The sequence below is a fragment of the Algoriphagus sp. UBA3586 genome (assembly GCF_002376385.1).
In the GTDB taxonomy this organism is placed as follows: Bacteria; Bacteroidota; Bacteroidia; order Cytophagales; family Cyclobacteriaceae; genus Algoriphagus; species Algoriphagus ornithinivorans.
This window is the reverse complement of sequence record NZ_DFMT01000018.1, coordinates 1-57,671: the sequence shown is the minus strand read 5'-3', so window position 1 is coordinate 57,671 and position 57,671 is coordinate 1. Positions and strand designations below refer to the sequence as shown.

Sequence of the window (57,671 nt, the reverse complement as noted above, 5' to 3'; positions counted from 1 at the left end):
AATCTCAGGAGACGATGGAAAACTGCCTTTGGACGCTGCTAAGAATACCTGTGCGGTAGCTATTCAAGCTATGGTTGAGGACTTGGGTGTTAACCCTGGGATCTCTATCCAATTGGAAAAAGGATTGCCGCTTGGATCGGGCATGGGGTCGAGTGCAGCAAGTGCTGTTGCTGCTTTGGTTGCGGCAAATGAATTTTTGGGCAGTCCTTATGAGAAAAAAGACCTTCTTCCTTTTGCAATAGCTGCTGAAAAAATTGCCTGCGGAGCCGGCCATGCAGACAATGTAGCCCCGAGCTTGTTGGGAGGTTTTGTACTGATCAGAGACTATCATCCTTTGGATGTGATTAAGCTGAATGTTCCTCAGGATCTGTATTGTACCTTATTGCACCCACATTTTGAATTGAAAACAGCTGATTCCAGATCAGTTTTGAGAGAAGCCATTCCCTTGAAACACGCTACCATTCAATCAGGAAATGTGGCTGGATTGATTGCCGGGCTATATGAAGAAGATTATGAATTGATTTCAAGATCATTGAGAGATGTCATTGCGGAGCCTTACAGAGCGGTATTGATTCCTGGCTTTTATGAAGTAAGAGAGGCAGTAAAAGGTGCCGGGGCCTTGGGAATGGGAATATCGGGCAGTGGTCCAACACTGTTTTGTTTATCCAAAGGAAAGGAAAAAGCTGTCCAAATTGCCAAGGCCGCGGAGGAGGTTTATCAAAGTATAGGATTGGGCGTGGATGTGTATTTTTCTGCCATCAATACAGATGGTGGTTATATTTTAACAGAATAATTGATGAAATATTACAGCACCAATAACCCAAAACACCAAGTCAGTTTAGCAGAAGCTGTGATCAAAGGATTGGCTCCAGATCAGGGCTTGTACTTGCCCGAGCGGATTCCTTTCTTACCTCAGCAACTGATAGAAAGTTTTTCATCCAAGAGTTTTCAGGAAATTGGCTATAAGGTGATTGAGGCCTTGTTTTCGGAAGACTTGACAAATGAGCAAATCCGAGCCTTGGTGGATCATACTCTTGTTTTTGATGCTCCAATAGTTGAAGTGGAGGAAGGGGTTTACAGTTTGGAGTTATTTCACGGACCTACATTGGCGTTTAAAGATTTTGGAGCACGCTTTTGCTCCAAATTAATGAGCATGCTTACTGCCAAAACTGATCAAAAAGTCTATGTTTTGGTAGCGACCTCAGGAGATACGGGAAGTGCTGTGGCCAATGGTTTTTTGGGAGTAGAAGGAGTCGAAGTTATTGTTCTTTTTCCAAAAGGGAAAGTCAGTAAGCTTCAGGAAAAACAGTTTACCACTCTCGGACAGAATATTACTGCGATAGAAGTGGAAGGAGTTTTTGATGATTGTCAGACTTTGGTCAAGCAGGCTTTCTTGGATCCGGAATTGAATAAAAGCTTGCTCCTGACTTCAGCTAATTCTATCAATATTGCCCGATGGATCCCTCAGTGCCTGTATTACTTCTATGCCTATTCAAGACTGCCTAAAGATGGGAAAAAGATCGTTTTCTCAGTGCCAAGTGGTAATTTTGGTAATTTGGCGGCTGGAGTTTTGGCTTGGAAAATGGGATTGCCTATAGACCATTTTGTCGCTGCAACCAATCTCAACAAAATAGTCCCTGATTATTTAAAGGGGTTACCTTTTGAAGCCAAAGCATCTGTACCTACAGTTTCCAATTCTATGGATGTGGGGAATCCTAGTAATTTTCCTCGACTTCAGGCGCTTTATGATGGAAATGAGGAGCTGTTTCGGAAAAATATCAAAGGTTTTTTCTACACCGATGCTCAGACCATCGAAGCAATACAGGATGTCAAGCCCAAAGGCTACACTCTTGATCCACACGGAGCAGTGGGATATTTAGGCTTGAAAGATTTCATGGCTGAAAACCCAGGGTATGTTGGTGTGTTTTTAGAAACAGCCCATCCAGGAAAATTCAGAGACGTGGTGGAAGACGCATTGAATGAAAAATTGGTTTTGCCGGATCGATTGGCAGCTTTTCTGGAAGGAGAAAAGAAAGTGCTCTCGATGGGTAAAAGCTTTGAAGAATTTAAAGGGTTTTTAGATAGGCTAATTTAGGAGGTTTTATGCTAGCCTATTTTTTGATTTTCCGACTTTGAAATTTTGAAGTTCGCCATATCAAAACACTATCCGGTTTGGAGATTGCCTGGTACTTCTTGAAATCGATGTTTGGGGTAGTTTACCTAGTGTTGCTTTTTTAAATTTCACACGAAAATTGTAAGAGAGCTATAATGCCACATCCAAAAATGATTACCAAAGAGCTGATTAGTATCCCAAGAGCAATTTGATATTGTTTGCGTTTTGAATTTTCCTTCTGATAAGTTAAATCTAGAAGTTTTGAGAAGTCTTTAGCATAGGCGAACCAAGGACTTGAGTTTTCATTTTTGCATCCTCTGTTTTTTAGTGAGATGTCCAACCACCAAAATGTAATGTTTATGGTTATGAAAGAAACAATCGGGATGAAAATCAAAATAAAACTAAGCATGTAAGGATGCGCAAATTCTAGTAATAAATGGGATTTATAGTGTATTTAACCTGATTTCCTTTTCCTTCAGTTGAGAGGATTTTGTTTTCCACCGCTTTCTTCAAATCTCGACTTGCTGTGGCTGTGGAAATGGTCTTAAACACTTCCATGTAGTCTTTTCGAGTGAATTGGCTTTTTCCCAAAGATAGAAAGTAGGTCATTCGATCCTCCGGATTGATGGTTTTTCCTTTGACTCGAAGCAGGTCTTCGAGTGCAGCATCGAGAATTCGGAGCATGTACTCGATGAATACGGTCGACTTTCCCATTTTGTCACTCAGCGCGAGAGCCTCGTAATACTCCGATTGAGTTCTGTTAATCAATGTTTCAAAAGGCAAAGATTCGAAGACAGGATACTTTTCCTTTAGAATTATCGTCTGCCAAAGCCTACCCATTCTTCCATTTCCATCCAAAAAAGGATGAATGAACTCCATTTCGTAGTGAAATACACAGCTTTTTATTAAGACAAGTTCTTGGTCCTTCTTCAGGTAATGAAAAAGATCTTTCATTAGTCCAGGTACATTTTCAGCAGGTGGTGCCAGATGTGTCACTTGCGAACCCTTGACCACTCCCGCTCCTCGAGTTCTATATTTTCCGGGATGTTCGATCAATCCGTTCATCAAAGTTGCGTGTGCAGAAAGGAAGGATTTTTCTGAAATTGATTTCAGTGAATCCAATTTTTCATAAATGGAAACTGCGTTGAGCACTTCCAAAATATCTTTTTGCGGCCCAATCACCCGTTTGTCTTCTAAAATTGCCGTAATCTGATCCTCACTTAAGGTATTTCCTTCTATTTGAAGCGATGAGTGAATGGTCTTGATTTGGTTTTGCTTCCGGAGTTGGGGAGAAGGTTTGCTTAGAAAAAGCGCATTTGCCTCACCAATTTTCTCCGAAATGGAGCTTATCCATTTCAAAATCTTAGGATTGATATCGTAAGGAGGCTTCATTTATAGTATCATTTGATACTATCAAATGTAAATTCTTTTAAGAAAATTTGATAATGTTTTCCCGTAGGTTTTTCTAATGCCTTTTCTTATTTTCAAAATCAAACCCATTCAAACCTAATTTAACCATGAAATTTTCAAACCAATTCTTAAGCTTATTCCTGCTTTTAGCAGCTTGTTCTCAGCCGAAAAAAACTACTGAAACTGAGGTTGAGTCAGAACCCGAACCTATATTCGCCCATTCACCCTTAGTCCAGCATATCTACACAGCCGATCCATCAGCTCATGTTTTCGAAGGAAAGCTATTTGTTTACCCTTCCCATGATATAGAAACGGATGTGGAAGAAGATGATATGGGCTCTCATTTTGACATGAAAGATTACCATGTTTTCTCTATGGAGAAGGTTAATGGGCCTGTCACTGACCATGGAGTGGCTTTGAAATTGGAAGATATTCCTTGGGCAAGTAGACAGTTATGGGCTCTGGACGCTGCCGAAAAAAATGGAAAATACTATCTCTATTTCCCAGCAAAAGATAAACAGGGGATATTTAAAATTGGGGTCGCCGTTTCAGATCGCCCAGAAGGTCCATTTAAACCAGAGGCAGAACCAATCAAAGGTACTTTCAGTATGGATCCTGCTGTTTTTCAGGATCAGGAGGAGTATTTTTTGATTTGGGGAGGAATCTGGGGAGGACAACTTCAATGGTATGAAGATCAAAAACTCGTTGAGGGAAGAAAGGGTCCAATGGATGGGCTACCGGGGCCAGATCAAAAAGCTTTGATGCCATACATTGCCAAATTGGATGATGCAATGACCGGTTTGGCAGAGAAGCCGAAGGAGATTTTGATCCTGGATGAAAATGGTGAAGCAATTAAAGCAGGAGATAATGCTCGAAGGTTCTTTGAGGCTGCCTGGATGCATAAACATGATGGGAGATACTATCTATCCTATTCAACGGGTGATACACATTTTATAGCCTACGCCATTGGAGATAGTCCCTATGGTCCATTTACTTACCAGGGAAATGTCTTGGAACCCGTAGAAGGTTGGACTAATCATCACTCTATTGTCAATTTCGAGGGGAAATGGTATTTATTTTATCATGATACAGAGCTTTCAGGTAAAACACCCTTGAGAAATATCAAAATGGCAGAATTGGTCCATTTACCTGATGGAAAAATTCAAACGATCAATTCTTATGAATAGTCATAAGCCTGACTTGAAAGCGAACTTTGATAAGATAAGCTGAGTCAAAAAGTGTTTTAGAAAAAAAATAAGACCTTCGAAGAGGTCTTATTTTTTTCTTTCTATTGTATAGCTGACTAAAGCTGAAAGTGAGGCTCGGTATTCAGATTCTGGGAATCCTTCCAAAATGCCCAGAGCTTCCTGATAAAATCCATTCATTTTTTCCTTGGCATACTCTAAACCTCCACTCTTTTTTACAAAATCAATAACCTGATTTACAGCTTTTTTATCGTTGGATTTATTTCGGATGAGGTGGATGATTTTCTTTTTTTCTAACCAATCCGCCTTACTCAAAGCAAATATCAAAGGCAAAGTCATCTTTTTCTCTTTGATATCAATCCCTACAGGTTTCCCGATTTCTTCTTCTCCGTAATCAAAAAGATCATCTTTGATTTGAAAGGCCATGCCCACCTTTTCTCCGAATTCACGCATTTTGCTGACCATTTCTAGGTCTCCATTGACACTTGCTGCACCAACAGCACAGCATGAAGCAATTAGACTGGCTGTTTTTTGACGGATAATTTCATAATATACTTCCTCGTCTACATCCAGTTTTCTGGCTTTATAGCTCTGAAGCAGTTCGCCTTCCGACATTTCTTTGACTGCATTGGAAACAATCTGGAGCAAATGAAAATCCCCGTTATCCACTGAAAGAAGCAATCCTCGGGAAAGCAAATAATCCCCAACAAGGACAGCGATTTTATTTTTCCATAATGCATTGACCGAAAAAAAGCCCCTGCGATAATTTGCGTCATCCACGACATCATCATGAACAAGTGTTGCCGTGTGAAGCAACTCAATCAAAGCAGCCCCTCTGTGGGTGGAATCATTGATTTCTCCACAGACTCCAGCCGTCAAAAACACAAACATGGGCCGCATTTGTTTGCCCTTCCGCTTTACGATATAATTGGTGATATGATCGAGCAACTTCACCTTGCTTTTCATGAAGTCACGGAATTTTTGTTCGAAAACAACCATTTCCGACTCGATCGGCACCTGTATTTGTTTGAGATCTGGTTTCATTGGGATTTGCTGGCGTAAAAATAATACCCTTTAGTTCCTAGACAAGGGATTCTATTTGATACCTGAGAAACAACAGAAAAGTATAAACGTTTCTGAATTTTTGTAATTTGTATAAATATCGCCCCATCACCTAACCCAAATCACTATGAAAAATATTAAGATAGAGCTCAAATGGGCATTTATTTTCATTCTGACTATGCTATTGTGGATGTTATTTGAAAAATCCATGGGCTGGCATGATGAAAAAATAGCTGATCACGCTACCTACACGAACTTCTTTGCTATCCCTGCGATTTTGGTTTATGTTTTTGCCTTATTGGATAAAAAGAGAAATACATATTTTGGGCGAATGAGCTACAAACAGGGGGTGGTCACAGGTCTGATCATGACCCTAATTATTGCTTTACTCAGTCCCATAGCTCAATATGTGATCAGTACCTATATCACTCCCGAATATTTTAGCAATGTAATCGAACATGCAGTGACCAGTGGAAAAATGACATTAGCTGACGCCGAAGCCTATTTCAATTTAAAAAGCTATATGGTTCAATCCCTGATTGGAGCAATAGTCATGGGATTGATTACCACCCTGGTAGTGGCTTTATTCCTGAAGTCGAAATCAGAGCCATCTGTTCCTAAGGCTTAAGATTCCCGCTACAAGTTCATTTTCCTTATCTTTGGCATTCACTTTTATAAAACCCATTTTCCATTTTGGAGGAGAAATATATCAAACATCGGTACGAGCCAATTTTGCCCAGCAAGGATGAATGGCCTGTCGTAAAATTGGCTAGGGAGAGAAAGGAATTTGTTTCCAGAGTTTCAGCCAGTGCGCAGGATAAAATTCTTACTCTGACGGGCAAAAACCCTGATATTCTCAAAGAGGAACTGGAGACAACCTTATACAGGGAAAAGCTTAGAATTAAGCAAAACCCCTGGGTTGTTGACCCGGATGATGAGGGTGAGTTTTGGGGGAAAGTCAAAGCTGCATTATTGCAGATCAATTCAGAGACCAAGCTGAATAGAAGTAAGAGGCTGGAGGCCTACAAGGAGATTCTTGAAAGAATCACCAATCGTTATTCTGAGGAAATTGCCAGTAATTTCAATCATCAACATTATAAATTTACCAGAAGCGTAGTCACTTATGGCTTTTCCAGATTACTGAATGCTGCCAGAGTAAAAGGGTTTAAATCCATATTCAGTAACCAATATACACTTCAGGATAAAATCCAGATCACAGGCGAAACGGATCAATTGAGGGATTTGGCAACCAAAGGTACTATAGTCATGGTTCCAACTCACTTTTCAAACTTGGATAGTATTTTGATTGGTTGGATTATTTCTGTTTTGGGCTTGCCTCCTTTTATTTATGGAGCAGGTCTTAACCTGTTTAATATCTCGATTTTTGCCTATTTCATGAATGCCTTGGGTGCCTATAAGGTGGATAGGAGGAAAAAGAATCTTATGTATCTGGAAACCTTAAAGACTTATTCCAAAGAAGCGATACAGTTTGGATGCCACTCTTTATTTTTTCCGGGAGGAACCCGGAGCCGAAGCGGCATGATTGAGTCCAAGTTGAAATTAGGACTGTTAAGTACTGCCATCGAAGCGCAAAGAACTAATTATCAGAATGATATAAATGATATTTCCGGTAAAATCTTCATTGTGCCAGTGACTATCAATTATCATTTTGTACTGGAAGCACCAAGTTTGATCAAAGACTATCTCAGCATCACCGGACAGGAACGCTATTACAAAGAGAATGACGAGTTTTCTAATTCCTACAAGATCTCCAAGTTCTTAGTAAAATTCTTTACCAAAGGTTCTGATATTTCAGTTTCTGTAGGGAAAGCCATGGATGTGTTGGGGAATTATGTGGATGAAAATGGAGATAGTCTTGATAAATACGGACGAAAAATTGACCCTCGAGATTATTTTATTTCCAACAACCAGATTACTGTAGATCAGCAGCGGGAGGAAGAGTATACCAATATGCTTGGAAAGCGCATAGTTGAGGAATTTCATAAAATCAACCGGGTATTCAGTTCACATTTAGTGGCCTTTACTGCCTTCGAGCTGATCAAACTGCGAAATAATAAATTGGACCTTTTCGATTTGATACGCTTGCCTGAGGAAGAAATATTTTTGCCCTATCAGGAGTTTAGAGAAGCCTGCGAAATGGTTTATGAAAGAATTCTATCACTAAAGGAAGATGGGCAGATTAATATTGCTCCGCACATGAAAAGATCTATGGATGAGATTATTTCTCATGGATTGGATAATGTGGGAATGTATCATGCAAAAAGACCTTTGATTAAAAATCGTCAGGGAGACATAGTCACTGAGGATATGAGTTTATTATATTTTTATCACAACAGACTACATGGATATGGCCTTGAAAAACTCTTCTAAATCTAGTACCATAGGCGTAGTAGGAGTAGGTAGCTTTGGTACGGCCATAGCCAATATGCTTGCTGAAAAAAGCGAGGTAATGGTCTATGCCAGAAAGCCAGAAGTAGTTGACGAAATCAATACCCAAAGCAGTGCCCAAGGTAAGGCCTTGCATGCCAGCATTCAGGGGACTTTTGACCCAGAAACTCTTTGTAAAGAGTGTAATATTCTTTTTTTTATGGTTCCATCTTCTGGTTTTCAGGAGGTTGCAAGAAAGTTTGCCCCATTTCTACATCCTTACCATTTGGTGATTCATGGTACCAAAGGACTTTGTTTGAATCTCCCAGAAGGTCAAACTTTAGACACTGTCAAAAAAATCAAAAGAAGCCAGATATTGACCATGAGTGAAGTAATCCAACAGGAGACAGTTGCTGTCAGGGTGGGATGCCTAGCAGGCCCTAATTTGGCTAAAGAGCTTAGCAAAGGTCAGCCGGCTGCTACCGTAATTGCCAGCAAGTACAATGAGGTAATCATGGAAGGCCAGCGACTTTTAAGGTCTGATAAATTTCAGGTTTATGGTAATTCGGATATCATTGGGGTGGAGCTTAGCGGAGTATTGAAAAATATCATTGCGATCGCTTCAGGGGCTTTGGCTGGGCTTGGTTTGGGAGAAAATGCCCGAGGGCTTTTGATTTCCCGAGGCATGGTGGAAATGGCTCATTTAAGTAATGCTTTAGGAGGAAGTTTAAAATCCGTCATTGGACTTGCAGGAATAGGAGACTTGGTAGCGACTTGTAATTCCGTGGATTCCAGAAACTTTACGGTAGGATATAGATTGGCCAAAGGCGAGAGTTTGACAGAGATTCAAGCCAGTATGGAAGAAGTGGCCGAAGGTGTCAATACAGTAAAAATCATCAAAGGGTTTTTGGAAGCAGCGGATTTACGCGCTCCGATTACAGAAAACTTGTACCGCGTACTTTTTGAAGATTTGGAAATTGAGGAGGCGCTCCAGTTTTTGATGAAGTACCCATTCAATGTGGATGTTGATTTTGTCTAAGTAATTAATAGAAAAGAAAAAAGCTCTCAGTATTTGAGAGCTTTTTCTGTTATCGGATCGGGATCAATTTGACTAGGAGTCCAGTGCCTTCTGTGATGGCATACAAATAGCCATCAGGGCTTTCGGAAACCTGTCTTACTCTACCGATATCTTGGAGCATCACTTCCTGCGATAGGGCTTTAGTGCCTTCCATATCTACTCTATTGATGTGCATTTTAGCTAATGCTCCAATTAAAATATCTCCTTTCCAAGCTGGATATTTATCGGAAGTAACAATAGTCATCCCGCATGTGGCAATAGAAGGAACATAGTAGGTTACTGGTTGCTCCATTCCTTCTTTTTCTGTGATATCTGTGATTGGAGTTCCGTCATAATTTTGGCCGTAGGTGATTACTGGCCAGCCGTAATTTTTGCCTTTTTCGATCAGGTTAAGCTCATCGCCACCCATTGGTCCGTGTTCAGCCTCCCAAACTCTGTCATTAGCTTTATCATAAACCAAGCCTTGTGGGTTTCTATTTCCGTAGGTCCAAATGGATTTGATAGCATTCGGCTCATTCACAAATGGGTTGTCAGAAGGGATTCTGCCATCATCATGGATTCTGTGAATTTTACCATGAGAATTGGTCAAATCCTGCGCATTGGAAGGAGTGTCTCCTCGATCTCCGTTGGAGAAAAACAAATAATTGTCTTTATCAAAAACAATTCTGGATCCATAATGTCTTCCGCCTTCCCACTCTGGAGTAGTTTCAATCAATTCTTCCTGTTGAACTGCTTGATTACCCTCCAGCTTGAATCGCATGATGGTTGTAGCACCTTTATTTCCTCCTTTTGGTTTGGCATAAGAAATGTAAATCCATCCATTTTGAGCATAATTTGGATGAGCTTGAACATCCAGTAGCCCAGCTTGATTTACCTCATGTACCTTGGGTAGCCCCTGAACTTTTTGACCGGTGAATTTGTCGTTTTCAAAAATCAGAATTTCTCCTTTTCGCTCAGTCAAAAGCATTTTTCCATCAGGTAGCCAGGTCATTCCCCAAGGACTTTCCAAATCAGAATAAAGCGTGTCTACATTGATCAACATTTTCTCAGTCTGAACCGCAAAAGTTTCATCAATTGGCTCATCACTGGCTATGTCAAGATCATCTTTCGAATCACATGCATAAATGGATAGAGAACTGGCAGCTAGTGCTAGTCCCAAAAAGGTTTTGTTTAGTTTCATATGTTAAGAATTTGGAGTGTGAAGATAAAAACATCCAATTTACTAAACCTCAAAAACCAGCCATTAGTTCTAAAGATTTACAGCTTCCCTTTTCTTACTTAAAAATCCCATAGCTTCATCCACCATTTTCTCAGACCCTATCCAAAGGGGAGTTCTCTGGTGAAGTGTCTCAGGCTGAATATCTAAAATTCGCTGTGTTCCATTCGTTGCTTTTGCCCCTGCTTGTTCGGCAATAAATGCCAAAGCATTAGCCTCATATAGCAGCCTTAATTTTCCATTGGGATTTTTTTTGGTTGAAGGATAGGCATAAATTCCCCCTTTCAATAAATTTCTATGAAAGTCAGCGACCAATGAACCGATATATCTCGCAGAATATTGAGACTTTTTGCAATGGTCAACGTAGTTTTTTACACCTGGGGTCCATTCTAATTCTGAACCTTCATTAATGGAATAGATTTTTCCATCTTTAGGCGCTTGTATAGCTGGGTGAGAAAGGAAAAATTCTCCGAGGGAATTTTCGTAGGTAAACCCATTTACACCAAACCCTGTGGTATAGACCAACATGGTGGAGGAGCCATAAAGCACATACCCAGCAGCAACTTGCTCTTTTCCGGGCTGCATGATATCTTCTTCTTGTATAGGGCTTCCCACAGGTGTTTTTCTTCTGTAAATTGAAAAAATGGTTCCTATGCTGATATTTACATCAATGTTGGAACTGCCATCAAGAGGGTCTATCGCGACTACATATTTTCCCGAACCGTTTTGTAAATCTATGACTGAATCTTCTTCTTCAGATACAATTGCGCAAACTTCCCCGCCTTTACTGAGAGCTCTCATAAAACGTATATTGGCTATTACGTCCAACTTCTGTTGCTCTTCACCTTGTACATTGGTTTGACCAAATGCACCTCCGATATTGGCAAGGCCTGCGCGATTCGTCTCTCTATTGACTATCTTGGCAGCTAAAGCGATGTCTCGAAGTAGTTGGGAAAGTTCACCGGAAGCAAAAGGGAAATCACTTTGCTTAGATTTGATAAATCGGTCCAGAGTTGTTCCGACAGAATAAGCCATCCCGCTTTGGTCTGGCTGATAAGGAAGAATTTTCATGGATTAGAAAAGTACAATATTTGGGTTTATATACTCTCGAAATTAGGAATAATATTTTATGACCAAAACACAAATTTTCAAATTTGGAGGAGCTTCTGTAAAAGATGCCTCAGCAGTCAAAAACTTAGCTGAAATTTTGCGTAATCGATTGCGAAAAAATATGGTAATCGTAGTTTCTGCCATGGGTAAGACCACTAACGCATTGGAGAAATTACTGGAACTGAGAATGAAAGAAGAAGATATTTCTTCAAATAGTACAATTTTAAAAAATTATCATTTAGAGATATGTAAAGATTTGTTCCCCGCAGATCACACGATATTTCCTAAGTTGGATAATTACTTTTTGCAATTGGAAAAATTGTTAGTGAATCCTATAACCAAAGATAATTACGATGAATATTATGACCGGGTAGTGGCATTTGGGGAGTTAATTTCCAGTAGAATCGTAATGGAATATCTCTGTGAAATTGGCTTGGTCTCAGTTTGGCAAGATGCCAGAGAATTTATTTCCACCAATAGTGATTTTAGATTTGCGAAAATCAACTGGGAAAAGACCAGGCAGAATTGCCAAAAAAATCTGAAGTCGATTTTAGATCAGTTTCCAGTCGTTACCCAAGGTTTTATCGGAGCTGACACTGAAGGTCGAACCACGACTTTAGGAAGAGAGGGGTCTGACTTTACCGCAGCCATACTTGCTACAAGTTTAGATGCCGGCTCTGTGACTATTTGGAAGGACGTACCAGGAGTATTAAATGCAGACCCTAAGCTGTTTGAGGACACGCAGCTTTTTGATGAACTTGATTACCAGCAGGCTGCTCAAATGACCTTTTATGGGGCTTCGGTGATTCATCCCAAAACCATCAAACCCCTGGCTAATTCTGGTATCCCCTTATTTGTAAAATCTTTTTTGAAACCAGAAGCTGCCGGTACAAAAATCTTTCAACTAGGAAAACAAAATCCAATTCCTACCATCGTTTTAAAGCAAAATCAAATTTTAGTCACGTTTCGGGTGACGGACTTTACCTTCATTGAAGAGGAGCAAATACATACTATTTATGAGCAGTTGAATGTACTCAAACTTCGGGTAAATTTTCTTCAGACTTCGGCGATATCAGTTTCGATTATTATAGATCAGCAACTTTTCAAATTAGAGCAGCTTGTTAATTCCTTAAAAAATAAATTCATCATTAGATACAATGAAGGATTGGAGCTTTTGACTGTACTGCACCCCGACAGAAAGGATTTCAGCGATCTCAATCCGGGATATGAAATCTTGTTGGAGCAAAGTACGAGAAACACAGTCCAGTTTGTCAGAAGAAAAGAGTAATTCCGAAAGGTGGATTTTATGGATCATGCTGATAATATGGATTTCGCAATCTTAAACTTACCAATGAGAAGAGAAATCATTTTTTATCCGTATTTTTCAATAAATCAACCTATTAATCCATGAACTCAAGAAGATCTTTTCTCCAAAAGGCAGGTGCAACGGCTATTGTGCTTTCTACTCCAGCAATTTCTGTTTTTTCTAGCCCTATTTCCGAAATATTCGATCAGGATAAAATTTTGAGGGTTGCCATTATGGGATTGGGAAGTTATGGTACCAGAGTCGCAGAAGCGATGCAGGATTGTAAGCGGGCAAAACTGGTAGGTGTGATCAGCGGGACTCCGTCCAAAATTGCCATGTGGCAATCTAAATATGGAATTCCTGCCAAAAACTGCTATAACTATGAAAACTTCGATGCCATTAAGGATAACCCGGATATAGATGCCGTTTATGTGATCACACCAAATGCCTTACACAAAGGACAGGTTATCCGAGTAGCTAAGGCGGGCAAGCATGTTATCTGTGAAAAGCCTATGGCTGTGAATGCTTCTGATGCAGCTGAAATGGTTTCTGCTTGTGATCAGGCTGGAGTGAAATTATTGATCGGATACCGAATGCATTTTGAAGCAAATACGCTGAAGGCGGTGGAAATGCGAGAAAAAGGAGAGTTTGGAGATATCAAATTTTTCCAAGGATTGAGCGGATTTAAAATTGGGGATCCGACTCAATGGAGGCTCAATCCAGAATTATCAGGAGGGGGCGCAATGATGGATATCGGTATATATTCAATCAATGGTGCGAGGTATATGGTAGGGGAGGAGCCGATTTGGGTAACTGCTCAGGAAGTGAAGACCGACCCAGTCAAGTTCAAGGATGGGATTGACGAAACCATCACATTTCAGATGGGCTTTCCTTCTGGGGTAGTTGCTTCATGCCTTTCTACTTACAGCATGAATAATTTGGATAAATTCTTCTTAAATGGGACCCAAGGCTTTGCAGAAATGCAGCCTTCCACAGGCTATGGTCCGATTCAGGGAAAAACCCATAAAGGTCCTTTGAATGAGCCCCATGTCACTCATCAGACGACCCAGATGGATCAGATGGCTGCTATAATTTTTGATGGTGTCACTCCCAAAATCCCTGTTGACGGAAGGGAAGGCTTAAAGGATATGGTAATCATTGATGCGATTTTCGAAGCTGTAAAAACAGGCGAGAAAGTTCTTTTAGGCTAAATTTTCCAGATTCAGCTGCATAAAAACTAGGGTCAGCCACTTATCAAACTTAAATGATACTTCAGGAAGTCTTGCAACTTCTTTGAATCCCAATCTTTCATGAAATCGATAGCTTCCATGATTTTCAGAATCCATGCCAGCTATCATTACATGATATCCTTGGTCTTTAGCCAGATAAATCAATTGTCTTAGCATAGCGGTCCCTAAGCCTTTTCCTTGGGCGGAGTGATCCAAATAGATACTGTGCTCTATAGTTCTGTCGTATCCGGGTTTGGCCCTAAACTTCCCATAAGTCGCATAGCCCACTACTTTCCCATTCATTTCACCCACTAGAATTGGGATATTGTCATTTAGTTTTTGATCGAAATTCCGGGAAACTTCCTCGTGCGTTTTTACATGGTAATCATAATTAAAAAATGTATTGAGGATACTATCATTGATTATTTCCAAAATTGCTTTGCAATCTTGGCTTTGATAGGGGCGGATCAAAAAGCTCATCAACGAAATCGGTTTACAATTTTTTCTATTCCAGGTAAGTAGGCGACGCCAAATAGATTCAAATGTACCAATAAAGGATACAAATTGTATATGCCCATTCTGGATTCAAAACCTGGTTCTAAAGGTAAAATCGATTCATAGGATTCATAAAACCTGTTGTCAAAACCTCCAAAAAGTCGGCTAAATGCTATATCCATTTCCCGATGACCAAAATATACTGCAGGATCAATCAAGCAGGGTTCTCCTTGACTGGTTGCGATTACATTTCCAGACCACAGATCTCCATGAAGAAGCGCCGGTTTTTCATCCGGAAAAACAGATTCTAGTTTGGGATAGATTTCTTGAAATCTTTTTAAGAAGTCGAGCGGAATCAAGCGGTCAAAATAAGCTTTCCCTAACAATGGCTCCAGTCTTTGTTCTATGAAAAAATCCAACCAAGAATCTGATGTCAAATTTTTCTGATGAAGGGAGGCGATGTAATTGTCATTTTCCAACCCATATTTTTTTTGATTGGTCAAGTGTAAATGAGCTAGACCCAATCCTAAGTTTTCCCAATAGTCGAGTTGATATCTTCCGGAAGGGATAAATTCTGACAATAAATAATTGTAATCACCTACTCTTCCACATCTTAAGACATTTGGGATTTTGATAAAAGTAGATTTTCTAAGTAAGTCCAAGCCCTCTGCTTCTTTGTAAAGAATGTCCTTCTCATGGTCAAAATTGAGCTTGAGAAAAAAACTGCCTTCATTACTATCCAGCCTTATTCCTTGGTTGTGGCTGCCAGCTGCAATTAATGAAGCGGACTTGAGTTCGGCTAAGGGTCCTAAACTGTCAAAAAGTACTTGTTCATAGATCTCATTCAGATCAAGCATAAAGCTGATGGGTGACTTTTACTTGATTCAAAAAGTGGTCTATTGCCTCATCCAGTATTCTATAAATCTCCAAGAAACCTTCTTCTCCTCCATAGTAAGGGTCAGGAACAGAAAGGCCTTCATTTCCTGGTACAAAATCCCGCATCAGATGGATTTCCTTGTCGGGAAACCCACACTTACTTTTCATGGTATTCAAATTTTTGAGATTGCTCTCATCCATCGCAATGATGTAATCAAAATCCCTGAAATCAGTTCTATTTACTTGTCTTCCTCGATGTTTGATGGGAATTTTATGCAGTTCGGCGCATTTCAATGTTCGTTCGTCAGGAAGCTCTCCTATATGAAAATCAGAAGTGCCAGCGCTGTCAGATTTAAAGTGAACCTCTACACCGGAATTTTTAATTTTTTGATTGAATATTGCCTCTGCCAGGGGCGATCTACATATATTTCCAAGACAAACAAATAGTACTTTAATCATTTGAAATAACAGTCTGAATTTGGTGGGTGGCTTAACAGTAACATTGAAAATAATTAATTTTTGGTGGAATTTCACCCTTCGCTCTCTCTTTTTTTGAAGAAAGCTGAAGAAACTCCTTTTCCAAAAACGTGAAACAAAGGAATTTTGGGATTAAAGCCTAATTTTGAAAGATGAAGTGGGTATATAATCTTGGAATGCATTTATTGAGTTTTGCATTGCCTCTGATTTCATTGTTTTCCGAAAAGATTCAACTTTTTTACAAAGGCCGTAAAAATCTATTTACAGATCTGGAAAGTTTTAGAAAAGCTAACTCTGGGCCCTTAATATGGTTCCATGTTGCCTCGCTGGGAGAATTTGAACAGGCTAAACCTGTCATCTCCGGATTAAAGCACAGCTTTCCTAATCACTTGATAGCGGTAAGTTTTTATAGCCCCTCCGGATTTATTCCAACTCAAAAAAAGTCCCCAAATGAGGTGGATTACATTGGTTATTTACCGATAGATACAGGTAAAAATGCCGCAAGATATCTGGGTATTCTTCAGCCGAAGGTGAGCTTTTTTGTGAAATATGACTTGTGGTTTAATTTTCTTCAATGTTTGAATCAAAAGAAGATCCCTACATTTCTGATTGCCGCCTCATTTAGAGATGATCAAATTTACTTTACGAGGAAAGGCTTCTTTCGGACTCCGATTTTAAGCTTTAATCATATTTTCTGTCAAAATGAGCACAGTCAATCCCTTTTGAATCAAATAGGCTATAGAAATCACAGCCTTTCAGGTGACACCAGGTTTGATAGAGTTGCTGAGAATGCGATGATGGCAAAAGAGTTCCCAGAGATCACTAAATGGGTGGGAGATTCAAAAGTCATGGTATTAGGTTCTGTTTGGGAGGAGGATATGGACTTGTTGATTCCGCTTATCAATTCCAATTCGGACTATCAAATTATCATTGCTCCTCATGATATTAAGTCAAAGCATCTTCAAACTTGGGGTAATCAAATTCAGACTAAGACGCTTTTTTATTCTCAATGGGATCAAACTGAGAAATCCCCTATTTTAATTATCGATAATATTGGGATGCTCAGCAGGCTTTACCAATATGCCACAATCGCTTATGTAGGAGGTGCATTTGGAGAAGGGTTACACAATATCCTCGAACCCATAGGTTTTGGTGTTCCTGTTATCTTTGGGAAAGTAAGAAAAGTAAATAAATTTCCGGAAGCTGAAGAAGCAATAGCTCAGGGCTGTGGGTTTTCAGTTAGGGATGGAGAGGAGTTAAATGAAAAATTTGATGCTCTCAAAAACCCCTTATTTATGCAAAATGCAAGACAAGCCGCTAAAAACTGGGTTGAGTCTCAGCTAGGGGCATCTGCTAAAATTCTTGCCTATACCTCTAAATATCTGAAATCATGAAAGGGAGAGTGATCAAGTCTACAGGGAGCTGGTATACTGTACAGGTTGACCTAGAGATGATTCAGGCCAGACTTAAAGGAAAGTTCAAACAAGATGAACTCAAACTAACCAACCCCATTGCGGTGGGCGATTGGGTAGGCTTGGATTTAGAAGAAGGTCAGGCTACTGGAGTGATTCGGGAAATTTTTCCCAGAGAAAATTATGTGATTAGAAAATCCACCCGGAAGCAGCATTTTTCTCACATCATTGCCAGCAACCTCGACCAAGCCATGTTGGTGATAACCATGAAAAACCCCAGAACCTCTCTTGGCTTTATTGACAGGTTTTTGGTAAGCACGGAGAGTTTTAGAATTCCCGCCATTTTAGTGGTAAACAAGATGGACTTGATGGAAGGGGAAGACGCTCAAGATTGGCTGCAGGATATTCATGAAATATATGAACCATTGGGATATCCTGTGGTCGAGGTTTCAGCCCTGGAAAACCAGCAATTGAAGGATCTTCTGATTCCTCACCTTCAAGGAAAATCCACTCTAATCTCAGGTCATTCTGGTGTGGGGAAATCTACTTTATTGAACAGGTTAATTCCTGATGCAAGACAGGAAACCAAAGAAGTCTCAGGCTACAGCAGTAAGGGGGTTCACACAACCACCTTTGCAGAAATGTTTTTTCTCAAAGAAGGAGGAGACTTGATAGATACTCCCGGAATCAAAGAATTTGGAATATTAGAAATCGAAGAATATGAGCTTTCTCATTACTTTCCTGAGATGAGGGCGCATTTGGGAGAGTGTAAGTATAATAACTGCCAGCATGTAAATGAGCCGGGATGTAAAATTCTCAAACAACTGGAAGAAGGATACATTCACCCCTACAGATACGAAAGTTATGTGAACATTTTAAATGAAGAAGATTCACACCGTTAAGTCATAATTTTGAAAGCAGGGTAAATTGGCCTAATTTTCATTTTTAAAACAAATCATGAGCGAAGTACTCAATCACCAACAAATCCGGAAAAAGATCACCCGGATGGCATACGAAATCTACGAGAGAAATCTCTATTCATCTGGAGTTGTCTTTGCAGGTATCAGTGGAATGGGGCTAATTCTGTCTCAGCTTCTGGCAAAAGAGCTTAAAAGCATCTCGAATCTAGCAGTGGAAGAAGTGGAGATAGTTTTGGATAAATCCGACATCGCACATTCTAAAGTAGAACTGTCACAATCGGTAGTTCTTTCCGGCAAAACTCTCATCGTTGTGGATGATGTATTGAATACGGGTAGAACTATTGTTTATGCAATCAAGCCATTTTTGGAAGAAGATATTGACAAAATGGAATTGGCCGTATTAGTGAATCGTGCTCATGGCCTTTTTCCAATTCGACCTGATTATACAGGTTATGAGCTCTCTACTACCCTTAACGAGCATATTAAAGTAGATTTATCCGAAGAAAATTATTTCGTTCACCTTCACTAATATTTCATGTCTGTTCACTCATCGGCTAATATCAAAAGGATCACCACCCATATTCTGCAGGAAATGAAAGAACGTGGAGAAAAAATCTCCATGCTTACAGCCTATGATTTTTCTATGGCAACTATTGTTGATGCTGCTGGAATAGATATCATTCTTGTGGGTGACTCCGCTTCCAATGTGATGGCCGGACACGAGACTACTTTACCAATTACGCTGGATCAAATGATTTATCATGCGAGCTCAGTGGTTAGAGCGGTCAAAAGATCTTTTGTGGTAGTGGATATTCCATTTGGAAACTATCAGGGTAATAGCTCTGAGGCTTTGAGATCGGCTATTCGAATCATGAAGGAGTCTGGAGCCCATGCAGTAAAAGTCGAAGGCGGAGCCGAAATCAAGGAGTCTGTGAGTAGAATTTTGAGTGCCGGTGTTCCTGTGATGGGGCATTTGGGATTGACTCCCCAATCCATCTATAAATTTGGGACTTATACGGTTCGAGCGAAGGAAGAGGCAGAAGCTAAAAAGCTATTGGAGGATGCGAAAATTTTGGAAGAATGCGGTTGCTTTGCCATTGTTCTAGAAAAAATTCCAGCCTCTTTGGCGAAGAAAGTCGCAGAGTCAGTTCAAATCCCGGTTATAGGAATTGGGGCCGGACCAAATGTAGATGGGCAGGTTTTGGTAATGCATGATATGCTGGGGATTACTCAGGAGTTTAAACCCAGATTTTTGAGGCAATATGCTGATTTGCAACAAGTAATGACTGATGCCTTTAAAAATTATATCAGGGATGTAAAAAACAAGGATTTCCCGAATGATTCCGAGAGTTATTGATTTAGGAAAGTCCATTAAGATAATCTGATTATCCGCGATCATGCCAGTTGCCTTATTTTCCTTGCTTGACTGGTTGGAAGACCGAAGACCGAAGCTTCGGGATTCTGATCTTTTCAGCAGACAATAGGCCATATTTTTGTCAATACTGGTAAGAAAGCGGATATCCGTAAAAGATATTATTGAGATCAAAAAAAGGCCGTCATCGACGGCCTTTTTTCATGCTTTTTCTAATTCCTTAATTTTTCCTTTGACTCTCAATACAAAGTCACTCAGTACATTCATATAGTTGATAAATGCATCATAAGGAGTGTCATATGGGCTAAAGTAGGAGTGGATATCTCCGTCAGAGAAGAATTTGGTACACATGTAATAAAAGTGATCTGAAGTCTGTAAATAATTCCAGTCTCTCATCAAATCCGGGTCCTTGGTCTTTTTGACCATGGCTTCTAATTCATACAATCTGTCAAAAGCCTCGTCCTGTAGATCATTTCCAAGCCAGGCAGTCAAATCTCTTTCTTCATCTGCCCATGAGATAGGAATTGGCACGTGAATAGGGCTGACTGCAGGGACTTTATCAATTACCTCAGAAGGAGTGGAGAAACCAAAATTTGTATGTTTGAATACAGCTTCAGGTAAAGCTCTCATGAAATCAAAGATTCCGGTTTCGGCCCACTGATGTTCTCCAAAGGTTTCATAGTCCATAAAGAGGTTTAAGACCTGCTCGCTTTGAGGAATAGCATTAATCCAATTGATGAATTTGTCTGTAGTCAATGGATAGTCTTCCCATGTTTTATTGCTAAAACGGAAGGCAATATCATCTGAAAGCCGGAAATTCTTAAGCAATACTTTGAGGTCGGAATTGATGGAGTTTTGGTACACGTAATTGGGACTTTTCCAGCCCAGCACGTGCTTGGCACCTTCCGTCAATATTCCTTTGTAGCCTAAATCGGCTACCATGGCTCCGATTTTATCTGAATAAATCAGCTCAGTGTTTCTGAATACCTTGGGTTGGTACCCATTGAAAAGCTGCTTGATTTTATCCTGATGTTGCTTGACCATTCCGGCAAACTCTTCCTTACTTTTCAGAGCTGCCAAGGAGTGACCATAAGTTTCATTCAGTAATTCTACTTGTCCGGTTGCCACCAAACGCTGAAAGCTTTCCAATACATCGGGTGCATAAGCCTCCAATTGATCCATGAAAGTTCCTGAAAAAGAAAAAGTCACTTTAAATGCCCCGTGATGCTTCTGGATTAATTCCAATAGTAAAGCATTCATTGGCAGGTAGCATTTTTGAGCTACTTTTCGAATTACACTTCGATTCAGGAAGTCATCCCAGTAATAGTGGTCCTCTCCAATATCAAAAAAACGATAAGGTTTTAATCGGTAGGGTTGATGAACCTGAAAGTAAAAACAGATAGTTCTCATGGTCTCGTGGATAAAGTTTTTTCATAGACAGTGACCAATTTGGCAGCCACATGTTCCCATTTTAATTTTTTAAGTTCTTGGCTTCCCATTTCCTTGAACATCCTGGAAATACCATCATAATGCAGTAAGGCAAAAATGGAATCCGCCATTGCGTCAATGTCCCAGAAATCAATTTTGATTGCATTGACCAAAACCTCTGCAACACCTGACTGCTTGGATATGATAACGGGAGTATTGTGCCTCACAGCCTCCAGGGGAGATATGCCAAAGGGTTCAGATACAGAAGGCATCACATACACATCCGAAATGGCATACATATGATCCACATCGTCCCCTTTTAAAAATCCGGTAAAGTGAAATTTGGAAGCCATCCTCAGCTCGGCTACCCGATCAATCATCCTATTGAGTAAGTCTCCGGATCCTGCCATGACAAAGCGCACATTTGGATCTCTGTCTAGTACCTTCTTTGCGGCTTCTACAAAGTATTCAGGACCTTTTTGGAAAGTAATTCTTCCTAGGAAGGTCACGATTTTTTCAGGAACCTTCTTGTTGTATTTGGATTTGATAATGCTTGCATCCAATACCGCATTGTGAAGGACACTGACTTTCTCAGCAGGAATTCCGTATTTATTGATGATAATATTTTTGGTCAGTTGGCTTACTGCTAAAACGTGGTCAGCAGCTTCCATACCTGCTTTTTCTATATCATAAACAGGCTGGTTAACAGATTGGCCTGAGCGGTCAAATTCTGTAGCGTGCACATGGGCTACCAATGGCTTTCCTGATATCTCTTTGGCCGCGATACCTGCAGGGAAAGATAACCAGTCATGTGCATGGATAATTTCGAAATCATCTCTGTCTCTGGCGATCTGAGCAGCAGTTAAAGCATATCGGCTTACTTCCTCCATGAGGTTTTTGCCATACTTTCCACTGAACTCATATTTGGTAGTAAAAATACTTTCGTCTACATCTGTTCTGTCATGAATGGCATAATCCGTGAACTTTTTATATTCCTCAGGGCCCAGGTAAGGCACCAAAAAACTACTAACCTCCAGATAGGTCAGATTCTTCCAGATTTTCTTGAATTTTCGTTCCCGATAATCGATGGATACATCACTTGCATTGACAAAATCAGCCAGGGGTTCTTCATCTCCCCATAATTTTGGGACTACAAAAATGATATCCTGATTATGATGGGCCAATCCCTTGACCAATCCATAACAGGCTGTTCCTAGTCCTCCAGAAATATGTGGTGGGAATTCCCAACCGAACATTAAAACTTTCATAATCTATTTATAAACTCTTGACCAATTCCATCATTCTCAGCAGTTCCGCAACACTCCAGGCTTGAGATACAGCTCCCTTTGGTCTATGTGGAGGATCTCCGTCAAAGATCTCGGCAACTGTTCCAACACCATATTGTGTCATGACACCATCAAATCCTTTAATAATTTTTCCTATAAAATTCTTGGCAGACTTCCCGTGAAGCTTGATATAGCCTTCTACGAAATGGCCCATCGGCCAAACCCAAACCGTTCCATTATGATAAGCTTGATCACGGCTGATCTGGTCCCCAAAATAATATCCTTTATATGCCGGGTCATCCGGCGCTAAAGTTCTCAGGCCTCTGGTCGTTAAAAGATTGGACTTTGCCAGTTCCAAGATCTGATCATTCTGTCCTTCGCTGAGCATAGTATAAGGTAAGGAAGTGGCGAAAACCATATTGGGACGAATGGACCAGTCTTTTTCATTTCCTTGAACCACATCAGCCAAATAGCCTTTTTCCTCATCCCAAAATTCGGCCTCGAAAGATGATTTTACTTTTTCCGCCAACTCGGCTATTTCCTGATCTCCTGTTAATTTATGATAAAAGCATAAGGCATTGTACCACAAGGCCTGAATCTCAACAGGACATCCTGTTCTTGGAGTCACCGGACCATCTGGAGTTACCGCATCCATCCAAGTGAGACAGATTCCTTCTTCTCCTCCATAAATCAGCCCATTATCCAGCATGTGGATATTGAAGTCAGTTCCAGCCCTGTATCCGTCTATGATTCCTTTAAGTTTATCAAGGTATCTCTTTTTAACGGTTTTACTGTCTCCCGTAAATTGAATGTATTGTTGCAATGACCAAAAGAACCAGAGAGGAGCATCCATGGAATTCATATTGGTGTAGGTTCCGCTTCCCACATTCGGGAATAAGGGACCTTTGAGATCTTTGGACATGGTATCCATGATTTCCAAAAATGTTTCAGAATCTCCATTAGCTAGTGTCAATCCAGGAGCAGCAATGAATGTGTCCCTTCCCCACCAACCAAACCATGGGTAACCTGCAATGATTCTTGTGTCCCCATTTCTTCTTCTGATAAATTGGGAAGCAGAGTTTTTGAGACAGTTTTCAAAATTACTTCTAGGGATTCTTCTTGCTATTTCTTTGGCAAAAGCCCTTTCTCTCGTCTTGGGGTCTGCCTCTGTCAAGCCAGCGGAAAAAATCACTGACTCTCCTTTTTCTATGTCAAATTCAAAGTATCCTGGAACAAATAGATCTTCTTGGTATTCGTAGCCTCTTTCTCTTTCCAGAATGTATTCTACATTGTGATACCAGTTTGGATCCGAGACAAATTCATTCTTTTTGGAAAGCTGTAAATACAATGGGTCATACACCGGATAAAGCTTGAATTTTGCTCCATTGGGTACCTTCTCGAATTTTTTGTTGATATCATTGTTTTCCTTGCAAAGGGTGTGGTAACCTCTGAATGCCAAGAAAGGAGAAATCCTGATTTTTGTAGGGGAATGAGCTTCCAATAAGGTGTATCGGATCATTACTCGGTCTCTGTTGGTGTCCAGAATTAGCTCTTTTTGTAACAATACTCCGCCTACTCTATAGGTGAGTTTTGGAATAGGCTCTGAATCAAAATCTTCCAGATACTTGTGGCCTCTAGGAGAGTAATTACCAGGATACTTGCTGATACCTAGATTGAAACTTGCACCTCGTTGAATGACTGTTTCATGTACCGTTGAAAGGAAAACATGATTTTGGGAATCGATTTGAGGCTGAGGAGCAACTAAAAGTCCATGATATTTTCGGGTGTTGCATCCGATTATCGAGGTGCTGGTATAGGTTCCAGATCGGTTGGTCCGAATGATTTCTCTATCTAGAGAATAATTCAGATTAATCAACTGGGTTTTATCAAAATGGATATAACTCATAGGGGCTAATATTGTAGCCCGTTAAAATAGAATTTTGTATTGATAGAAAAAATGAAAAGGGCAAAAATTAAGGTTATGTTGCCATAACCTTGGTTGATTTTTTCAATTAGGAGTGAACTGCCTCTTTTTGAATCTCTTCAAAGTTGCGCAAGGACTCCTCAAACTTTACCATGTAGCTTCTCACCTGATGAATATTCACAGGCTTTACCACAGGGAATTTTGGTGAGGATTTGAACAAAGTAAACATCTCAAGTTGGTTTAGTTTGGTCTGAATTTGTCAAATGTTGTGCCAAATGCACCCTATTTAAAGCAAAAACCCCTCACTAGGAGGGGTTATGGGTGAAAGACCGGGTTCGAACCGGCGACCTCTGGTGCCACAAACCAGCGCTCTAACCAGCTGAGCTACAATCACCATTTGTTTTGGATTGAGAACTCATTTCTCAATCGGTTGGCAAAGGTAAGTATTCGCTTTAATCAGCGCAAGGATGGTCCTAAATATTTGTTGAAAAAGTTAGCCGCTCTCCTTTTTTACTTTCGTCAAACTGTCCGTTTGCATACGCCAAATGTCCAGAAACGATCGTATGCGTCACCTGTGACTGAAATGTATGTCCTTCAAAAGGAGACCAGCCACACTTTGCCAGGATATTTTCTTTGCTGACTGTCCATGGAGCATTGAGATCAACCAAGACTAAATCCGCAAAATACCCTTCCCGAATAAATCCTCTTTCCTCGATTCTGAATAGTTGGGCTACTTTGTGACTCATTTTGTCAGCGAGCTTTTCCAAGCTGATTTTTCCCTGATGATAAAAATCCAACATGGCTACCAAGCTGTGTTGAATCAATGGTCCTCCAGAAGGAGCTTTAGTGTAAACCTGATCTTTTTCCTCCAATGTATGAGGAGCATGATCTGTGGCAATTACATCTATTCTATCATCCAATATCGCTTGGAAAATCTGATCTCTATCATTGGCTGTTTTTACAGCAGGGTTCCATTTGATCAAGGTGCCCTTTGTGTCGTAATCTTTTTCCGAAAACCACATATGATGGATGCATGCTTCTGCTGTGATCTTTTTTTCTTCCAATGGAAAACTGTTATCAAATAGGCTCAATTCCTTGGCAGTACTGATATGGAGAATATGAAGTCGTGTTCCAAACTTCTTAGCCATAGCAACTGCTCTGCTAGAGGCATCGTAACATGCTTCTTCTGAACGGATTTTGGGATGCGCTTGAATCGGAATATCTTCTCCATATTTAGCCTTGAATTCGGCCATATTGGTAGCGATGATATGGTCATTTTCAGAGTGAATGGCCAAAAGCCCTTTGTAATGCTTAAAAATCCCTTCCAATGATTCAATGTTGTCCACCACCATATTTCCGGTAGAAGAGCCTTGGAATACCTTTAAGCCACAGACATTTTTCAAATCAAGCTTCAGAATTTCCTCCAAATTGTCATTGGTACCTCCGAAAAAGAATGAATAATTGGCCAATGACACTTCTTTGGCTCTGGCATATTTTTCCTCGAGAAGGGGAATGGTTACAGCCTGAGGAACAGTATTGGGCATTTCCATATAAGAGGTGGTGCCTCCTGCTACTCCAGCCTTTGCTTCAGTATAAATTTCACCTTTGTGTGTCAACCCCGGTTCTCTGAAGTGTACCTGATCATCAATCACCCCGGGGAAGAGGTATTTTCCATTTGCATCAATATGTTGGTCTGCTTGTTCATGAGTCAGTTTTTCGCCGATTTTGGCGATTCTTCCTTTCCGGATTAAAATATCTCCCCGAAAGATCCGGCCCTCATTGACTATATTTGCATCGGTGATCAGAATACTTTTCATCTTCAATCTTTTAAGTTTTCCCAAAAATAAGGAATCATGAGCAATGAGGCAGTAGGATTTGATGCATTTAAGCTGAATAAGCAATTGCTAAATGCAGTGGCCGAAGCTGGCTACACTTCTCCAACGGCTATTCAGGAAAAAGCAATTCCTTTGGCTTTGGCTGGCCATGATGTGTTGGGAATTGCTCAAACGGGAACAGGAAAAACGGCAGCCTATGTCTTACCTATCCTGATGAAGGTCAAATATGCTCAAGGGAATCTTCCGAGAGCCCTGATTCTGGCACCTACCCGTGAGCTGGTCATGCAGATCGAGGAAGTTTGCCATCAATTAGCTACTTACACTGATTTACGAATCGTGAGTTTATACGGAGGTATTGGTCCAAAAACTCAAATTGAGCAAATCCAGGCAGGTGTGGATATCGTGATTTCTACTCCAGGGAGATTTTTGGATTTATACAAAAAAGGAGTGATGATCACCAAGGAGCTTAAAACCATGGTGCTGGATGAAGCAGATAAGATGATGGATATGGGGTTTATGCCTCAGATTCGGTCTATTTTGGAAGTGATTCCTGTCAAAAGACAAAATTTACTCTTTTCGGCCACCTTTGCGCCCCGAGTAGATCGCTTGGCTGCTGAATTTTTAGAATTTCCTGAAAGAGTGGAGATCACGCCTTCAGCAACTACTGCTGAGACGATTGGTCAAGTCAAATATTATGTACCAAATATCCGAACGAAAATCTATCTCTTGGAATATTTGCTAGACAGTGAATCTGTGAAGCGGGCGATTATCTTCACCCGTAGCAGGAAAAATGCTGAGGAGGTTTTTAATTTTCTAAATAAGAATGAGTTTGGTGAAATCCGGGTAATCCACGCTAATAAGGGTCAAAATACCAGAATAAACTCCATGGATGAGTTTAAATCCGGAAATGTGCGGATTTTGGTTGCGACTGACGTGGCTTCCCGTGGCTTGGATGTGACGATGGTTTCTCACGTAATCAATTTTGATGTGCCGCTGATCTATGAAGATTATGTGCATAGAATAGGTAGAACCGGCAGAGCAGAGAAGGAAGGAAAGGCCATCACATTTATTAATCCTGCGGAAGCTTGGCATTTTGAGAAAATCGAAGAGCTGATTCGTATGGAAGTGCCTGAATATGCAATTCCCAAGCCTGTCACTATTACAGAAACTCCATTTGCGGAGAATCAGATTTATGCCCGTGAGCTGGACAAGCTAAAGCAAAGAGACAATCCGGATTATAAGGGAGCTTTTCATGAAAAAAAGGCCAAACCCAAAAAGAATATTGGCAAAGGGGAAAAAGTAAAGGCTAAGAAAGCTGGAAAGAAAAAGAACAGGAACCAATTGAAGACGAAGAATAGGAAGAATTAAAAAAAATAGCCCTGAAAATTTTCAGGGCTATTTTTTTATCTATCCGTTCTAGTGTTTGTCCCGTCAACCCGGGTTCTGTTTTCTCTGTTTGCCAGATCCCAAGCGGTGTGGAAAATCAGATGAGCTCTTTTCTCCATCAATGGGAATTCAATCTTATCCACAGTATCGGTTACCTGGTGGTAATCATCGTGAACTCCATTGAAGAAGAAGATCACAGGAATATCAAACTTTGCAAAGTTGTAATGATCTGATCTGTAATAAAATCTATTTGGATCATCCTCCGCATCATAACGATAATCCAAAATCAAATCGGTGTAGGTGATATTATTATACTCGTTGATTTTTTTCAAATCGGTAGAAAGCATCTCCGAACCAATTACATAGACATAGTCTTTGTTTTCAGCATTTTGATATTCATAATCAATACGTCCCACCATATCGATATTGATATTATTTACGGTGTTTGCGATTGGGAAAATAGGGTTCTCAGAATAATGCTGAGAGCCTAATAATCCTTTTTCCTCACCGGTTACATTCAAAAATAAGATTGATCTTCTTGGTCTGTGACCTTCTTTGGCTGCTGTGGCAAATGCTTCAGCAATTTCCATCACAGACACAGTACCTGAACCATCATCATCTGCACCATTGAAAACCTCGCCGGTAGAGCTTACACCTACGTGATCATAATGCGAGGAGATAACCAAAACCTCTTCTTTTTTATCAGTTCCTTCCAAAAAGCCCAATACATTATAAGCTTCCAAAGGAGTTTTATCTTTCACTACCTGATAAGACGCTTTTTGAGATTTGATGCTGGAAGGATTTGACTTGGCAGCTTCTTTCAAAACATCCACCGGGGTACCAAATAGCTCACCCATTTTTTCTGAGCTGACCATGAATACCGGTCTTTGGTTGGTGGCTTGATCAAACCCTACTCTTCCGCGACCTGCTAGTGATTTATATCTGTTTGCAATTCTGTCAAAATTTGCCTGACCTTCCATGGTTACAATTACAGCACCTGCTGCTCCTGCGTCCATCACTGCATTCAGCAAATTATTACTGCGTTCACCCACAGCCCAAATTCCAACGAGCTTGCCTTTTACATCTACTTTGGCCAAATTTTCATCATTAACAAGGCCTAAAAATACCAATTCAGTTTTGGAGGCTTTCTTCATATTGGCATCACCCACGAAAACGAAGTCCTCGTTTTCAACCAGTTTTGACTTGCCTACCTGTAGAGTCACTTTGTCAAACTTGCTGCTTACCAAAGGAACTGCCTGAAAATAGCTGCCATCTACTGGTCCTGTCAAGCCCAAGCTTTTGTAAAAATCCGCCAAATAGTTAGCGGCAATCAATCCTTCCGGGGAACCGGTATCTCTACCTTTCATCTCATCGGATGCCAAAAAGGTCAGATATTCTTTCAAGTCTTCTGCCGTAATTGTATTGGCATATTTCACCTGTACTGGATTTTGTGCAATTGCTCCCAGACTCAAACCCAAGGCAAGCGCTCCAGTCAACGCAAATCGTTTGTTCATATAGTTTTTAATTTGATTTTAATTCAAAAAAACCGTCGCTTTAAAGCTTCGATTCCTCTTACATGATCGATTATTAAGCACGGATCATGCTCGATTTTTTTGATAAAGTTTTATTTAGGCCTCTAAGCTATACAAAAATTTGAGCCTCCCACAAACTGTTTACAGGAAAGGAGTGTTGAGAGGGTGAATTTCTACTGGTTTAGAGAAGATTATCTGTTGATAAATATTACCTTTGCCGCCAGAAAGACAAAGTATTTCTAACCCAAATATTCATTACAGCTTCCATTCAATTCGTATGAAGATTAACCTTTCTAATGCTGTCAAGTTTGAGAGCAGACACAATGGCCCGACCGAGGCAGAGATCGCAGAGATGTTGGATAAAATCGGAGCCTCTTCCCTGGAGGAATTAATCAACCAAACTGTTCCAGAATCCATTCAATTGGAGAGACCTTTGGATCTTCCAAAAGCTAAGCTGGAATCCGAGTTTTTGAGAGACTTCAAAAAACTCGCCTCCAAAAACAAAGTTTTCAAATCCTTCATCGGAATGGGCTATTATGATACCATAGTTCCTGGAGTGGTTTTGAGAAATGTCCTGGAAAACCCGGGATGGTACACTGCTTACACTCCTTATCAAGCCGAGATTGCTCAAGGTAGATTAGAAGCGCTTATCAATTTCCAAACAGTGGTCAGTGAATTGACCGGAATGGAATTGGCAAATGCTTCCTTATTGGATGAAGGTACAGCTGCAGCTGAGGCGATGACTATGCTTCATTCTGTGAAGCCGAGAGAAAAGAAGAATGCGAATAAATTCTTTGTAGACGAGAAAATTTTCCCTCAGACCAAGGCGCTTTTGGAAACTAGAGCAGAACCTGTAGGGATTGAATTGGTATTTGGGTCTATCGAGCAAATGGATGTGACGGATCCGGAATTATACGGGATTTTGTTCCAATATCCGGACGCTGATGGTGCTGTGAGAGATTATTCAGCGATAGTGGCTGCTGCAAAAGAAAATAAAGTATTGACTGCTTTTGCATCAGACTTACTGGCCTTGACTTTACTGACACCTCCGGGAGAAATGGGAGCTGATGTTGTCGTAGGTTCCGCCCAGCGATTTGGAGTACCTATGGGTTATGGAGGTCCTCATGCAGGATTTTTCGCCACTAAGGAAGAGTTCAAAAGACAAATTCCGGGTAGAATCATCGGTGTTTCCATCGATAGAGCTGGAAATAAAGCCTATAGAATGGCGCTCCAAACCAGAGAGCAACATATAAAAAGAGAGAAAGCAACTTCCAATATTTGTACCGCACAGGTACTATTGGCGGTGATGTCCTCCTTCTATGCAGTATATCATGGCCCTAAGGGATTGAAGGATATTGCCTTGAGAACGCATGGCTTTGCAAAATTAACTGCTCAGGCTCTGAAGCAAGTTGGACTCCAGGTAGGAGAGCAGACATTCTTCGACACCATTGAGGTGAAAATGAATGAGGTTTCCCGCGAAAGAGTAAGAGGCTTGGCTTTGGGTGAGAAGATGAACTTCCGTTACGAGTCAGAGTCCATCTTCATCTCTTTTGACGAAACCAAGACTCTGGAAGATGTTAAAACCATCGTCAATATTTTTGCTACAGAAGAAGGTAAGCATACCTTAAACTTGGATGAGTTGGTAAGCAACTTGAGCTTGGAACTACCAGAAGCTTTGAATAGAAAGTCAGCCTACCTAACCCACCCAGTATTCAATAGCTTTCATTCAGAGCATGAAATGCTTCGCTATATCAAGCGTTTGGAAGCAAAAGATCTTTCTTTGGTTCATTCCATGATTTCTTTGGGTTCTTGTACCATGAAATTGAATGCAACTGCAGAAATGATTCCTGTAACTTGGCCGGAATTCGGGCAGATTCACCCATTTGCTCCAATGGATCAAGCTTTAGGCTATCAGGAGTTATTTACCAATTTGAGAACTTGGTTAACAGAAATCACCGGTTTTGCCGATACTTCTTTGCAGCCTAATTCTGGAGCGCAAGGAGAGTATGCAGGTTTGATGGTAATCCGTGCGTATCACATAAGCCGTGGCGAAGGGCATAGAAATGTAGCCTTGATCCCAACATCAGCTCATGGTACCAACCCGGCTTCTGCTGTAATGGCAGGGATGAAAGTAGTTTTGGTGAAATGTGATGAAAAAGGAAATATTGATTTGGCTGACCTGAAGGAAAAGGCGGCAGCTCATGCAAATGACTTGTCAGCTTTGATGGTTACCTATCCTTCCACTCACGGAGTATTTGAAGAAGCGATCCAAGAAATCTGTGCGACTATTCATGAATTTGGTGGTCAAGTGTACATGGATGGAGCGAATATGAATGCACAAGTAGGTTTGACTTCTCCGGGTAGAATCGGGGCGGATGTTTGTCACTTGAACTTGCACAAGACTTTCTGTATTCCTCACGGTGGAGGTGGACCTGGCATGGGACCAATCTGTGTGGCAGCTCATTTGGCCCCGTTCCTTCCAGGAAATCCTTTGGTGAAAACTGGGGGTACTCAGGCAGTATCTTCTATCTCAGCAGCTCCTTATGGAAGCGCAAGTATCTTGCCTATCTCCTATGCCTACATTGCGATGATGGGAGGCGATGGACTTACTAATGCTACCAAGATGGCGATTCTAAACGCCAACTATATCAAAGAGCGATTAGACGGTCATTATCCTATCCTTTATACAGGAACCAAAGGAAGAGCAGCTCACGAGATGATCATCGACTGCAGAAGCTTCAAGGAATTTGGAGTAGAAGTGGAGGATATCGCGAAGCGTTTGATGGATTATGGTTTCCACGCTCCTACGGTTTCTTTCCCAGTAGCGGGTACCATGATGATTGAGCCAACAGAGTCTGAAACAAAGGCGGAATTGGATAGATTCTGTGATGCCTTGATTTCCATCAGAGAAGAAATCAGAGAAATCGAGAGGGGGGAATCAGAAAAAGAGAACAACGTATTGAAGAATGCTCCGCATACTGCCAATATGGTATTGATCGGAGAATGGGATCTGCCTTATTCAAGAGAAAAAGCTGTTTATCCTTTGGGTTATTTAAGAGACAATAAATTCTGGCCTACTGTCAGAAGAATTGATTCTGCCTACGGAGATAGAAACTTGATGTGTAGCTGTATTCCTGTGGAGGAATATGCTAATCAAGAGGAAATGGCTTAATTGAAAATAGATAAACAAAAAGAGGTTAGTGGAAACGCTAACCTCTTTTTGTTTTACCAAATCCCGAATTGGCCAAAATGGTGTTTGAAATGCTTATGATGAAATTTTTCCCATTCATCGAATGTGAGATATCCAAATCGAGGATGTATTGACCTGAACTTGGGATTGTTCTCAAAAGCCTCCTCATACTCTTGAACACTTTGTACTAATTTTTCTTTGGCAGTTTCCAAGTCCGGAAATCTCAAATCAGGCAATTCCCCATTTGAATTGGGTGCTCTGACTCCTTTGGGAAATTCTATATCAGTATAAATCAATGCCTGTTTTTGCATTAGCTGCTTTTCATTCGGCTCAAATTCCGGGAGTTTGATTCTTCCACTGGAAAGTTTCATTGTGATGGTCATATGCTCCACCATATGCTGAGGAGTCATGATACCGAATTGGGCTGGAGTATCAGTGCTGAGATTTTGAAGTTGAGATTGGATTTTAGACGAATTCAACATATTGTGGTTAATTGAGTTTTTTTCTGAAAAGTAAATTTTTGATATCAATTGAATCGCTGTCAATCTAATATTTTATTATCAATTAATTTCTGAGTTGGAGACAGTCAACTAGGCTTTTGCAAAAAAAAGCGTCTGAGATTCCCAGACGCTTTTTCCAATTGACGAACTCTAAAATTTAACTTCCGCACATTTCGCAGTCATCCGGATTGTCCAAAGAGCATTGTACAGCCTCTTGTTTGGTGGACTTGGTTACGGTTTCTACTTGTGCTTTATCTTCTTTGGGCTCTAAGGCGCTCTTATCTAGGGTGAACTTGATCGCTGCAGCTGCCGCCTGAGATCTTAAATAGTACATACCAGTCTTTAATCCCTTCTTCCAAGCGTAGAAGTGCATGGATGTAAGCTTACCAAAGTTCGGGTCTTGCAAGAAGACGTTCATACTTTGTGACTGACAGATATAAGCTCCTCGATCTGCTGCCATATCGATAATCACCTTCTGAGAAATTTCCCAAACAGTCTTGTAAATATCTTTGATGTGCTGTGGAATTCCCGGTACATCCTGAACAGAACCATTGGTGGAGATCAATCGGTTTCTCATGTTATCATTCCACAAGCCTAACTTGATCAGATCTTTCATCAAGTGCTTGTTCACTACAATGAATTCACCTGATAATGTTCTTCTAGTGTAAATATTGGAAGTATAAGGCTCGAAGCACTCATTATTTCCTAAGATTTGAGAAGTGGAGGCAGTCGGCATAGGAGCTACTAGCAGGGAGTTTCTCAAACCATACTTCTTCACTTTCTCCTTCAATTCTGTCCAGTTCCATCTGTTGGATTTTGGCGTCACGCCCCACATATCAAACTGAAGTTCTCCTTTGGATGCTGGTGAACCTTCGTAGGTTTCATAAGTACCTTGCACTTTGGCCAACTCCATGGATGTTTCTACAGCCGCATAATAGATGGTTTCGAAGATGTCTTCATTCAATCCTTTTGCTTCAGGTGAGTCAAAAGGCATTCTCAGCATGATGAAAGCATCCGCCAATCCTTGCACACCCAAACCAATTGGTCTATGTCTGAAGTTGGATCGCTTCGCTTCTTCTACTGGATAGTAATTGACATCGATTACCTTGTTGAGATTACGAGTCGCTACTTTGGTGATTTCATATAATTTCTGATGGTCGAAGGAAAGCTTTCCATCAGGTCCTTGTGTTACGAATTTAGGAAGTGCTAAAGAAGCAAGGTTACAAACAGCAACCTCATCTGGAGCAGTGTATTCTATAATCTCTGTACAAAGATTGGATGACTTGATGGTTCCCAAGTTTTTCTGATTGGACTTACCATTTGCTGCATCTTTGTAGAGCATATATGGAGTGCCGGTTTCGATTTGAGATTCCAAAACTTCAAACCACAATTCCTGAGCTTTGATGGTTTCTCTTGCTTTTCCTTCACGCTCGTACTTTTCGTATAGCTTTTCAAATTCTTCTCCATAGCAATCGGAAAGACCTGGGCACTCATTAGGACAGAACAAAGACCAAGTTTCGTTTTGTTCTACTCGCTTCATGAATAGATCTGGAATCCAAAGTGCATAGAACAAGTCTCTGGCACGCATTTCTTCCTTACCATGGTTTCTCTTAAGCTCCAAGAAGTCTTTGATATCAGCATGCCAAGGCTCTAGGTAGATGGCAAAAGATCCTTTTCTTTTTCCTCCTCCTTGATCCACGTATCGTGCGGTCATATCGAAGTTTCTCAACATCGGCACGATTCCGTTAGATACGCCGTTGGTTCCTTTGATATAAGAACCTTTAGCTCTTACATGGTGGATAGAAAGACCGATACCTCCTGCAGATTGTGAGATTTTAGCACATTGCTTTAATGTATCATAAATTCCATCAATACTGTCATCCTTCATAGTCAGAAGGAAGCAAGAGGAAAGCTGTGGCTTAGGAGTACCTGCGTTGAAGAGGGTAGGAGTCGCATGAGTAAACCATTTTTCAGAAAGGAGATTGTAAGTTTCTATTACAGAATCCAAATCTTCTTTATGAATACCTACGGCTACCCGCATCAACATATGCTGTGGACGCTCTACTACTTTGCCATCCAAACGAATCAAGTAGGATCTTTCTAATGTTTTATAGCCGAAGTAATCGTATCCAAAGTCTCTTTTGTAATCAATCGCCGCATCTAGCTTTGCCGCATTCTTTTTAATAATGCCATACACTTCCGGGTCAATCAATGCCGCATTCTCACCTGTGATCGGATTGACATAAGTGTAAAGTCTTTTCATGGTATTTGAAAAAGACTGACTGGTTGTTTTATGCAGGTTAGAGATGGCAATCCGTGCAGCAAGTATCGCATAATCCGGATGCTTCACTGTCAATGAAGCGCAAACTTCTGCGGCTAGATTATCTAGCTCAGAGGTAGTTACTCCATCATACAAACCATCAATTACCTTTTTGGCAACTTCGATAGGCTGTATAAATTTAGGATCCAGCTCATAGCACAGATTCTCTATTCGTGCTGTGATTTTGTCAAAGCGAACTGATTCGCGTCTTCCGTCTCTTTTTATTACTAGCATAGTTCAGGTGAGGTTAATGGTTGGGTAAAGTGGTTTTGGTTAAAAATCTTCCCCTAAAGAGAAGCGTGCTGATTCTGTTGCATCATTGGACTTCATCACTCCGGCTTTTTGATAATCACCTACTCGCTTCTCGAAGAAGTTGGTTTTACCCTGAAGGGAGATCATATCCATGAAATCAAATGGATTTGTACTATTCCATACCTTATCGCATCCTAGTTCCATCAATAATCGGTCCGCAACGAATTCGATGTATTGACACATCAAATCTGCATTCATTCCTATCAATCTTACCGGAAGTGCATCGGTCACAAATTCCTTTTCGATGGCAACTGCGTCCATGATAATTTCTTTGATAGTTTCTTTTGGAAGCGGGTTTTGTACGTGTTGAGTATAAAGGTGACAAGCAAAGTCACAGTGAAGACCCTCGTCCCGTGAAATCAATTCATTAGAGAAAGTAAGCCCTGGCATTAGTCCTCTTTTCTTCAACCAGAAAATCGAACAGAAAGAACCGGAAAAGAAGATTCCTTCTACAGCTGCGAAAGCAATCAATCTTTCCTGGAAGCTTCCATTATCAATCCATCTCAATGCCCAGTCTGCTTTTTTCTTGACGCAGTCAATGTGCTCGATGGCGTTTAATAATTTGTCTCGCTCAACCGGATCTTTGATGTAAGTATCGATCAATAAGCTATAGGTCTCTGAGTGAATATTTTCCATGGCAATTTGAAATCCATAGAAAAATTTAGCTTCTGTATATTGAACCTCTGCGACAAAGTGCTCAGCCAAGTTCTCATTTACTATACCATCACTTGCAGCGAAGAAAGCCAATACGTGAGAGATAAAGTGGCGCTCCCCATCATTCAGGTTTTTCCAGTCTCTCATATCTTGTCCTAAATCAATCTCCTCAGCCGTCCAGAAGCTGGCTTCTGCCTGTTTATAAAATTTCCAAATGTCTGCGTGCTGGATGGGGAATAAAACAAAGCGATTCTTATTCTCTTCTAAAATTGGTTCTGCTTGCATCGTTCTCTTTGGTTTATTTGATAATGTTTTAAATAAGTTAAATTCAGACAAATAGCTCTTCAGTAATCGTTGCTGGGGATAGAAAAGGCTGCCTTTTTAGAACAGCCTTTGAACAAATATGTGAACCAAAATCCAGAAATAAAACCCCCGAAGTACTGAATTAGGGTGTTTTTTGAACAATGGTCAAAAACTATTTAAATATCATAAATACAATACTTTATATGTATTCAAATAAAGTAAAAGATAAGCTGAAATGGGCATTTTGAGGCGTTGAAACTTTTTTCAGTTTTTTTGAAAAAAATATTTTTAACAAAATTCAAGTGATTTTTGACCGAGGTTCAATTCTATTCAATCGATTTAAAATGAAATAAACAGCTGAAAATCAGGTATGAGCAGCTGTTTGAATTTTCTACCGATAATATTACTGTCTTTTAAAATTGCTTGAGTCCAACGATTCCTTGCCCTGTTTCTTGCTACTTTTTATCTTTGCGAAGCTCTGAATGTGTTAATACAAATCTTGGCTTTTAAAGCTCCTGAAAAAAGGGATTACTGATAAATACTTTTGGCGCAGATGTAAGTTGCTGAATAGGTAATTCTTAAGGCCATAATAATTTTATGAAGCCATTTTTTTCTTCAAATACTCTTCCTTATATTTGCACTCCGATTTCGACAAAGAATCTAGAAAGAAACACATGTACGCAATTGTAAACATCGCAGGAAAGCAGTTCAAAGTAACAAAAGATCAGTTTGTTTATGCTCCAAAGCTAGACGCAGAAACTGGCGCTTCCGTGGAATTTGACCAAGTACTATTAGCAGAAGCTGATGGGAATGTGTCTGTTGGTGCACCTTTAATTAAGGGCGCTAAGGTATCTGGCAAGGTGCTAGATCATGTTAAAGGTGATAAAGTCATCGTCTTCAAAAAGAAGCGTAGAAAAGGCTACAAGAAGAAGAACGGTCACAGACAAGACTTCACCAAAGTATTGATTGAAAATATTACACTCTAAGTTTTCTATTAGAAAACCATAAACGAATCAGACCATGGCACACAAAAAAGGTGTAGGTAGTTCCAAAAACGGTAGAGAATCACATTCCAAAAGATTGGGTGTGAAGAAATTTGGAGGCGAGCAAGTTATCGCCGGTAACATTATTGTAAGACAAAGAGGTACCAAGCATCACGCTGGAAACAACGTGGGTGTAGGTAAAGATCATACCTTGTTTGCACTTTCTGACGGTGTTGTAACTTTCAAAAAGAAAGCAGACGGTAAGTCTTACGTAAGTGTTTTGCCAGCTGAGGCTTAATACCTACTAAACGAAAATCAAAACCCTTTCCTCGGAAAGGGTTTTTTTGTTTCTAGCCAAAAAAGAATTCCGACCACTGATCAATTTTTTAGCAATAGAGTCGAAGACTTATCCTAATTTTTTATCTTCAAGAAACCACCAAATATTATCCTTATGAGAAATCGATTTTCATTGGGTTTATTGGGAATTTTGCTCTGTTTTATTTTTCAGGCAAATTCTTCCCAAGCCCAAAATGTACCTAATCCTTCTGTTTACAAAGCCCTCGAATGGAGGCTCGTTGGCCCTTTTCGTGGAGGCAGATCCGATGCAGTTACCGGAGTAGCAGGCTCTGATCATACCTACTATTTCGGATCTACAGGTGGAGGTGTCTGGAAAACTGTTGACTCCGGGAATACCTGGAAGTCTGTTTCCGACGGCTTTTTCGGTGGCTCTATTGGCGCTGTAGCTGTTTCTGAAAGTGACACTAGTGTAGTGTATGCAGGAGGAGGAGAAAAAACAGTCCGTGGAAACGTGTCTTTTGGATACGGAGTCTGGAAAAGTAAGGATGCCGGCAAAAGCTGGGAAAGAGCAGGCTTGGATAAAAGCCGGTTTATTGCAAGACTAAGAATTCATCCAAGCAATCCTGATGTGGTTTATGCTGCGGTTTTGGGTGATTTATTTAAGCCTGATGCTACAAGAGGTGTTTACAAAACCACCAATGGAGGGGCTACTTGGGAAAAAGTTCTTTTTGTTTCCGACGTGGCCGGTGCTGTTGATTTGATTTTAGACCCCAATAATCCTGATATCCTATATGCAACAACCTGGGAGATCAAGCGAACTCCTTATTCATTGGAAAGCGGTGGACCTGGATCAAAAATGTTTAAGTCCACAGATGGGGGTAAAAACTGGGAAGACCTTACATCCAAAGAAGGATTTCCTCAAGGGATTTTGGGAATAATGGGGGTAACTGTTTCTCCATTGAATTCTAACAGGCTTTATGCCATCATTGAAAATGATAACGGTGGAGTGTATACTTCCACGGATGCAGGACAAACCTGGTCCAAAACCAATGAGGATAGGAGCTTAAGACAAAGAGCTTGGTATTATTCCCGAATTTATGCAGATACTCAAGATGAGGAAACAGTATATGTGCTAAACGTGAGCTATCACAAATCGACTGATGGCGGGAAAACTTTCAAAGGAGCTAATGCACCTCATGGAGATCATCATGATTTGTGGATAGATCCAAATAACAATCAGCGTATGATTATCGCCGATGACGGTGGAGCGCAAGTTTCCGAAGATGGTGGAGCCAATTGGACCACTTATATGAATCAGCCGACTTCCCAATTCTACAGAGTGACCACTGACAATTCTTTTCCATACAGAATTTACGGTGCGCAGCAGGACAATTCAACTGTTAGAATCCGCCACAGAGTAGATGGAAGAGGAGGAATCACTGAAGATGACTGGGAGCCTACCGCAGGCGGGGAGTCTGGTTGGATCGCTCCGGACCCCAAGAATAATGACATTGTGTATGGTGGATCTTATGGAGGTCTTTTAACCAGAGAGGATCATGATAAAGGAATCAGCAGAACAGTCAATGTTTGGCCTGATAATCCAATGGGACATGGAGCGGAAGACATGAAGTATAGATTTCAATGGAACTTCCCGATTTTCTTCTCCCCGCATGATCCTAATATGCTTTACACTACCAGTAACCGCTTTCATAGATCCACTAATGAGGGACAAAGCTGGGAAGTGTTTTCGCCTGATTTGACCAGAAATGATGCTAGTAAATTAGGTTCATCCGGTGGTCCAATTACCAAAGACAATACTTCTGTAGAGTATTATGCCACTATTTTCACAGCTGCAGAATCTCCTGTGAAGAAGGGAGTAATCTGGGCTGGTTCTGATGATGGATTGGTGCATGTGACTACAGATAATGGGGTAACCTGGGTGAATGTGACTCCTTCCGCCATGCCGGAATGGTTACAGATCAATAGTATTGAGGCGAGTCCATATGAAGCAGGTGAGGCTTATTTTGCAGCAACTGGTTATAAAAGTGGGAATTTTGAACCTTACTTATATAAGACCAAGGATTATGGTAAAACCTGGACAAAAATTACCAAAGGAATAGATGCAGAGCATTTCACCAGGGTAATTCGTGCAGATCCTGTTAAGAAGGGAATGCTTTACGCAGGTACCGAGACTGGGATGTATTATTCAAAAGATGATGGTGCAAATTGGCATTCCTTGCAGATGAATCTTCCCATCGTTCCGATTACTGATTTGGCCATCAAGGATAATAATTTGATCGCTGCCACGCAGGGACGTTCTTTCTGGATTATCGATGATCTAACTGTTTTGCATCAGGCAGAGCCAGGTATTGAGAATAAAAAGTTGCATCTATTTAAACCTCAGGATTCTTATAGAATAGATGGTGTGAAAAGGAAGTCTCCGACCATGGGGACCAACAGACCTGGAGGAGTTTTGGTGTATTATTTTATCAAAGAGGAGCCTAAAGAGGAGCTTAAAATTGAGTTTTTGGATAATGGGAATAATGTTCTCAGGACTTTCTCAACCAAAGGCTATCAAGGGGATACTTTAAAAGTGAAAGCTGGTAGCAATGAATTCAATTGGAATTTAAGAGTAGAAGATGCGGAAGGATTTGATGGTCTCATCATGTGGGCTGCTAATCTTCGAGGGCCAAAGGTTGTTCCTGGCGATTATAAGGTAAGAGTTACTTTGGATGGGGAAAGACAGGAGCAAGGATTCAAAGTTTTGGCAGATCCTAGATATGAAACCACTCAGGGGGGATTGGAAAAACAGTTTGAGTTTCTCATGAATGTGAACCGCAAGCTGACAGAAACGCATCAGACTATTAAATTGATTCGTCAGTACAGAGCTGAACTGGATAGTATGGAAAATAAGCCAGCCAACCTGGAGCAAATCAAAGCTCAAATGCAGGAGATAGAAGAGACCTTGTACCAGACCAAAAACAGAAGCGGTCAAGATCCTCTAAACTATCCGATCAGGCTGAATAATAAATTGGCTCATTTAAATAGCGTGGTTGGAAATGGAGATTATCCTCCAACTGATCAATCTGTAGAAGTGAGAAAAGAATTAACTCAGCAAATTGATGTGCAACTTGCGAGATTCAAAAAATTGGAGCAGGAGGAGATTTCGAAGATTCTGAATATTGAGGAGCTTCGAACCAAACTGGATATCAAAAAGTAATTCAATAAACCTTAAATGATGAAGCCCCGGAATTTTCCGGGGCTTATTTTTTTTAACTCAGGGGATACCTGAGAATACCAGCCATGATATCATTTGCAGGGAGGGAGTCTGAGTTCATTAGAAAAACCTTACCTCCATTTTTGATGGTTTGACTGATTGTCAAATCAATCAAACAGTGACTGTGCTTATCCTTTGATTCCTGATAATTTACCTGATGTTTTTGGGTGTCGAATGTACCCCAAACATGCTCATGTTTTTCATCAACAAAAAGTGTGTCCAAGGCACCTGAATGGGCAGCTTTAATCAATGCGGTTTTATCATTTTGAATGGATAAGCCCTCGCTTTGCTTTTCTTCGAAATCATTCATTCGCTTTCTTCTCTCAGAAGAAAAATAGTCTGATGCCAATTGCCAAGATTTTTGATGAAGACTCATCACATCTTTTTCGGTGAAGGCTCCACTGACATGGCCATCCTGTAAATGATTGTATTTACTAGCTTCGCGGAATAATGGGATCAAATAGTCAACTCCTGCGAGATAAAGGGGAAGTGGGTTTTTATAGAGAAGCGGTTCCAGCATATTGGTCATACGATGAAAATAGTTTAGGATTGTCGTTTTCTTCTCTTCATCCGATCCACCATCATGTCCATGATACATGGCTCCAGCGCTTCCTACGCCGCCTTGTCCCTGTAAATGACCTTGATTTTCGGCTATTTCCTCTTCTACAGTAAATGAAACGGCAACTTCTTTTTCGTCAAGAATAATTTCCTGAATGACATCTCTTGTTGCTTCATATAGACGAATTCTATCCAAATTAAGCAGTAATAAATAATAGTGACCATCATCATTGAGTTCTGGGACTAATGGCATTGTAAAAGCTTTAGTTCCTATAAAATTCATAGATTCTACTCTTGGAATCGGAACCTGGAAATACTCCATTTCACCATCAGCTAGAAATACCGCTAATAGGTCCGAATTATGTTGCCAAAAATTAAAGTCTTCCAATAATTGATGAGCAGGACGAAGTGCCTTCGAGATGTTTCTTTCATCCATACCCCAATTCTTTTCTAAATCTTTTTCGACTTGTGATAATTGATTTTTAAATCGTGTTTGGTCGTCTTTGTAGGCGTTTGTGCTTTTACGTGATGTAGGCACATAAATAGAAATGAATGGCTCACTTTCTTTCTGAGTGAGTTCCAAGAATAAGTTTCTATCAAAAATTTTCATAATTGGTTATTGATTTTGAGTTTTAAAAAGGATTTATACTAAAATTTCTACATATAATATAAAAAGAAATTCTTATATTATCAACTAAAATAACAATCAATTATTTCCATGAATTACACAGAAAACTATAAAGCCATAAAAATAGACGTACAAGCAGTTGATTTTGATATTGACTCCTCTATCCAGCAACTGATTAGGGACCAGATAGATAAGATTGGTCGTCACGCGTCCAAAATCAATGCAGTCGACATTTATTTTTCAACAGAAGGACATGGATCATCTGCTGTCAGAATCGTAGGAATGCGAGTGGGAATCCCTGGGCCGGATGTCTATGCGGAAGAGAAAGGAGATAACCTTTCACAACTTTTAAAGTCTGTTGCAGATAAAAATATCAGACAATTAGAAAAATTGTAGCGGGTAAGATCTTAGCCAAGGACCTCGTTTTTTATTTAGAAAATCCTCCAATTCCTGATTTGATCTATAAAATGCACAGCGCTGCTAGGAGAAAGAATCAGGATGAAAATGATTCCGAAAAGCGCTCCATAGAGATGGGCATCATGGTTTATTCCATCGCTGTCCTGCTTTCCTTTGGTATAGGAATAAATCAGAAATAAGGCGCCCAAGATAAATCCTGGAAGACAGATGATCCCGAAAAGACAAATATCTGCTAAAGGAAGAATGATGATACTGGAAAAGACAGTCGCAGCAGTTCCTCCCGATGCTCCCAAAGCTCTGTAATAACTGTTATTCTGGTGCTTTAAGTATGTGGGGATATCCGCGATAATTATTCCCAGAATATAAAACAGAACAAATACAACACCTCCGAGACTGCTCCCAAGTTGGTATGCTAAAAACTGTTCTACTACTCTCCCAAAAAAGTAGAAAGTAAACATATTAAAGAGGAGATGGATATAATCCTTATGGATAAAACCAGAAAGAATAAATCTATCCCACTGCTTTTGATGTTTGATTTTGTAGGGAGTAAACATCCACCTTTCGATGAAGCTGTGATTATTGAATCCGTAAAAGCTGCTGATTACTGTGATAATAATCAGGATTACAGTGATCGAAAGTTCCATATTACTTTTCCCTGTGAATCAGGTCTTCAGTGATTTTTCTGAGGTTTTGATAAAAATCCTCATTTTTAAAATGAAGCGTATCCAACTGCCGGAAGCCTTCTGAGAAATAATGATTCATTTTGTCCTCCGCCTTTTTTCGGATTCCTAATTTCTCATAGAGTCCCTTGATAGCTTGAACTTTTTCTTCCTTGTCAAATTCACTTTGTGTTAACCAAAAATTAAGCAATTCTTTATCATCTCCTTGGGCAAGTTCCAGCGCTTTGATAAGGAGGTATGTTTTCTTGTTTGAAATGATGTCGCCGCCCACTTGCTTGCCGAATTTTGCTTGGTCTGCAAATACATCCAAGAGGTCGTCTTTAAGCTGAAAGCCTATACCGATATTTACCCCAAAATTGTAAATTTTTTGGCAGTCTTCTTCGGATGCCTCTGCTAGGATTGCACCCAATTCTAAAGCGAAGCCTAGCAAAACAGCAGTTTTTAACCGAATCATATTGACATACTCATCCTCATGAACTTCTTCCCTGCTTTCGAAATTCATATCATGCTGCTGCCCTTCGCATACTTCTGCAGCGGTTTTATTGAAGAGACGAATGACTTTGGGAAGAAGGGTATGAGGCGTAGGAAGCAATAAATCATAGGCTCGTACCAACATGACATCCCCGGAAAGAATAGCTACATTCTCATTCCATTTTTCATGAACAGTAGCTTTTCCTCTTCTCAATGGGGCCTGATCCATGATATCATCATGCATCAGGGTGAAATTATGGAACACCTCGACAGCACTCGCTTGGCTCAGAATGGTTTTAGGATCTTTTTTATAAAGTCCATAGGCCAGCAAGCTCAAAAGAGGCCTTATTCTTTTTCCTCCCAAGCTGAGAATATAGGTGATCGGTTCGTAAAGTTCCTTGGGATCTTCTCCAAAGTTTTGTTCCCTGATAAAGGACTCTAATTTATCTAAAAGCGCGTGCGCGAGGCTTTCTTTCGTCATTGTTTGCAAATTCCAAATCGATGGTTCTTCGGTCAATATCGGTATTAACTACGCGGACCTTCACTTTGTCACCCAAAGTGATCATTTTTTTTGTTCTCGACCCAATAAGTCGCATGTTTTTCTGGTCGAAATCATAGTAATCATCGTCCATATCCTGTACTCGGATCATTCCCTCGCACTTGGTTTCAGTGATTTCTACAAAGACTCCCCATTCAGTCACCCCAGAGACGATTCCGTCATAATCTTTCTCTTCAGCCAGAGCCATATATTCTACCTGCTTGTACTTGATAGAAGCTCTTTCTGCATCAGCTGCACGCTTTTCCCGTTCGGAAGAGTGTACGCATTTTTGTTCCCAGGCTTCTGCGTCTGGTGATTTGCCTCCATCCAGATAGTGTTCCAAAAGTCGATGCACCATCATGTCAGGATATCGACGGATTGGGGAGGTAAAGTGGGTGTAATGTGGAAAAGCCAAACCAAAATGACCTTTGGGCTCAGTGGTGTATTTAGCCTTAGCCATACTTCGGATAGCAAGTTGCTCTAATACATTTTGCTCCGGCTTGCCTTGGATTTCATCCATTAATTTATTGAGAGCGGAAGAAATTTTCTTTTCGTTATCCAAGTCCATTTGATGACCAAAACGCTTGGCAAAACCTGAAAATATTTCCAGCTTCTCCATGTCTGGAGAATCGTGGGTTCTGTATACGAAGGTGTCTGCACCACTTCTCTTTTTGAAGATAAACTCAGCAACGTATTTGTTTGCCAAGAGCATGAACTCCTCAATCATTTTGTGGATGTCTTTTCGCTCTTTAATCATCAATCCGAGTGGAGTGCCTTTTTCATCCAATTTGAACTTGACCTCCACAGTTTCGAAATTGACAGCACCATGTTGGAACCTTCTTTTTCGTACCTGCTTTGCAAGGTCATTCAACAGCGTTAACTCCTGAAAGAAGTCTCCGGATTGATTATCTATGTTCTCTTGTGCCTCTTCATAGGCGAATCTTCGGTCTGAATGAATGATAGTTCTTCCAATCCAATGATTCAGCACATTGGCATTGGAGTCCATTTCAAACACACAGGCAAAGGTTAATTTATCTTCATGAGGTCTAAGCGAACAAAGACCATTGCTTAGCCTTTCAGGAAGCATTGGGATGGTTCTATCTACCAAGTAAACCGATGTAGCTCGGTCATAAGCTTCTTTTTCCAAAGCTGTTTTAGGCTTCACATAATGGGTAACATCTGCGATATGGACTCCAACTTCCAGGTTTCCATTTTCTAATTTTCTATAAGAAATGGCATCATCAAAATCCTTGGCGTCTGCCGGATCAATAGTGAAAGTGGTCACGTCTCTGAAATCCCTTCTTGCTTTAATTTCTTTGGAAGTGATTTTTTCAGGAATTGCGTTTGCTTCTTGATCTGCCTCTTGAGGGTATTCAAATGGCAACCCAAACTCTGCCATAATGGAGTGGATTTCTACTTCATGCACACCCGCTTTGCCGAGCACTCTGATGACTTTTCCGGTAGGATTTTTATCTCCTTCTCTCCATTCAGTCATTTTGACAATGACCTTTTCATTATGCTCAGCACCCATTAGATCACCTCTGTGAACAAAGATGTCTTTGTGCATTTTTTTAAAATCAGGCACCACAAATGCAAATCGTGGAGAAATTTCTACTCTTCCGACGAATTCATCTCTGTCTCTTTCGAGAATCTCCAACACCTTTCCTTCAGTCCTTCCAGTTTTTCCCTTTAGAGGATATACCATCACTCTGACTTTGTCGCCATCTAAGGCTTGCTTGAGGTCGGCTTCTTTGACAAGAATGTCTCCATCTACTTTTTCCGGATTATCGGGGATTACAAAAGCAAACCTAGGATTTACAAAATCTACAGTTCCTTCTATGAAATCCGGGTCTTGAGTAGATGAAAAATAGTTTCTCGGACTTTTAGAGACTGACCCGTTTTCCACGAGTTTATGAAGAACTGGCTCCACTCCACCTTTAGTAAGAGAGTCTCTTATATCCAGTTTTTTGATAATCTGTTTGGCATTGAATTCCTGCCCATAATTCGCATCTAAAAATTGGAGAATTCTACGGGCCAATGAAGCGGCATCCGTTTTCTTTCCTCCGTTTTGCTTGTTAGAACTTTTTCTATTTGATTTTCTTCCCATGTTTTGGGTGTTTGTTTTGGTTAAGGTAAAAAGAAATACACCCTATTTTTTATGTTCTTTTTTTAAATCGTCCAGTTGGACAACTTCAAGGTTCATTTCGTCAATCTGTGGATTCATAGCAAGGTAAACTCTTGCCGTGACCTCTACATCTCTTAGACAATATTTTTTGATTTTTTCCAGGTTTTTCTCCAAATGAAAAGTGGCATTGACTTCACTTCCATCCAAATCTTCCTTGGAAGAAGGTATTCCAAAAACAGAAGCTAGTAACTCAAGTCGGGTGTAGTACTTGTAATCGCCAAACTTCCACAGCTCCATGGTGTCGAGGTGACGAATTTCCCATGGTCTTTTGCCTGCAATCTGTAAAGGCTCAGGAAGCGGAACTCCCTGAATCAGCATTCGCCTGGATAGATAGGGAAAATCAAACTCTTTCCCATTGTGTGCGCAAAGAATCCATTTTTTCTTCTCTAATAAGCTAGAAAAGTCAACAAGAAGTTCCCTTTCATCGGGATCTGAAAAAACTTTGGAACGAAAAATCAGTTTTTTGTCCTTCTTTTTCCACTGGAAATAACCCACACCAACACAGACTACTTGACCAAATTCCGCATGAATCCCTGCTCTGTCAAAATACAAAGAACCTGGTTCTATTTTGCCGTGATCAGTATTCTTGATGAGTTTTTCCTTTTTGACCCACTCCTCTTGCAACCGTTCCCCAAGATCTTCAAATTTCTCGGTCAGAGAGGCGGTTTCAATATCTAAAAACAATATGTCGCCTAATTGCTCAAAAAAATCAGCCATACTTTATTCTAACTATGTAAAACCCCTTCCAAACCTAATTCGGGGATCATGCGCTGCAGTGAGGGGTCAAAACTGCCTGGAGTAAATATAAACTTTTTGTCAAATATCTGGTCAAGAATATAGTAGCTTACCCAAAACTCATTGGTCAGAGCAAAAACCTGTGGGTCTATCGGCTCAATCTTAGCCACACATTCTGGTCCTAATTCTTTGATCATATGTCTCAAAATTGAGGTCTTTTTTTGCTCTCCGTCAATTTCCCCATATCCTTTAGAAGTAATCATGACGGTGTTGAGTTCGATTAGGTTGAGGTTAATGATATAAACTCCCCACTCAGTTCCACTTGCTGTTTCTTCTTTTGCGATAGCTAGTTTGACTCCAGTTACCGGAGAAAAGTCAATATCTTTTTTCATCTGTATAAATTTTCAATGGCTTGGGGAAATGAGGTAATTGCTCTTCTTCCAAAGAGGAAATCCTTTTCCGCTAATTCATTTTTCGAATAAGTCCATCTCAAAAAGCTGACTGAGATGCCTTTTAACTTTTTCTTTTACTTGCTCCATAGGAATTGGCTTTCCTAATTCCTTGTTAAGAGATGTGACTGCTTTATCGTCAATCCCGCAAGGGATGATGTGTCCAAAATAACTGAGATCAGCATTGATGTTAAAGGCGAATCCGTGCATAGTGACCCATCTGCTGGATTTTACTCCCATAGCACATATCTTTCTTGGGTTTTTTTGTGCAATATGGTCTAACCAAACTCCAGTGAGGCCTTCTATTCTCCCCGCTTCAATCCCATATTCAGCCAAAGTCAAAATAATTGCTTCTTCTAACAAACGGAGGTACTTATGGATATCCGTAAAAAAGTTGTCCAAATCCAATAGGGGATACCCAACCAACTGTCCCGGTCCATGATAAGTAATGTCTCCGCCTCGGTTGATTTTATAGTAGGTGGCATGATGGCTTTTCAATCCCGCTTCATCCAATAATAGGTTTTCTTCTTTGCCGCTTTTTCCTAGAGTGTAGACATGCGGATGCTCTACAAAAAGGAGGTAGTTGTCGGTTGCTTCCTGTTCAGCAATCGGGAGGTTTCTATTCCGGATTTTCCGGGCAACAGTCTTAGCAAAAAGCTCTTCTTGGTAATCCCAGGCATGCTGATAATCCATCAAGCCTAAATCGCGGAACTCAACCTTTTTATTAATTACTTCGTTCATTCAAGTCTCCAAATGGATTTTTATTCAACCGCCAATGAGTTGAATTCGTTCTTCGATTTTTCAAAATTAAGCAATTATATAAGATGGCTGAGCATAATGATAAAGGCAAAATGGCCGAGGAGCTTGCTGCCGAATGGTTAATTGGGAAAGGCTATGAGTTAATGGACAAAAATTACCGCTTTAAACATGCCGAAATCGACCTAATCATGAAATTCAGGGGGATTTTGATTTTTGTGGAGGTGAAGTTTCGTTCAGGGACTGGTTTTGGCTTTGCAGAAGAGTTTGTGGATTTTACCAAAAAGAAGTTGCTGGTCAAAGCAGCAGATGCTTATGTCCATGAAAAAGACTGGCATAAGGATATTCGCTTTGATATAGTGGCTGTTTACAAGGATAAAAGTGGAAACATCAATTTCCGTCAATTTGAGGATGCCTTCTATTAATTATTGATAGCTCTCGGGTTTCTGTAAACGAGATTTCCATCCTTGTCCCACTCTGCTCGAATGTAGGGTTTGAAATTGTCAGCAAAAGGAGTTTCTGGATATTGAATCTCCCTTTTTCGGATGGTTTTACTATTGTTGGTGTCCCAATATTCAGTCCATAAGCCAACTTTCTCACCATATTGGAATTCTCCTGTGACGGCGATTTGTCGGTCTTCATAAAAATAGAAGTAATTCCCCTCTTCCAGTCCGTATTGGATTGGAGTGATTTCCTCTACGGTTTGGGTGCTTCTGTTATAATAAGTGATTTTGGATTCTCTTGGCCAGCCTTCTGTAAAGTGGTCTTTGTCCTGAAGGACATTTTTACTATCAAAAAGCATCCAGGTTTTATGCTTGGTACCATAATAATACATCCCGCTTTCAACCACTACATCATTGACTCTTCTTTCGTAAGGTCCATGCAATAAGTAACCCTTGCCTTTGGCGAAACCTTCTTTTTTGATACCGCGATCTTTAGGGTCAAACCAGTAAACATCACGAATATAAGGATCTAATTTTCTTTCCAAATCCGTGTAATTGAAGAACTCATAAATCTGCTGTCCCCGAATATTATTTCGGATGAAGCCTTTTTGAGTTTTTATTCCAAACCAGATGTTTTTACGGGCCTTCTTCTTTTTTTCTTTTTTCTCTTCTTTTTCTTTAGAATCATCAAAAAGCAGAAGAGGCATGGTGGTCGGTAAAAGGGAAGAGTTTACTACTCCTGTAGAATCAGGATCGGTTTTTTTCTCCTTGCTTTGGGCAAAAAGAGCTGACTGAAAAAACAGGGTTAAAAGAAGAATGGAATAAATTCTATTCATGTAATAAAAAACGGAAATCCGCTCTGAGTATTTTATTCAAAAATAACATTTCAAACGATTATTATCAGTTTTTTGCAAGCAATCTGAATGACGCTGGATATTCCTGTCATCAATATGGTACTTTCATAAAAGCAATTCATCATCAAATCAGCTTCTTTGTTTAGAATTAATAATCTTCTGCCTATTTTTGAGGAATTTGTAAAAAACCTACTGTAAAAATGAATTCTATTCTATCAGATCGCATCTTGAATATGGAGGAGTCAGCAACCCTTGCTATGGCAAAAAAAGCAAGAGAGCTGAAATCCCAGGGAATTGACATTATTGGATTGAGTCTCGGCGAGCCGGATTTCAAGACTCCCAAACACATTCAGGAAGCAGCTAAATCAGCTATTGACGAAGGAAAGTACTTTTCTTATCCTCCTGTAGCTGGGTATCAGGATCTGAGAGAGGCTCTGGCTAAAAAGTTGAGAGATGAAAATAATATCTCAGAAGCTAAAGCGGAGAATATTGTAGTTTCTACAGGAGCAAAGCATTCCATTGCCAATACCTTCATGTGTTTGTTGAATGAAGGAGATGAGGTAGTTATTTTTTCTCCGTATTGGGTGAGTTATGCTGAAATCATAAAGCTAGCGGGAGGAGTTCCTATTTTGATTGAGGGTACTTTAGGAAATAATTTCAAAGCTACAGCAGCTCAATTGGAAGATGCATTGACAGATAAAACCAAGGCAGTTATTTACTCTTCTCCTTGTAATCCTACCGGTTCGGTATTTAGCCAAACGGAATTGGAAGCTATAGCAGCAGTGATCAAAAAGAAGCCAAACTTGATGGTGATTGCAGATGAGATTTATGAATTGATCAATTTCACAGGAAAAAATTTCAGCATTGCATCTCTTCCTGGCATGTTTGAAAGAACCATTACGGTCAATGGATTCTCTAAGGGCTATGCCATGACTGGATGGAGAGTAGGGTATATCTGTGCTCCTGTAGAGATAGCAAAAGCTGTGGAAAAAATCCAAGGACAATTTACCTCAGGGGGAACAGGAATTGCTCAAAGAGCAGCCTTGGCCGCCATTGCCGGTGATCAGACTCCTTCTAAGGATATGGCGGAAGCATATTTCAACAGAAGACAAATTGTATTGGACCTACTGAAAGAAATTCCGGGTATCAAAACTCATATTCCAGAGGGCGCATTTTATTTCTTTCCGGATGTGACAGCATACTTTGGGAAGTCGGCTCATGGGCATTCCATCAAAGATGCTGATGATTTATGTCTTTATTTATTGGATGTTGCTCACGTTTCTTTAGTGACAGGAGGTGCATTTGGAGCTCCTAATTGCGTTCGCTTGAGTTATGCTGCTTCAGAAGATGAGCTCAAAGAAGCAATGAAAAGAATTAAAAAAGCATTGGCTGAGTTAGCCTAACTATACAGCCCCGGCGAAAGTCGGGGTTATTTTTTTGCCCACAAGAATGGTTTACTTTTGTTCAAAAATCGATTCATGGCAGAAGTCTTAGTAATAACGCCGGTTAAAAACTCCATAGAAACCACATTGGACACAGCTAGAGCTATTTCCAATTCTGATGTTGAAGTGCATCATATCATTTTTAATGATTTTAGCACAGAAGAGACAAAAGTGGAATTAGAGAAAAAGAAAGCTGAAATCGGCTATGAATTGATTCACTTAGAAGAAATCACAGATCACCCTTCTCCAAATTATAAACTGGTACTTCAGACTTCTCAGAAGAAAGCTTTGGAATTGGGCTTGCCACTTTTGGTGGTCGAATCGGATGTGGTGGTGAAGGCGGATACGATAAGTAAACTTTTAGCGCATCAAAAATCCCATTCAGGCTCTGGCTTGACTGGGGCTGTTACTGTTGATGAAGCAGGAGTTGTCAATTTTCCTTACTTGAAATTCAAAGGAAGAAAAGAGACTGAGATCAATACAAAACGGAGTTTGAGTTTCTGCTGTACACTATTTTCTCTTCCATTTCTGAAGGCTTATGATTTTACCGGACTGGATGATGCCAAGGATTGGTACGACACATTCATTTCTACAAAAGCCTTAGATTGTGGATTTGAGAATTTCGTGCTTATGGATGCACCGGTATGGCACAGGCCACATGGAAGTAGACCTTGGAAGCAGTTGAAATATAAGAACCCTTTGAAATACTACTTTTTAAAATACTGGAAGGGATTGGATAAGATTTAATTCGAACTCAACACCAAATGTGCCATTTCAGTATTGGAGGAATGAAGGGCTAAGGTATCTCTCCCGAATTTTTTCAATAGATAGTTGTTGTTTTTCAAAAGTTGAAGACAGGCTTTTAATTCATCTTCTGGTAAGTTCACATTTTCGAAAATGATAGCTTCGGGTTGAGTTTTTTCAATTTCAAAAATTTTAATCACCTCTAGGTCATAACCTTCTGCATCAATTTGGAGAAGATTGATTTTCGGGATTTTAAATTTTTCCAATAAAGTAACAGGACTTATCACTTCGACTTCTTCGGAAGTGATTTGCTTCTCAGGATCTTCTGGAATCTCTATTCCAAACCGATCGCAGTTTTTCTGTACTACCCCTGATGCAAAGTTTTCCTTTAGCTTTTCCAAAGAAAATGAAGCAAGTCCCGTGGCCCATCTCATGGTGCTAAATCCAATTTTATAAAGTTTCTGCTTACCATCCTTTTCTCCAATTGCAGCGCAGAGCGTATGCAGGCCTTTGTTTTTGACATAAATTTTCGAGAGATAATTCCTGTAAACATCTGGTTGCGGCTCTAATAAAACTCCCTTCCATCTATCTCTTTTAATAAATTTATGGATCGGGTCATTCGTTATTCCGTCATTGGCCCCTATTTGAATCACATGAAAGTCACCTTGCTTACTCAAAGAGTATTCCGATAAAAATTCAGCAATGCTCCCTTTTTTTGGTTGATAGAGATGCTTATAAAAATTCATAAAAAGCGGGTTTTCGGTGGCGCTCAGGTTAAACCTGAAATCCTTCCAGAATTGCTTTGCTTTGTTCTTTAAAGAGTTTTTCATTTAAGTAATTGAAGGTTTTTGATAAAGAAATTAAAGAGTCAAGAAAAAAAATTATTTACCCATTTTAACAGCGTATTGTAAGGTTTACTCCAGGTTCTTTGAAATCTAAGAGGCCCGTTTAATTCTTTCTCGAAGAAATCGCTGTGTTTAGAATTTAAATAAGCGATGCGCTTTTTTTTCATTTCGTTGGTACCAGTTCTTTTTCGCTTGCTATTTGGACTAAGCCTGTAAAAAAATCCCACAAAAGGTAATTGAACCACTTTTCCTCCATTTTTGAGCATTTTGATCCAAAATTCCCAGTCTTCCCTTCCCATTTTCATATCTTCAGAAAAGCCACCGCAATCCTCCCAATCTGATTTTCTGAATAGACCGGAAACATAGATCATGTTATCTCTTGCCAATGCATTTCTGCTGAATTTTTTGAGATTCCAGGGCTTAGTCCCTTGCTCATTGAATTTCACAGCTTGGGCATAAACCACTTTTACCTCTGGATCTTTTTGAAACTGCTCGACGGATTTTTCTATATAATCTTCAGCAATAAGATCATCTCCATCCAGCGGTAAAATCAACTCTCCTTTTGCTTTTTGAATACCATTATTTCTAGCAGCAGCTACTCCCGAATTTTCTTGGTCAATCACATCGATTTGCTGATTGGTAGAAGCTGCTTTGAGGGCAACTTGCAGACTATGGTCGGTACTTCCATCATTCACTATGATTATTTCAATCTTAGGATAGGTTGATTTCAGGACTGACTCAATGGTTTCTTTCAAAAAAGAGGCTTGATTGTAGCAGGGGATTACTACAGAGACTAAAGGCATATCGGAATCCATAATTCTGCAAACTAACTCAAAGAAAGTCTATTTCAAACTCTATAAATTGAACCCAAAAATTTTGAAATTTATTGACTAGTGCTAATTATGAATTAGATTATGCAATAAATGCAAATTTTAATTTGGATAATTAAATCCTATTCTTAACTTTATTCCGGTGATTAAACAACTTTTGTCAACTATTCTTTTTAAATCACGAGGTTTTATCGCCTCAATTTTCGAACTCTAACAGTTTTCTAAAGAAATCCGGGTCCTTGCGATCCGGATTTTTTTTTGGATATTTTGAAATTATCAAGATGAATAAAAATGGCTTTTCGGCGAATCTTCCTCCCACTTATTGTTTTCAGTATATTGGTATTTGATCCCATTTATGGGCAAAAATTTGAATTGGACTCTAATTATGTTGAGGAGACTCCTGAGCTTTTCAGTCTTCGATTTTATTTCTCAAAAAAATATACTGACCTGATCCAAAAGACTGCGGATGGAAATACTTATCGATTTCAGCCTAATTCAGGAAATAATTTGGGTATAGGCTTTACTTATCAAAAGCTTACTTTAAATCTAGCTATGCCAGTAGGCTTTCTCAATCCAGACAGGCAACAAGATTGGCCATTGTACCTGGATTTACAGGCACATCTTTATCCAAAAAACATGATCATAGATGTATTTGGACAGTTTTACAATGGATATAGTATCCCGTCAGATTTTCTTTCTAATTCTGATTCACCTTATCTCCGCGAAGATATCAAGTTGCGGAAATTGGGTTTAAATTTTAATTACTTATTTAATGGGGAACAGCTCTCTTTGATGGCTGCATTTAACCAGTCATTTATTCAAAAGAGATCAGCCTTCTCACCTTTTGTAGGGTTTGAGGTTTATGGTGGATCAATCAAAGGGGATTCATTGCTTTTGCCGGCTTTCGAAAACCAAAGAGAAAGTAATTTTTCCAGTAACCGATCTTTTCAGGTTGGTCCTAATGCGGGATTCGCAGGTACAGTAGTTTTCGGAGGAGGTTTTTTTCTTACAGGAGTATTTTCTGGAAATCTAAGCCTGGCTTACACGCAATGGAATGAATCCTCTGATTTAGATCAATGGGGCATAGTACCCACTTATTTCTTAAGAGGCTTTTTTGGGTACAATTCCAGAAAGTTTTCTATCAATGCAAATTATGTCCTGAAAAACAATCAGATGGTTCGCCTGGATAATTTTGATTTAAGCAAAGAGACCGGGAATTATAGGATAAATTTTATCTACAAATTTCAGCCTGGAGAAGGTTTTAAGCGTGGCTTTTCCAAAATCAATCCATTGCGTTTAATAAAGAAAGATTGATCGAATTCTTGGGCTAAGGTTCCTTTTATTTTAGCTTTGAAGGTATTCCTAAAATTCTAAATGTATGAGTAAGCAGTTTGGTATAGCCGAATCCCTAGCAAGACTGGGTATTAAATCAGAAAATTTGGGCTCTTCTACCGGTGAAAACTGGATGGATTCCGGAAAAGAATATATCGCCTCTATTTCTCCTGCTGATGGTACTTTAATCGGAAAGGTACAGGTGACAGATGAGGAAACTTACGAGAAAGTAATAACAACTGCTCAGGTTGCCTTTGAAAAATGGCGTCTTATTCCGGCCCCTCAAAGAGGGGAAATCGTTCGGGAAATTGGAAATGCGCTGAGAGAAGTAAAAGCTGATCTTGGGAAATTGGTTTCCTACGAAATGGGAAAATCCTATCAAGAAGGTTTGGGAGAAGTGCAGGAAATGATTGATATCTGTGATTTTGCTGTGGGTCTATCCCGCCAATTGTATGGCTTAACGATGCATTCCGAAAGGCCTGGCCACAGAATGTATGAACAATGGCATCCTTTAGGGATTGTGGGAATTATCTCGGCATTTAATTTCCCTGTAGCTGTTTGGTCTTGGAATACGGCTTTGGCTTGGGTTTGTGGGGATGTGACCGTATGGAAACCTTCAGAAAAGGCGCCACTTTCCGGAATTGCCTGTCAGTTGATAGTTGGAAAAATATTCAGAAAACATGGAATGCCTGAGGGGATTTCTTCTTTGATTGTAGGAGATTATAAAGTGGGGGAATTGCTCTCCCATGACTCCAGAATCCCTTTAGTTTCTGCCACTGGGTCTACCAGAATGGGGAAATTGGTAGGTAAAGCAGTTGGAGAGCGATTGGGAAGATCTTTGCTTGAGCTTGGCGGGAACAATGCCATAATCATCACAGAAGATGCGGATATGGATATAGCGATCAGAGGAGCACTCTTTGGAGCTGTAGGCACAGCAGGACAAAGATGTACTAGTACTCGTAGATTAATTATTCATGAATCTGTTTTTGATTCGATTAAAGAGCGTCTTGCATCGGCATATAGCAAATTGGTGATAGGGAACCCTCTGGACGAAAAAAATCATGTCGGGCCTCTGATAGATCAGGATGCTGTTAAAATGTATGAGCACGCTCTCCAAAAAGTAAAAGAGGAGGGAGGTAAAGCAGTTGTTGAAGGAGGAGTTTTAATAGGTGAGGGCTATGAGTCTGGATGCTATGTCAAGCCGGCCATTTATGAAGCGGAAAACCATTTTGAAATTGTGCAGCATGAAACATTTGCACCAATCTTGTATTTGATCAAGTATAAGACTTTAGCTGAGGCTATAGCCATTCAAAATGGAGTTCCTCAGGGACTTTCTTCTGCAATTATGACTACGAATATGAGAGAGGCTGAAGCATTTTTGTCAGCGGCAGGTTCTGATTGCGGAATTGCAAACGTCAACATCGGAACATCAGGTGCTGAAATTGGAGGTGCTTTTGGAGGAGAAAAAGAAACCGGTGGAGGACGAGAGTCTGGTTCGGATGCTTGGAAGGCATATATGAGAAGACAAACTAATACGATTAATTATTCCACTGCATTGCCTTTGGCGCAAGGGATTAAGTTTGATATATAATTGAAATAGAAAAGGCTGTCGAGTTTTCGACAGCCTTTTTTTTGAATTAGATTGTTTTGTTTTTGGTATGAATACCTTCACGAAATTCTTCAATCATTTTTTTGTTGAAGGCGTTCAAATCGTCTGGATTCCTACTTGTAACTAAGCCCTGATCTGTTACCACTTCTCGGTTTTCCCACCTTACTCCAGCATTTTTCAGATCGGTTTTGATACTTGGGAAGCTGGTCATTCTTCGACCTTGCAGAGCTCCACTTTCGATTAAAACCTGAGGGCCATGACAAATACTTGCGATGGGTTTTCCTGATTCGAAAAATTGATTTATAAAATCTATTGCATTTTCATTTCTTCTTAATTTATCTGGGTTCAATACCCCTCCAGGAATCATAAGTCCATCATATTCGGAAGGATCCGCATCTGATAAAAGTTTATCTGCATTTAACTCCATATTCCAATTTCCATTGTTCCAACTTTTGATTTTGGATTGTGGGGAGATAACGTGAACATTAAACCCGGCATTTTCTAGGGCTTTTTTTGGACTTGTTAATTCAATTTCTTCAAATCCAGTTTCTGTTAAAATGGCAATATTCTTAGTTTGATTTTCCATAGTATTTTTTTTAAGGTTAAAAATTAATTTGATCTCAAAGCTTCTATCAATTCCTTTTTGGACATTTTGCTTCGACCTTTGATTCCTATTTCTTGGGCTTTTTGGTAAAGCTCTTTTTTGGTTCTGGATTCATAAGGCTTACTGTTGAAATCCATTTCCTCTTTTGGGGTATTTGCAATCCGAGCTGCTTTTTGTTTACTCATACCTTTATCTCGAAGTGCTTCATACTGATCTTCATTTTTTATCTGGGAAGAGGATTTTTTCGGAATCATGATAGAAACTTTTAAAATAAAACTTTATCTATATAACTATATAATAAGGAAATTGTTTGAAAAACCAAGGAGCCTATTTCTTTTCTTAAAAATTTCCAGGAATTGATAAGGCTTAGGTTAAAGATTGAGAAATTATGAAGGAAGGAAGGTCCAATGAAAAATATTTTATCTCATTTTCAGAAGATTAAGTTTTTTGCTTATCAAAATATTTGGGGATTTGAAAATAGAAATTACCTTTGCATTCCCTTTCGGAAGGAAAGAGACAATAAAATGGGAGCTTAGCTCAGTTGGTTCAGAGCATCTGCCTTACAAGCAGAGGGTCGGGGGTTCGAATCCCTCAGCTCCCACATTAATTTTGTTATTTCCATTTTAGGGAGTTTAGCTCAGTTGGTTCAGAGCAT

51 protein-coding genes and 2 tRNA genes (1 of these 53 running past the window's edge) are annotated in these 57,671 nt (G+C 40.0%); 24 read left to right on the top strand and 29 right to left on the bottom strand.

All coding sequences use genetic code 11. The features are described from left to right. Both B2906_RS06900 and thrC read left to right on the top strand, forming a co-directional pair. Positions 1-793 carry the 3' portion of a homoserine kinase gene (locus tag B2906_RS06900; protein WP_219957780.1) on the top strand. The gene continues 140 nt to the left of window position 1, outside the view, so the window shows 793 of its 933 coding nt (coding positions 141-933); the start codon falls outside the window, past its left edge; the stop codon is at positions 791-793. A gap of 3 nt (positions 794-796) precedes the next feature. Next, the gene (gene thrC, locus B2906_RS06895; RefSeq protein WP_219957781.1) at positions 797-2,095 is read left to right on the top strand and encodes a threonine synthase; all 1,299 of its coding nucleotides are present in this window, start codon (positions 797-799) and stop codon (positions 2,093-2,095) included. 444 nt (positions 2,096-2,539) lie between these two features. Here thrC and B2906_RS06890 read toward each other — a convergent pair whose 3' ends face one another. Beyond that, entirely contained in the window at positions 2,540-3,505 is a 966-nt protein-coding gene (locus B2906_RS06890; RefSeq protein ID WP_219957782.1) for a Fic family protein, read from the bottom strand. Between the two features lie 125 nt (positions 3,506-3,630). Here B2906_RS06890 and B2906_RS06885 point away from each other — a divergent pair, with 125 nt between their 5' ends. Next, on the top strand, positions 3,631-4,710 hold the full coding sequence (locus tag B2906_RS06885) for a glycoside hydrolase family 43 protein (RefSeq protein ID WP_219957783.1): 1,080 nt from the start codon (positions 3,631-3,633) through the stop codon (positions 4,708-4,710). An 87-nt stretch (positions 4,711-4,797) separates the two neighbouring features. Here the strand turns inward: B2906_RS06885 and B2906_RS06880 are convergent, their stop codons facing one another. After that, the gene (locus tag B2906_RS06880; protein WP_219957784.1) at positions 4,798-5,772 is read right to left on the bottom strand and encodes a polyprenyl synthetase family protein; all 975 of its coding nucleotides are present in this window, start codon (positions 5,770-5,772) and stop codon (positions 4,798-4,800) included. A 145-nt stretch (positions 5,773-5,917) separates the two neighbouring features. On the opposite strand from B2906_RS06880, the gene B2906_RS06875 reads away from it, so the two are divergent. The 3 genes from B2906_RS06875 to B2906_RS06865 all read left to right on the top strand — a co-directional run bounded on the left by B2906_RS06875 (position 5,918) and on the right by B2906_RS06865 (position 9,217). After that, a complete protein-coding gene (locus B2906_RS06875) occupies positions 5,918-6,418 on the top strand; it encodes a DUF4199 domain-containing protein (protein ID WP_144605895.1) in 501 nt (166 codons plus the stop codon). 65 nt (positions 6,419-6,483) lie between these two features. Next, positions 6,484-8,181, top strand: a complete 1,698-nt coding sequence (locus B2906_RS06870; RefSeq protein ID WP_286936318.1) for a 1-acyl-sn-glycerol-3-phosphate acyltransferase — start codon at positions 6,484-6,486, stop codon at positions 8,179-8,181. After that, entirely contained in the window at positions 8,159-9,217 is a 1,059-nt protein-coding gene (locus tag B2906_RS06865) for an NAD(P)H-dependent glycerol-3-phosphate dehydrogenase (RefSeq protein WP_219957788.1), read from the top strand. The genes B2906_RS06870 and B2906_RS06865 overlap by 23 nt, the downstream gene beginning before the upstream one ends. Positions 9,218-9,266: 49 nt before the next feature. Here the strand turns inward: B2906_RS06865 and B2906_RS06860 are convergent, their stop codons facing one another. Then, positions 9,267-10,436, bottom strand: a complete 1,170-nt coding sequence (locus tag B2906_RS06860) for a PQQ-dependent sugar dehydrogenase (RefSeq protein ID WP_286936303.1) — start codon at positions 10,434-10,436, stop codon at positions 9,267-9,269. A 69-nt stretch (positions 10,437-10,505) separates the two neighbouring features. Further along, positions 10,506-11,543 (bottom strand): class 1 fructose-bisphosphatase, encoded by a 1,038-nt coding sequence (gene fbp / locus B2906_RS06855; RefSeq protein ID WP_286936298.1) that lies wholly within the window; start codon positions 11,541-11,543, stop codon positions 10,506-10,508. Positions 11,544-11,601: 58 nt separating this feature from the next. Between fbp and B2906_RS06850 the strand changes: the two genes are divergently transcribed. Then, positions 11,602-12,870 (top strand): aspartate kinase, encoded by a 1,269-nt coding sequence (locus B2906_RS06850; protein WP_219957791.1) that lies wholly within the window; start codon positions 11,602-11,604, stop codon positions 12,868-12,870. Between the two features lie 119 nt (positions 12,871-12,989). Next, the gene (locus B2906_RS06845) at positions 12,990-14,099 is read left to right on the top strand and encodes a Gfo/Idh/MocA family protein (protein WP_219957792.1); all 1,110 of its coding nucleotides are present in this window, start codon (positions 12,990-12,992) and stop codon (positions 14,097-14,099) included. On the opposite strand, the gene B2906_RS06840 is transcribed toward B2906_RS06845, so the two are convergent. Genes B2906_RS06840 through B2906_RS06830 form a run of 3 tightly spaced genes read right to left on the bottom strand, consistent with a single transcriptional unit; the run spans position 14,091 to position 15,947 of the window. Beyond that, positions 14,091-14,597: a GNAT family N-acetyltransferase gene (locus B2906_RS06840; protein WP_219957793.1), complete on the bottom strand. Its 507-nt coding sequence runs from the start codon at positions 14,595-14,597 to the stop codon at positions 14,091-14,093. The genes B2906_RS06845 and B2906_RS06840 overlap by 9 nt on opposite strands. Next, positions 14,597-15,469 (bottom strand): fructosamine kinase family protein, encoded by an 873-nt coding sequence (locus B2906_RS06835; RefSeq protein WP_286936278.1) that lies wholly within the window; start codon positions 15,467-15,469, stop codon positions 14,597-14,599. Before B2906_RS06835 ends, B2906_RS06840 begins: the two co-directional genes overlap by 1 nt. Next, complete coding sequence (locus B2906_RS06830; protein WP_219957794.1) at positions 15,462-15,947, bottom strand: low molecular weight protein-tyrosine-phosphatase; 486 nt, start codon at positions 15,945-15,947, stop codon at positions 15,462-15,464. The genes B2906_RS06835 and B2906_RS06830 overlap by 8 nt, the downstream gene beginning before the upstream one ends. Positions 15,948-16,117: 170 nt before the next feature. Here B2906_RS06830 and B2906_RS06825 point away from each other — a divergent pair, with 170 nt between their 5' ends. The 4 genes from B2906_RS06825 to panB are packed head-to-tail and all read left to right on the top strand — an operon-like array spanning position 16,118 to position 19,654. Then, positions 16,118-17,359 (top strand): 3-deoxy-D-manno-octulosonic acid transferase, encoded by a 1,242-nt coding sequence (locus tag B2906_RS06825; RefSeq protein ID WP_219957795.1) that lies wholly within the window; start codon positions 16,118-16,120, stop codon positions 17,357-17,359. Continuing rightward, positions 17,356-18,279 (top strand): ribosome small subunit-dependent GTPase A, encoded by a 924-nt coding sequence (rsgA, locus tag B2906_RS06820; RefSeq protein ID WP_219957796.1) that lies wholly within the window; start codon positions 17,356-17,358, stop codon positions 18,277-18,279. The genes B2906_RS06825 and rsgA overlap by 4 nt, the downstream gene beginning before the upstream one ends. A gap of 55 nt (positions 18,280-18,334) precedes the next feature. Beyond that, the gene (locus tag B2906_RS06815; protein ID WP_091655473.1) at positions 18,335-18,826 is read left to right on the top strand and encodes a phosphoribosyltransferase family protein; all 492 of its coding nucleotides are present in this window, start codon (positions 18,335-18,337) and stop codon (positions 18,824-18,826) included. 6 nt (positions 18,827-18,832) lie between these two features. Continuing rightward, a complete protein-coding gene (gene panB / locus B2906_RS06810; protein ID WP_286936258.1) occupies positions 18,833-19,654 on the top strand; it encodes a 3-methyl-2-oxobutanoate hydroxymethyltransferase in 822 nt (273 codons plus the stop codon). 216 nt (positions 19,655-19,870) lie between these two features. Here panB and B2906_RS06805 read toward each other — a convergent pair whose 3' ends face one another. The 6 genes from B2906_RS06805 to B2906_RS06780 all read right to left on the bottom strand — a co-directional run bounded on the left by B2906_RS06805 (position 19,871) and on the right by B2906_RS06780 (position 26,124). Next, positions 19,871-21,079 (bottom strand): glycoside hydrolase family 57 protein, encoded by a 1,209-nt coding sequence (locus B2906_RS06805; protein ID WP_219957798.1) that lies wholly within the window; start codon positions 21,077-21,079, stop codon positions 19,871-19,873. After that, positions 21,076-22,365: a glycosyltransferase family 4 protein gene (locus tag B2906_RS06800; protein WP_286936256.1), complete on the bottom strand. Its 1,290-nt coding sequence runs from the start codon at positions 22,363-22,365 to the stop codon at positions 21,076-21,078. Before B2906_RS06800 ends, B2906_RS06805 begins: the two co-directional genes overlap by 4 nt. Before the next feature lie 7 nt (positions 22,366-22,372). After that, a complete protein-coding gene (locus B2906_RS06795) occupies positions 22,373-24,289 on the bottom strand; it encodes an amylo-alpha-1,6-glucosidase (protein ID WP_286936254.1) in 1,917 nt (638 codons plus the stop codon). 106 nt (positions 24,290-24,395) lie between these two features. Next, positions 24,396-24,536, bottom strand: a complete 141-nt coding sequence (locus B2906_RS06790; protein ID WP_175557941.1) for a hypothetical protein — start codon at positions 24,534-24,536, stop codon at positions 24,396-24,398. 90 nt (positions 24,537-24,626) lie between these two features. Then, positions 24,627-24,702: transfer RNA gene (locus B2906_RS06785), tRNA-His, on the bottom strand. Between the two features lie 78 nt (positions 24,703-24,780). After that, positions 24,781-26,124, bottom strand: coding sequence for a dihydroorotase (locus B2906_RS06780; protein ID WP_286936241.1), 1,344 nt, complete (start codon positions 26,122-26,124; stop codon positions 24,781-24,783). 36 nt (positions 26,125-26,160) lie between these two features. Here B2906_RS06780 and B2906_RS06775 point away from each other — a divergent pair, with 36 nt between their 5' ends. Beyond that, a complete protein-coding gene (locus B2906_RS06775; RefSeq protein WP_286936238.1) occupies positions 26,161-27,510 on the top strand; it encodes a DEAD/DEAH box helicase in 1,350 nt (449 codons plus the stop codon). A 35-nt stretch (positions 27,511-27,545) separates the two neighbouring features. Here B2906_RS06775 and B2906_RS06770 read toward each other — a convergent pair whose 3' ends face one another. Next, positions 27,546-29,042 (bottom strand): M28 family metallopeptidase, encoded by a 1,497-nt coding sequence (locus B2906_RS06770; RefSeq protein ID WP_219957803.1) that lies wholly within the window; start codon positions 29,040-29,042, stop codon positions 27,546-27,548. A 295-nt stretch (positions 29,043-29,337) separates the two neighbouring features. Between B2906_RS06770 and gcvP the strand changes: the two genes are divergently transcribed. Continuing rightward, on the top strand, positions 29,338-32,232 hold the full coding sequence (gene gcvP, locus B2906_RS06765) for an aminomethyl-transferring glycine dehydrogenase (RefSeq protein ID WP_219957804.1): 2,895 nt from the start codon (positions 29,338-29,340) through the stop codon (positions 32,230-32,232). A 53-nt stretch (positions 32,233-32,285) separates the two neighbouring features. On the opposite strand, the gene B2906_RS06760 is transcribed toward gcvP, so the two are convergent. The 3 genes from B2906_RS06760 to B2906_RS06750 form a co-directional block, all read right to left on the bottom strand. Beyond that, on the bottom strand, positions 32,286-32,732 hold the full coding sequence (locus tag B2906_RS06760) for a hypothetical protein (RefSeq protein WP_091655462.1): 447 nt from the start codon (positions 32,730-32,732) through the stop codon (positions 32,286-32,288). A gap of 175 nt (positions 32,733-32,907) precedes the next feature. Then, positions 32,908-35,304, bottom strand: coding sequence for a ribonucleoside-diphosphate reductase subunit alpha (locus tag B2906_RS06755; protein WP_219957805.1), 2,397 nt, complete (start codon positions 35,302-35,304; stop codon positions 32,908-32,910). A 39-nt stretch (positions 35,305-35,343) separates the two neighbouring features. Further along, entirely contained in the window at positions 35,344-36,321 is a 978-nt protein-coding gene (locus B2906_RS06750) for a ribonucleoside-diphosphate reductase small subunit (RefSeq protein ID WP_219957806.1), read from the bottom strand. A gap of 692 nt (positions 36,322-37,013) precedes the next feature. On the opposite strand from B2906_RS06750, the gene rplU reads away from it, so the two are divergent. From rplU to B2906_RS06735, 3 genes are all read left to right on the top strand, one after another. Next, complete coding sequence (gene rplU, locus B2906_RS06745) at positions 37,014-37,325, top strand: 50S ribosomal protein L21 (protein WP_091655458.1); 312 nt, start codon at positions 37,014-37,016, stop codon at positions 37,323-37,325. Between the two features lie 34 nt (positions 37,326-37,359). Continuing rightward, positions 37,360-37,620: a 50S ribosomal protein L27 gene (gene rpmA / locus B2906_RS06740; RefSeq protein WP_091655457.1), complete on the top strand. Its 261-nt coding sequence runs from the start codon at positions 37,360-37,362 to the stop codon at positions 37,618-37,620. Positions 37,621-37,773: 153 nt separating this feature from the next. Continuing rightward, on the top strand, positions 37,774-40,839 hold the full coding sequence (locus B2906_RS06735; RefSeq protein ID WP_219957807.1) for a VPS10 domain-containing protein: 3,066 nt from the start codon (positions 37,774-37,776) through the stop codon (positions 40,837-40,839). 52 nt (positions 40,840-40,891) lie between these two features. On the opposite strand, the gene B2906_RS06730 is transcribed toward B2906_RS06735, so the two are convergent. Beyond that, positions 40,892-42,064 (bottom strand): hypothetical protein, encoded by a 1,173-nt coding sequence (locus tag B2906_RS06730; RefSeq protein WP_219957808.1) that lies wholly within the window; start codon positions 42,062-42,064, stop codon positions 40,892-40,894. A 108-nt stretch (positions 42,065-42,172) separates the two neighbouring features. Here B2906_RS06730 and B2906_RS06725 point away from each other — a divergent pair, with 108 nt between their 5' ends. After that, a complete protein-coding gene (locus tag B2906_RS06725; protein WP_219957809.1) occupies positions 42,173-42,478 on the top strand; it encodes an HPF/RaiA family ribosome-associated protein in 306 nt (101 codons plus the stop codon). Positions 42,479-42,513: 35 nt separating this feature from the next. Here the strand turns inward: B2906_RS06725 and B2906_RS06720 are convergent, their stop codons facing one another. The 6 genes from B2906_RS06720 to lipB all read right to left on the bottom strand — a co-directional run bounded on the left by B2906_RS06720 (position 42,514) and on the right by lipB (position 48,298). Next, positions 42,514-43,143 (bottom strand): rhomboid family intramembrane serine protease, encoded by a 630-nt coding sequence (locus B2906_RS06720; protein WP_091655453.1) that lies wholly within the window; start codon positions 43,141-43,143, stop codon positions 42,514-42,516. 1 nt (position 43,144) lies between these two features. Then, positions 43,145-44,131 (bottom strand): polyprenyl synthetase family protein, encoded by a 987-nt coding sequence (locus B2906_RS06715; RefSeq protein ID WP_219957810.1) that lies wholly within the window; start codon positions 44,129-44,131, stop codon positions 43,145-43,147. Continuing rightward, entirely contained in the window at positions 44,094-46,295 is a 2,202-nt protein-coding gene (gene rnr, locus B2906_RS06710; RefSeq protein WP_219957811.1) for a ribonuclease R, read from the bottom strand. Before rnr ends, B2906_RS06715 begins: the two co-directional genes overlap by 38 nt. 42 nt (positions 46,296-46,337) lie before the next feature. Beyond that, on the bottom strand, positions 46,338-47,090 hold the full coding sequence (locus tag B2906_RS06705) for a 3'-5' exonuclease (protein ID WP_091655450.1): 753 nt from the start codon (positions 47,088-47,090) through the stop codon (positions 46,338-46,340). An 8-nt stretch (positions 47,091-47,098) separates the two neighbouring features. Further along, positions 47,099-47,500 carry a hypothetical protein gene (locus tag B2906_RS06700; protein WP_091655449.1) on the bottom strand — a complete coding sequence of 134 codons (402 nt, stop codon included), beginning with the start codon at positions 47,498-47,500 and terminating at the stop codon, positions 47,099-47,101. Between the two features lie 75 nt (positions 47,501-47,575). Further along, complete coding sequence (gene lipB / locus B2906_RS06695) at positions 47,576-48,298, bottom strand: lipoyl(octanoyl) transferase LipB (protein ID WP_219957812.1); 723 nt, start codon at positions 48,296-48,298, stop codon at positions 47,576-47,578. Positions 48,299-48,381: 83 nt separating this feature from the next. On the opposite strand from lipB, the gene B2906_RS06690 reads away from it, so the two are divergent. Continuing rightward, the gene (locus B2906_RS06690; protein WP_091655447.1) at positions 48,382-48,738 is read left to right on the top strand and encodes a YraN family protein; all 357 of its coding nucleotides are present in this window, start codon (positions 48,382-48,384) and stop codon (positions 48,736-48,738) included. Here the strand turns inward: B2906_RS06690 and B2906_RS06685 are convergent. Continuing rightward, positions 48,735-49,592, bottom strand: a complete 858-nt coding sequence (locus B2906_RS06685; RefSeq protein ID WP_219957813.1) for a hypothetical protein — start codon at positions 49,590-49,592, stop codon at positions 48,735-48,737. The two genes, B2906_RS06690 and B2906_RS06685, sit on opposite strands and share 4 nt — an antisense overlap. A 218-nt stretch (positions 49,593-49,810) precedes the next feature. Between B2906_RS06685 and B2906_RS06680 the strand changes: the two genes are divergently transcribed. Then, on the top strand, positions 49,811-51,013 hold the full coding sequence (locus tag B2906_RS06680; RefSeq protein WP_219957814.1) for a pyridoxal phosphate-dependent aminotransferase: 1,203 nt from the start codon (positions 49,811-49,813) through the stop codon (positions 51,011-51,013). Positions 51,014-51,088: 75 nt separating this feature from the next. Beyond that, positions 51,089-51,799, top strand: coding sequence for a glycosyltransferase family A protein (locus B2906_RS06675; protein WP_219957815.1), 711 nt, complete (start codon positions 51,089-51,091; stop codon positions 51,797-51,799). Here the strand turns inward: B2906_RS06675 and B2906_RS06670 are convergent. Both B2906_RS06670 and B2906_RS06665 read right to left on the bottom strand, forming a co-directional pair. Then, positions 51,796-52,626, bottom strand: coding sequence for an FkbM family methyltransferase (locus B2906_RS06670; RefSeq protein WP_219957816.1), 831 nt, complete (start codon positions 52,624-52,626; stop codon positions 51,796-51,798). The genes B2906_RS06675 and B2906_RS06670 overlap by 4 nt on opposite strands. Before the next feature lie 38 nt (positions 52,627-52,664). Continuing rightward, complete coding sequence (locus B2906_RS06665; RefSeq protein ID WP_219957817.1) at positions 52,665-53,456, bottom strand: glycosyltransferase family 2 protein; 792 nt, start codon at positions 53,454-53,456, stop codon at positions 52,665-52,667. Positions 53,457-53,762: 306 nt separating this feature from the next. On the opposite strand from B2906_RS06665, the gene B2906_RS06660 reads away from it, so the two are divergent. Further along, positions 53,763-54,785 carry a DUF4421 domain-containing protein gene (locus B2906_RS06660; protein WP_219957818.1) on the top strand — a complete coding sequence of 341 codons (1,023 nt, stop codon included), beginning with the start codon at positions 53,763-53,765 and terminating at the stop codon, positions 54,783-54,785. A 64-nt stretch (positions 54,786-54,849) separates the two neighbouring features. Continuing rightward, positions 54,850-56,394, top strand: coding sequence for an aldehyde dehydrogenase family protein (locus tag B2906_RS06655; RefSeq protein ID WP_219957819.1), 1,545 nt, complete (start codon positions 54,850-54,852; stop codon positions 56,392-56,394). A gap of 46 nt (positions 56,395-56,440) precedes the next feature. On the opposite strand, the gene B2906_RS06650 is transcribed toward B2906_RS06655, so the two are convergent. Beyond that, positions 56,441-56,998 (bottom strand): type 1 glutamine amidotransferase domain-containing protein, encoded by a 558-nt coding sequence (locus B2906_RS06650; RefSeq protein WP_219957820.1) that lies wholly within the window; start codon positions 56,996-56,998, stop codon positions 56,441-56,443. A gap of 23 nt (positions 56,999-57,021) precedes the next feature. Continuing rightward, a complete protein-coding gene (locus tag B2906_RS06645; RefSeq protein ID WP_219957821.1) occupies positions 57,022-57,270 on the bottom strand; it encodes a DUF7218 family protein in 249 nt (82 codons plus the stop codon). 272 nt (positions 57,271-57,542) lie between these two features. On the opposite strand from B2906_RS06645, the gene B2906_RS06640 reads away from it, so the two are divergent. After that, positions 57,543-57,617, top strand: a tRNA-Val gene (locus tag B2906_RS06640). Positions 57,618-57,671: the final 54 nt, after the last annotated feature.

What these genes read in the sequence shown, in the direction of transcription:
- thrC (WP_219957781.1), top strand. Translation starts at nt 797, where the DNA reads ATGAAATATTACAGCACCAATAACCCAAAACACCAAGTCAGTTTAGCA.
- B2906_RS06890 (WP_219957782.1), bottom strand. Translation starts at nt 3,505, where the DNA reads ATGAAGCCTCCTTACGATATCAATCCTAAGATTTTGAAATGGATAAGC.
- B2906_RS06885 (WP_219957783.1), top strand. Translation starts at nt 3,631, where the DNA reads ATGAAATTTTCAAACCAATTCTTAAGCTTATTCCTGCTTTTAGCAGCT.
- B2906_RS06880 (WP_219957784.1), bottom strand. Translation starts at nt 5,772, where the DNA reads ATGAAACCAGATCTCAAACAAATACAGGTGCCGATCGAGTCGGAAATG.
- B2906_RS06875 (WP_144605895.1), top strand. Translation starts at nt 5,918, where the DNA reads ATGAAAAATATTAAGATAGAGCTCAAATGGGCATTTATTTTCATTCTG.
- B2906_RS06865 (WP_219957788.1), top strand. Translation starts at nt 8,159, where the DNA reads ATGGCCTTGAAAAACTCTTCTAAATCTAGTACCATAGGCGTAGTAGGA.
- B2906_RS06860 (WP_286936303.1), bottom strand. Translation starts at nt 10,436, where the DNA reads ATGAAACTAAACAAAACCTTTTTGGGACTAGCACTAGCTGCCAGTTCT.
- fbp (WP_286936298.1), bottom strand. Translation starts at nt 11,543, where the DNA reads ATGAAAATTCTTCCTTATCAGCCAGACCAAAGCGGGATGGCTTATTCT.
- B2906_RS06850 (WP_219957791.1), top strand. Translation starts at nt 11,602, where the DNA reads ATGACCAAAACACAAATTTTCAAATTTGGAGGAGCTTCTGTAAAAGAT.
- B2906_RS06845 (WP_219957792.1), top strand. Translation starts at nt 12,990, where the DNA reads ATGAACTCAAGAAGATCTTTTCTCCAAAAGGCAGGTGCAACGGCTATT.
- B2906_RS06840 (WP_219957793.1), bottom strand. Translation starts at nt 14,597, where the DNA reads ATGAGCTTTTTGATCCGCCCCTATCAAAGCCAAGATTGCAAAGCAATT.
- B2906_RS06835 (WP_286936278.1), bottom strand. Translation starts at nt 15,469, where the DNA reads ATGCTTGATCTGAATGAGATCTATGAACAAGTACTTTTTGACAGTTTA.
- B2906_RS06830 (WP_219957794.1), bottom strand. Translation starts at nt 15,947, where the DNA reads ATGATTAAAGTACTATTTGTTTGTCTTGGAAATATATGTAGATCGCCC.
- B2906_RS06825 (WP_219957795.1), top strand. Translation starts at nt 16,118, where the DNA reads ATGAAGTGGGTATATAATCTTGGAATGCATTTATTGAGTTTTGCATTG.
- rsgA (WP_219957796.1), top strand. Translation starts at nt 17,356, where the DNA reads ATGAAAGGGAGAGTGATCAAGTCTACAGGGAGCTGGTATACTGTACAG.
- B2906_RS06815 (WP_091655473.1), top strand. Translation starts at nt 18,335, where the DNA reads ATGAGCGAAGTACTCAATCACCAACAAATCCGGAAAAAGATCACCCGG.
- panB (WP_286936258.1), top strand. Translation starts at nt 18,833, where the DNA reads ATGTCTGTTCACTCATCGGCTAATATCAAAAGGATCACCACCCATATT.
- B2906_RS06805 (WP_219957798.1), bottom strand. Translation starts at nt 21,079, where the DNA reads ATGAGAACTATCTGTTTTTACTTTCAGGTTCATCAACCCTACCGATTA.
- B2906_RS06800 (WP_286936256.1), bottom strand. Translation starts at nt 22,365, where the DNA reads ATGAAAGTTTTAATGTTCGGTTGGGAATTCCCACCACATATTTCTGGA.
- B2906_RS06795 (WP_286936254.1), bottom strand. Translation starts at nt 24,289, where the DNA reads ATGAGTTATATCCATTTTGATAAAACCCAGTTGATTAATCTGAATTAT.
- B2906_RS06790 (WP_175557941.1), bottom strand. Translation starts at nt 24,536, where the DNA reads ATGTTTACTTTGTTCAAATCCTCACCAAAATTCCCTGTGGTAAAGCCT.
- B2906_RS06780 (WP_286936241.1), bottom strand. Translation starts at nt 26,124, where the DNA reads ATGAAAAGTATTCTGATCACCGATGCAAATATAGTCAATGAGGGCCGG.
- B2906_RS06775 (WP_286936238.1), top strand. Translation starts at nt 26,161, where the DNA reads ATGAGCAATGAGGCAGTAGGATTTGATGCATTTAAGCTGAATAAGCAA.
- B2906_RS06770 (WP_219957803.1), bottom strand. Translation starts at nt 29,042, where the DNA reads ATGAACAAACGATTTGCGTTGACTGGAGCGCTTGCCTTGGGTTTGAGT.
- gcvP (WP_219957804.1), top strand. Translation starts at nt 29,338, where the DNA reads ATGAAGATTAACCTTTCTAATGCTGTCAAGTTTGAGAGCAGACACAAT.
- B2906_RS06760 (WP_091655462.1), bottom strand. Translation starts at nt 32,732, where the DNA reads ATGTTGAATTCGTCTAAAATCCAATCTCAACTTCAAAATCTCAGCACT.
- B2906_RS06755 (WP_219957805.1), bottom strand. Translation starts at nt 35,304, where the DNA reads ATGCTAGTAATAAAAAGAGACGGAAGACGCGAATCAGTTCGCTTTGAC.
- B2906_RS06750 (WP_219957806.1), bottom strand. Translation starts at nt 36,321, where the DNA reads ATGCAAGCAGAACCAATTTTAGAAGAGAATAAGAATCGCTTTGTTTTA.
- rplU (WP_091655458.1), top strand. Translation starts at nt 37,014, where the DNA reads ATGTACGCAATTGTAAACATCGCAGGAAAGCAGTTCAAAGTAACAAAA.
- rpmA (WP_091655457.1), top strand. Translation starts at nt 37,360, where the DNA reads ATGGCACACAAAAAAGGTGTAGGTAGTTCCAAAAACGGTAGAGAATCA.
- B2906_RS06735 (WP_219957807.1), top strand. Translation starts at nt 37,774, where the DNA reads ATGAGAAATCGATTTTCATTGGGTTTATTGGGAATTTTGCTCTGTTTT.
- B2906_RS06730 (WP_219957808.1), bottom strand. Translation starts at nt 42,064, where the DNA reads ATGAAAATTTTTGATAGAAACTTATTCTTGGAACTCACTCAGAAAGAA.
- B2906_RS06725 (WP_219957809.1), top strand. Translation starts at nt 42,173, where the DNA reads ATGAATTACACAGAAAACTATAAAGCCATAAAAATAGACGTACAAGCA.
- B2906_RS06720 (WP_091655453.1), bottom strand. Translation starts at nt 43,143, where the DNA reads ATGGAACTTTCGATCACTGTAATCCTGATTATTATCACAGTAATCAGC.
- B2906_RS06715 (WP_219957810.1), bottom strand. Translation starts at nt 44,131, where the DNA reads ATGACGAAAGAAAGCCTCGCGCACGCGCTTTTAGATAAATTAGAGTCC.
- rnr (WP_219957811.1), bottom strand. Translation starts at nt 46,295, where the DNA reads ATGGGAAGAAAATCAAATAGAAAAAGTTCTAACAAGCAAAACGGAGGA.
- B2906_RS06705 (WP_091655450.1), bottom strand. Translation starts at nt 47,090, where the DNA reads ATGGCTGATTTTTTTGAGCAATTAGGCGACATATTGTTTTTAGATATT.
- B2906_RS06700 (WP_091655449.1), bottom strand. Translation starts at nt 47,500, where the DNA reads ATGAAAAAAGATATTGACTTTTCTCCGGTAACTGGAGTCAAACTAGCT.
- lipB (WP_219957812.1), bottom strand. Translation starts at nt 48,298, where the DNA reads ATGAACGAAGTAATTAATAAAAAGGTTGAGTTCCGCGATTTAGGCTTG.
- B2906_RS06690 (WP_091655447.1), top strand. Translation starts at nt 48,382, where the DNA reads ATGGCTGAGCATAATGATAAAGGCAAAATGGCCGAGGAGCTTGCTGCC.
- B2906_RS06685 (WP_219957813.1), bottom strand. Translation starts at nt 49,592, where the DNA reads ATGAATAGAATTTATTCCATTCTTCTTTTAACCCTGTTTTTTCAGTCA.
- B2906_RS06680 (WP_219957814.1), top strand. Translation starts at nt 49,811, where the DNA reads ATGAATTCTATTCTATCAGATCGCATCTTGAATATGGAGGAGTCAGCA.
- B2906_RS06675 (WP_219957815.1), top strand. Translation starts at nt 51,089, where the DNA reads ATGGCAGAAGTCTTAGTAATAACGCCGGTTAAAAACTCCATAGAAACC.
- B2906_RS06670 (WP_219957816.1), bottom strand. Translation starts at nt 52,626, where the DNA reads ATGAAAAACTCTTTAAAGAACAAAGCAAAGCAATTCTGGAAGGATTTC.
- B2906_RS06665 (WP_219957817.1), bottom strand. Translation starts at nt 53,456, where the DNA reads ATGGATTCCGATATGCCTTTAGTCTCTGTAGTAATCCCCTGCTACAAT.
- B2906_RS06660 (WP_219957818.1), top strand. Translation starts at nt 53,763, where the DNA reads ATGGCTTTTCGGCGAATCTTCCTCCCACTTATTGTTTTCAGTATATTG.
- B2906_RS06655 (WP_219957819.1), top strand. Translation starts at nt 54,850, where the DNA reads ATGAGTAAGCAGTTTGGTATAGCCGAATCCCTAGCAAGACTGGGTATT.
- B2906_RS06650 (WP_219957820.1), bottom strand. Translation starts at nt 56,998, where the DNA reads ATGGAAAATCAAACTAAGAATATTGCCATTTTAACAGAAACTGGATTT.
- B2906_RS06645 (WP_219957821.1), bottom strand. Translation starts at nt 57,270, where the DNA reads ATGATTCCGAAAAAATCCTCTTCCCAGATAAAAAATGAAGATCAGTAT.